Below are 57,671 nucleotides of genomic sequence, written 5' to 3' on the forward strand. Positions count from 1 at the left end.
CACCTGCACCGTCCCCGTCGGTCAGGAAACGCCCGACACCATCGCACCGATGAAGACAGTCGTCATCGGACCGGGTGGCGTGCCCTACCTGACCGACGGGGACGGTGCAGGTGAACGACGACGGATTGTCCAGTCGTGCATTGGGCAACGCCGAGGCCGCCTCTTCCTGGCCGTTGGCCTCGCACCAGTCGTCGAATTTCTTGTTGATCTCGTCCTTGCCAAGCGTGTACCGACCGAGCTTGTAGTACACCTCGTCGTAACCGAGCGAGGGCTGCGTTGCGCGCACCTCGCCGATCGGGAGGTCGAGAAGCTCACCGGCTTCGGCACATTGGTAGCCGAGGCCTGCGGACGAGCCGGTGGGGAGCAGGTCAGCGACCTGGCACAGCGGCGACGCCGTGCGTGTCGGCGCGGCCGTGGCAACGCTGGTGACCGACGCGGACATGACAGAGATCAGTGCAAGCATGCCCACCAGGGCTGCTCTGCGACGCGAGACCATTCGGTGAAACTCCTCTGAGTTCGAGTGAAGTTCTCCGAGGGTGCAGCCCGCGGGTCACCGGTCGATGTCGCAGAGCCGAACCGGAGGTGTTCGAGAGGTGAACGCAGCGCGCCGGTCAGCGATCCTCGCGCAACATCGCGTAAACGAGGGTGTCGGTCCACTCACCCTTGCACCACCAGTTCTGCCGGAAGTGCGCTTCCTGACGCATCCCGACCCGCGCGGCCAACCGGGCAGAGGCGTCGTTGCGACCGTCCAGCTGTGCGCTGACGCGGTGGATCTGGGGTAACGAGAACACGTGCTCGATCAAGGCGGTGACCGCCTCGGTGGCGTAGCCGCGGCCCGCAACGTCGGGGGAGAACGTCCAGCCGAGTTCGACGAGAGCCGGGGAACCGTCGACCAACCACGCCTCGACGTTGCCCACCACAGTGCCCTCGTATTCGACGACCATTGCGAGTGCCTGGGTGTGCAGTCCGATTCGCTTCATCCGTTTGCCCACCGCAGCAACCGCATCGTTGTGTGTCCACGCTTCGTGGAGCAGGTAGCGGCAGACTTCCGGGTCGCTGTAGTAGGCGAGAATCCTGTCCGCATCGGCGGGTTCGTACAGACGAAGGGTCAGGCGCTCGGTGTGGATGGGCTCGACAGTCATATGTCCGATTCTGCCCGACTTGCATTCACGCTGATTCGAACCCTGGTCTATGACCCGACTCGTAACGGATGGTGGTGACTCGAACCTGCTCACCCTCAACCGGAAGGCCCGTACCCATGGTCATGACGTCGTACGCCGCTCCCGCGGGACCCGTGGACACGCGCGACGGCGACGCCTCCAGCATCGGCTCCACACCCGTCTCGCCGAAAGGCTCTGCGTGGCAGCGGTACCGCTGGACCGTCGTGCGCGCCTTGTCACCGGTCGTGCTCCTCGTTCTCTGGCAGATCGCCAGTGCTGCCGGAGTTCTCTCCGAACGCGTGCTGCCTGCACCGTCACTGATATTCGACGCAGGTCTGGAGTTGCTGCGCAACGGTGAATTGGCCGACGCACTCGCCATTTCCGGAACCCGCGTAGTCCAGGGACTCGTGCTGGGTGGGGTGATCGGGGTGGCGCTCGGAGCGCTCGTCGGACTGTCCAAACTTGCCGAGGCAACCGTGGACCCGCCGCTGCAGATGCTGCGCGCGCTGCCGCACCTCGGTCTCATCCCGCTGTTCATCCTGTGGTTCGGAATCGGGGAGACTCCCAAGATCCTGCTCGTCGCTCTGGGAGTCGCATTTCCGTTGTACCTCAACACGTTCTCGGCGATTCGCCAGATCGATCGCAATTTCCTCGACACGGCCGTCGTACTCGGTTTCTCGTGGCGTCAGCGGTTCACCACGATCATTCTGCCGAGCATCGCCCCGCAACTGCTGGTGGGACTTCGGCAGTCGTTGGCCATTGCGTGGTTGTCGCTGATCGTGGCCGAGCAGATCAACGCCGAATCCGGGCTCGGTTACATCATCAACAATGCGCGGGACTTCCTGCGGGTCGACACCATCATCTTCGGACTCGTCGTCTACGCCCTGATGGGAATCGCCACCGACGGCATCGTGCGGGTACTCGAAAAGCGCGCCCTTCGTTACCGATTGGATGCATGATTCATGACTACGACAACCACGTCCGTCGCCACCCTGCGCGGCATCGACAAGTTCTACGGCTCCAGTCACGTGTTGAAGGGTGTCGACCTGTCCATCGACCGCGGTGAGATCGTATCGCTGGTGGGACGATCCGGCTCCGGTAAGTCGACGATCCTGCGCGTTCTGGCCGGTCTGTCGACGGACCACACGGGGGAGCGGCATGTCGCCGGGCATCCTGCGGTGGCGTTCCAGGAACCGCGGCTGTTTCCGTGGCGCTCGGTCCGGCAGAACGTGTCCTACGGGCTCAACACAGCCGGCGTGACGGGTAACGAGGCGTTGACTGCTGCGGATGCGACCCTCGACGAAGTCGGGCTCGCGGACAAGCGAGACGCGTGGCCGATGACGTTGTCCGGCGGCCAAGCTCAGCGCGCCGCACTCGCCAGAGCCTTGGTGGGCGAGCCGGAGCTGCTGCTGCTCGACGAACCGTTCGGCGCTCTCGACGCGCTCACTCGGCTGTCCATGCAGTCTCTGCTACTCGACCTATGGGGACGGCACCGATTCGGCATCCTTCTGGTCACGCACGACGTCGACGAAGCGATTGCGTTGGGAGACAGGGTATTGGTGCTCGACGGGGGTGCCGTGGCCGAGACCGTCCCCGTCGACCTCCCTCGTCCCCGCGACCGGGGAACAGCCGGCTTCTCCCGCATCCGCACCCATTTGCTCTCCGCCCTCGGCGTTCACTGAGTAATCAATTCCTCTCATAAGAAGGATCTTTCACGCATGTCGTCACACGTTCGTTCTCGATCGCTGCGCGCCGTCGGGATACTCGCTGCCCTGTCCCTGACGGTTGTCGGACTCACCGGTTGTGTCTCCCGCGGCAGCGACACCACAACCACCGAAGCGCCCGAACTCGTCTCGAACGACCAGCTCGCCACCGTCACCCTCGACGTCGGCGACCAGAAGGGTGGCACCGAAGCCCTGCTTCGCGCGTCCGGGGAGCTGGACTCTGCGCCGTACGCCGTTGCGTTCTCCACCTTCACGTCCGGCCCGCCGCAGGTGGAGGCCGCAACGGCCGGTCAGATCGACTTCGCGGTCACGGGTAACACACCCCCGGTGTTCGGAGTCGCAGCCAACGCGCGCATCAAGGTCGTCTCCGCCTACACCAACGATGCGAGTGGCGATCAGATTCTGGTGCCTGCCGATTCGACTCTAGCGTCGTTCGCAGACCTGCGGGGCAAGAAGATCGCAGTGGGCAAGGGCAGTTCGGCGCACGGCCATGTGCTGCTGCAGTTGCAGAAGGCAGGGTTGACCACCGACGACGTTCAGTTGGTGTTTCTCCAGCCTGCCGATGCGCTGACGGCATTCACCTCGGGTGAGGTCGATGCCTGGGCGATCTGGGATCCGTTCACCGCGATCGCGCAGGTCCAGAACGGCTCGAAGACGCTGACCACCGCCGAGGGCGTCGCCAACGGCTACGGCTTCGGGATCGCGTCTCAGCAGGCGCTGGACGATCCCGCGAAGAACACGGCTCTGCAGGATTTCGTGGTTCGTCTGGCCAAGGCGTCCGCCTGGGCGAACGCCAATCCGGCCGAGTGGGCGGCGGCGTACTCCACGGCCGTCGGCATCGACCCGGCGGCCGGTGAATTGGCTCAGGGGCGAAGCCAGCGACCCGCAATTGCGCTCGACGACAAAGTGATCGAGTCCGAGCAGGCGCTCTTCGATGCGTTCGTCGAGAGCGGAAGCATTCCCGGTGGCAACACGTTCGCGGACTTCGTCGACACGCGGTACAACGACGCCATCGCCGACGCCACCCTCTCCAGCAACTGACGAGCCACCAACTGATCACCCATCACGTCGTAGGAGTTCACTCGTGACCGCACGCATTTTCTGGTTCCTTCCCACCGCGGGCGACGGCCGCTCCATCGTCGGTGCGTCCCACGCATCCGGCAACCTCCGCGAACCCGCCGGGTTTCGTCGCCCGTCGCTGCGCTACCTCACCGAGGTGGCGCAGGCTGCGGACCGACTCGACTTCGAGGGTGTGCTGACTCCGACCGGAACCTGGTGCGAGGACGCGTGGCTCACCACGGCGGCTCTACTGCAGAGCACCCGACGGCTGAAGTTCCTCGTCGCCTTCCGTCCCGGCCTCACGCCGCCCACGTTGGCGGCGCAGCAGGCGGCGACGTTGCAGCGCTTCTCGGAGGGACGGGTGTTGTTCAACATCGTCACCGGGGGCGACGACGTCGAGCAGCGTCGGTTCGGGGATTGGATCGACCACGATCGACGCTACGCCCGCACCGACGAGTTTCTCGAACTCGTTCAACGCATCTGGACCGAGCCGTCGGTCGACCACAAGGGCGAGTTCTTCGAGGTGGCCGATGCACGGGTATCCGAGGCACCGGATCCGTTGCCGGAGTTCTGGTTCGGCGGCTCCTCCGAGCCGGCTCTCGAGGTCGCGGCCAAGCGCGTGCAGACGTATCTGACGTGGGGCGAGCCGCCTGCCGATGCTCGCGCCAAGATCGAGAAGGTGCAGGTGCTCGCGGATGCCGAGGGCCGCAAGCTCACTTACGGCATCCGCCTGCACACCATCAGCCGTGATACGTCCGAGGAGGCCTGGGCCGTCGCACAGAAGCTTCTCGACGAGCTTCCCGAGGATCAGGTGTCGCAGGCACATGCGCTGCACTCGTCGTCACAGTCCGAGGGACAGCGTCGGATGGCCGCGTTGCACGGCGGCAGCAAGGACTCGCTCGAGATCTACCCCAACCTATGGGCCGGAGTAGGACTCGTTCGCGGCGGCGCAGGGACTGCATTGGTCGGTTCGCACGAGGAGGTCGCAAACCTGATCGGCGAATACCACGATGCAGGCTTCGCCGAGTTCATCCTCTCGGGCTACCCGCACCTGGAAGAGGCGTATCACTTCGCCGAGGGCGTGCGTCCCATCCTCGATGCGCGCGGAATCACCGTGCCCGCTCGTCGGGTGTAGCTCTCGGTTCGAGGTGGCGGTTCACCAACCCTGCGCAATACCCTGGGGGAGCAGGTGACCCATCTGGGAGCGTTTCGTTTCCAGGTATCGGATGTTGGCCCGCGCGGCGCCGACGATGATCGGCAGTCGTGCACTCACGTCGACCCCGTGCGCTTCGAGGCCACGAATCTTGTCCGGATTGTTGGTCAGCAGGCGGACTGTGCTCAGACCGAGATCTTTCAGAATGGCTGCGGCGCCGCCGTATTCGCGTCCGTCCGCCGGTTCGTCGAGCTCGAGATTGGCTTGCACGGTGTCGAATCCCTCGTCCTGAAGTCGGTATGCAGCAAGCTTTTTCAGCAAGCCGATGCCGCGACCTTCGTGGCCGCGGAGGTACACCAGGACGCCGCCCTCTGCGGCGATTCGTTCGAGGGCAGTTTCGAGCTGCGGACCACACTCGCACCGTTGCGAGAGGAACGATTCACCGGTGAGGCACTCCGAATGCACTCGCACCAACGCCTTGTCGGTGACGTCTCCGGAGACCAGAGCCACGTGCTCGGCCCCGGTCTCGTGATCGGTGTAGCCGAACATCGCGAACGTGCCGTGTGGCGTCGTAAGAGTCGTCTCCACCACCCGCCCGACGCGAGCGGGCCCGGCAACCGGTGCGGGATCCCGAAGTTGGCGGTACGCGATGAGCTCTTCGATGGTGAGCACCGGAAGGTTCATGCGCGTGCCGAGGCTCTCGATCTCGGGAAAGCGCATCATCGATCCGTCGTCGGCCACCAGCTCGGCGATCACTCCCACAGCGGGCAACCCGGCGAGAGCACACAGGTCGACGGCGGCCTCGGTGTGTCCCGGTCGTTCCAGAACCCCACCCGGGCGAGCGCGCAGAGGGAGAACGTGCCCTGGGCGGATGATGTCGGACGCCACTGCGCCCGGATCTGCCAGCACCTGCAAGGTCTTCGCACGGTCGGCCGCGCTGATGCCGGTGGTGATCCCTACGGCTGCGTCGACGGTCACGGTGTAGGCCGTCTTCTTCGGGTCCTGATTGTTCGACACCATCGGGGGTAGCTCCAGGGCATCTGCCCGTGCGTCGCTCATCGGTGCGCACAGCAGCCCCGAGGTGTTGCGGACGGTCCATGCCGTCCACGCGGGACTGACGCGGTCCGCGGCCAAGATCACGTCGCCCTCGTTCTCCCGATCGGCCGAATCGGTGACGAACACCGGTTTTCCGGCTCGGAGTGCATCGAGGGCATGTTCGACGGCACTCATCAGAGATCTACCGCCAGCCGGCGAAACTTACTGCCGTGGAAAACCATCGGTGCGATTCCGTCCTTGATTTCCAGTTCGTTGATGCGCATCAGGACGATGTCGTGGTCGCCGGCCGTGACTTGCTCGGTCACCGTGGCGTCCAGCCACATGCTGGCACCGTCGATGAACAGGGCACCGTCCTCCGTCGTCACGGTCGTCAGCCCCTCGAAGCGGTTACCTGTCTTCGCCGCGAGAGTGCGAGCCGCGACGTCGTGGAGTTCGCCGAGAACGCTGATCCCAATTCGCGGTGCTGCCGCGAACTTGGGCCACGTGGTCGAGGTGTCCTGAACGCAGAATGCAACGAGAGGTGGATCGATCGACACCGCGACGAAGCTGCTCGCCGCCATCCCTACCTGTACTCCGTCGATCTCGGCGCAGACGGCGACGACGCCGCTGGGGAACTGTCCGAACGCGTTTCGTAGCACGGACTGGTCGAAGCTTGTGGTGCTCAGGGTCATGATGCATCCGTTCGGGTTCGGGCAGCGGCGAGAATGGTGTCGCCCCAGCGAGTTACGTAGTCGGTGATTCGGGAATCGGTGGTGTAGGTCGAATCGATGAGGTAGAGGCCGGGGGCCGGTGCGACCGCGCCGAGTTCGACGAGAACGTGTTTGAGAAACAGATCGGGTGCCATGGCGTGGGCGGGACCGGCACCCAACATGAGCGGAACGGCAACGACATTCTTCAGTCCGGTGTCGCCTGCGAACTGATCGAGGAACAACTTCAGCACTCCGGTGTACGTCGCCTTGAAGGTCGGACTGGCGAAGACGACGAGATCGGAGGACGACACGGTGTCCACTGCAGCCTGAACTGCGGCGTCACCCCACCCGAGCAGTCCGGGCCCGAGGGTGATCACGTCGACGGTTCCGCCCGGCTCACCCGTCAATGCGGTGGCGAGAACGCGGGCGGCGTCGAGTGTTCGTGACTCGGGTTTCGGATTGCCCGCCACTACGGTGATTTTCATACGTGAACCTTTCGTTCGGGGCGATGACACCAGCAAACAGCACGTGCGTAGCACCCTCGAGACTTCCCGGTTGCATGTCGATTGCGCCGTGTCGTGCTCGGCGATGCAGACCGTCGAGCTGGGGAAACGCCAAAATTCATGGGGCACAACGCCACCTGCATCAGAAGGCAGCGAGGTTCTCTCGGAACGTGGTTCGCGAATAACCGTCGCGAATCGCTCCGCGACGACGCAGTGCAGGAGCGAGACCGTCGGAGATTTCGGCGATGGCTTTGCGCGTGACAGGAGATGCGATGAGGAAGCCGTCTCCGCCGATGAATTCCATTGCCTCCTCCATTTTCTCGGCCACTGTCTCGACCGTTCCGACGAGCTCCATCGATTCCGTGGTCGGATAGTTCGCCACGATCTCGCGCAGGGTCTTGCCGGTTTTCGCCATGTCCGCGAGCGTGCTCTGGTGCCCGTTGTACTGGGTCAGATCGGGAACCGGCGCGTCGATGTCGAACTGTGAGAAATCGGTGCTGCTGAAGTACGACATCGCCGACAGGATGCCGTCGATGTTGTTTCGCTGCACTTCGCGCATCCGATCGCGTTTGACCAGAGCTTCCTCGTCGGTATCGGCCATGATGGGGCTGACCAGGAACAGCACTTTGACATCGTCGGGCTTGCGGCCGTACTCGACGAGCCTGCGGCTGATGTCCTCGCGGTATTCCTTCATGGCATCCAGTCCGCGGACATTGGCGATGATGGTGTCGGCGTGTTTTGCACCGAATGCGCGGCCGGCGGGAGAACCTCCGGCTTGGCAGATGACCGGACGACCCTGGGGGCCGCGCGGCACGTTCAGCGGACCTCGCGAGGCGTAGTACTTGCCCTCGAAATCGACCGTGTGGATCTTTTCGTGATCGGCGAACACTCCGGATTCCGAGTCCAGAACCAGGGCGTCCTCGTCCCACGAATCCCACAGTTGCGTGACGACGTCCACCCATTCGTCGGCCATCTCGTAGCGGAGATCGTGTTCGATCTGCTTGGCCAATCCGTAGTTCTGTGCGGCTCCGTCGGCGCTCGCGGTGACGAGATTGATCCCGACCCGGCCCTCTGTCAGATGGTCGAGAGTCGACATCAGTCGGGCGGCCAGGAACGGCGGATAGAACGTCGTGGCGACGGTGGCGATGATGCCGATGCGCTCGGTGGCGTCCGCCATCAGCGGGACGAGGGGCATCGGGTCGAAACGCACCGTGGTGCCGCGGCGTACGGAGCTTTCGAACGTCCCACGGTAGACGTTGGACAGTACCGACGAATCCTCGAGCATGATGTAGTCGAAGCCTGCACGCTCGAGGCTTCGCGCGGCATCGACGAAGAGATCGGGTCGACCGACGTCGGACGCCACGTTGCCCGACCACGGCTGGTTCCAGCCGTAGACCCCGAAGCCCGTCGTGAAGAACCAGCCGAGATGCATCATGCGGCGACGCCTGCGTCGATTCGACCGGTGGCCGACTGCGTCGACACGACGCTGTCGGCGGGAGCGTGGTTGTTCATGCCAATCCCTCTCGTGATGGTGGGCAACGTGACGGTTGCCGATGAAGGAAGCCTGCTGCAATCGCATTACCGAACGTGGCGCGGGCGTAAATGAGTTATTACGCCGCAAACATCACCTGCTCGGGCGGTTTGTGGGTTCCGATAACGCCGCTCGATGTCGGCACGAAGGCTGGTCGAGACCTACGTCACTGCGGCGTTAATAAAGTTCCGGGGGCTCTGACCAGCGGATTCGATCGGCGTAATACTTCAGTTACGCCGGAGGTCGTCTTCAGTAACGCGTGCCGAGAATGCTGTGCCCATCGAGCAATAGCTCTGCTGAAGACAATCGGCTTGGAGGATCGTGATGAGTGGCAACCTGCGCGCAGCGTATGCCGAGGTCGACGCCGAACATGTGTGCAAGAGCTTCGAACGTCGCGGCTCGGGATCACCGGCCGTGGACGACATCAGCATGAAAGTGACGTCGAGTTCGGCCATCGGAATCGTCGGCGAGTCCGGCTCCGGTAAATCGACATTGGTTCGGATGATGTGTGGATTGCTCTCGCCCACGACGGGTTCGGTGCGATACAACGGAGCCGAACTGAACGGGGTCCTGTCCTCGAAGGCCGGCAGGCGTGAATTCCGGTCGAAGGTGCAGTATGTCGCGCAGGACACGACATCGTCCTTCGATCCACGCCGAACACTGCGTGATGCGGTACGACTACCTGCCGTCCGGCTTCTCGGTTTGGACAACAAGGCCGCAGACGCACGAGTGGACGAGACATTGGAGTCCCTCGAAATCCACCCCTCGATGGCCGACCGATATCCCTCGGAGGTCTCCGGAGGTCAGCGACAGCGTTTTTCGATAGCCCGGGCGTTGGTCGTTCGGCCCCGGATATTGCTGTGCGACGAGGTGGTGTCCGCGTTGGACGTCTCGGTGCAAGGCGCGATCCTGAACATGCTTCGTCGGTACTGCATCGAATCGGAGTGCGGGCTGGTCTTCGTCTCGCACGGACTTCCCGCTACGGCGTTCATCGCCCGCGACCTCGTGGTCATGCGGAACGGAGTCATCGTCGAGCAGGGCAGCACCGACGATGTCGTCGAGCGACCACAGGACCCGTACACGGCGGAGTTGCTCGACGCGTACCGCGGTGACGAAGCAGTCGAGCAGCTCGCCGTGGCGGCAGCGCGATGAAGACATTTCTCGGACGTCAACGGTGGTGGCTCGGCCGAGTGGCCGTCCTACCGCTGCATCTGTTGGTCTTCGCGGTCGCCGCGTTCTTCCTGGTACGCGCTATCCCGGGTGACCCGGCCCGTGAAGTGGTCGGTCCCGAAGCCACCGAAGCCGATTATCTGGCGACGAAGGCCGAGCTCGGTCTCGACGGCAGTCTGTGGTCTCAGTTGATGTCGTATCTGAGCGACCTACTGCACTTCGACCTCGGCAACGCGATCATGACCGGTAGGCCGGTGACAACCGATATCGCAGACCGGCTACCGGGCACACTCGAACTCGCAGGAATTGCGTTCTTCTTTCTCCTGGCGATCACTTTGCTGCTGTCGGCAGTAGTCGTTTCCAGACCCAGATCCATTGCTGCGCGGGCTGTTCGCGGCTACGCCCAAGCAGCCGGAGCCGTGCCGGAATTCGTCGTCGGAGTGGTCGGAATCTTCCTGTTCTACGCCACGCTGCAGGTGGTTCCCGCCCCTACCGGCCGAGTGCGGGCCGGATTGACCGAACCCGAGCCGCTCACCTCGTTCCCGCTGCTCGACGCGATTCTTCGTGGAGACACCGTTGTGGTGTCCTCGATGATTTCGCACCTGCTGCTCCCGATTGCTGTGCTGGTGCTCTCGGTCACCCCGATTCTGCTCAAACAGCTTTTGACAGCGCTCGATTCGAGCCTCACCGCGCAACCGACGATGTTCAAGATCGCCACCGGTTCGGCCCGCAAGTACATCTATGCAAGTGCGTACCGGCGAGCATTGCCGCCGACCGTCGCGTTGTTCGGCATGGTCTTCGGTTCTCTTCTCGGCGGTGCGGTCATCCTCGAGACCCTGTTCGGCCTCGGCGGCATGGGCCGATACGCCGTCGAAGCTGTCGCGGCGACGGATCTGATTGCGCTGCAGGGATTCCTGCTCGTCGTCGCGGCGATCTCGCTGATCGTGTTCCTGTGTGTCGATCTCGTCAACATGTTGCTCGACCCTCGCCGCAAGCCGGGCCGAGCAGGAGGTGGTTCCTGATGGTTGCTCTGGTACCGAAGAAAGTCGAGTCCGATACTCGCAGCGCGAGGCCGCCGACTCGACGGTCGGTCTCGGTCGGCACCGTCGTGCTCTTCGTTCCGCTGGCCGTGATTCTGCTGATCACCCTGATCGGGCCGTGGATCGTCCCGTTCGATCCGACCAAGGTCGTCGGCGCACCCTCTCTGTCACCGGATTCCGAGTTTCTTCTCGGCACCGACTCCAACGGACTCGACGTGTTCTCCCGCACCATCGCCGGTGCCCGCATCGATGTGACGATCGCCCTCGCCGTCACGGTTGCCGCAACCGTGGCGGGAATTCTGATCGGACTCACCATCGGAATGAACGAGGCCGGACGCGGACTCGGCGGCTTCCTGGCCCGAGGCGCGGCGCGTTTCCTCGACCTGCTCGAAGCCGTACCCACAGTGATTGTCGCGCTGGTTGTCGTGTCGTTCTTCGGAACGTCCTCGATCACCATGATTTTCACGCTCTCGATCATTCTCGCGCCGATTCAGGCCAGGCTCGTCCGTACCGAAGTACTGCGGGTGCGCGGCGACGCGTATCTCGACGCGGCCCGTCAGGCAGGACTGTCCGAGACGCAACTGGTGTTCCGACACGTGCTGCCGAACTCGTCGGTTCCGGCACTGCAGAACGCGTCGGTCGTGTTCGGCATGACGATCATCCTCACCGCCGCGCTCGGCTTTCTCGGTGTCGGTCTGCCGCCGCCCACCCCCGAGTGGGGTTCGATGATCACCCGCGGTGCAGGCGACGCCGCCATCGGAAAGCTGTGGTCGGCAGGCGCTCCCGCGTTCGCGCTGTGCCTGACAGTCGCCTCGGTGGCTATCGTCGGTCGCAGGCTGACCAAGGGCACCCGCCGCTCCCATTGACAGCGGCCGTCTGCCGCAACGGACAGTGCGGTCCGCGAAAACCTCTCTCGTACCTCATCCCGCGATCGAAGCCGTTGGCTCGACCGGTGATACCCCCTGCGCTCGTGCACCCAAGAAGGAGACCAACCCATCGTGAAATCCTCATATCGTCTTTCCATCGGACTCAGGTGGACGGTCCCGTTGCTCGTCGGTGCCCTCGCGTTGAGTGCCTGTTCGGACAGCGGAACCGAGTCCTCGGCGTCGACCGCCGGCGAAATCGTTGTGGTGACACCTGATCAGGCGTCGAATGTGGTGCGCGACTACGGCTACACCGCAGGCACCGACAATCAGGACGTCACCAACAACATGCATGCCCAGCTGATTCGTAAGCCGTACGTCGAGGAGGACGGCTCGGATGCATTGGTGCAGGACTACTACAACTTCGAGCCGTACCTGGCCGACAGCTACGAGGTGAGCCCGGATCAGCTCGTCTACACGTTCACGCTCCGTCAGGGTGTGATGAGTGCGCACGGCAACGAGCTCGACGCCGATGACGTGCTGTGGTCCTTCGAGCGCAAGTTCGCCACCCCGGGTGGCGGTATGGCCGGCTATTACAAGCCGATGTTGACCGACCCGGCGACCCAGATCGAGAAGGTCGACGACTACACCGTCAGCTTCACGGTGGAGAAGGCCGGCTACGGACTGACGCTGCTGGCCAACCTCGCCGAGAACATCGGGTCGATCTACGACAGCAACTACCTCATCGAGAACGCCACTCCCGAGGACCCGTACGCCGTCGCGTGGGGTGCCGAGGACATGATGCGCGGCAACTTCGGTTACGGCGCATACATGTTGGAGTCCGTCACTCCCGGCCAGGAGATCGTCATGACGGCGAACCCCAACTTCGTTCTCGGTGAGCCCGAGGTGAAGCGCATGATCCGACGCGTCGTGGCCGACCCCGCGACGAGAGCGAACATGGTCACGCGCGGCGACGCAGATGTCGCGCTGGCGTTGCGCTCGTCGGACCAGGCGACGCTGGAGAGCAACGACGCAGTGACCGTCCCGACGACAACGTCGAATCAGTACCTGTTGTTCTCGATGAACACCACGACGGCGCCGTTCGACGATGTGCGCGTTCGCCAGGCGATGGCATACGCGATCCCGTACGACCAGATCATGTCCGACGTCTTCTTCGGCAGGGCCTACAAGTACAACCACGTACTCGACGACAAAGCGCCGAACTGGGACGGGAGCGATCTTCCCCAGTACGACAGCGACCCCGAGCGAGCCAAATCGCTGTTGGCGGAGGCCGGTTTGACCGATGGTCTCGAGTTCACCCTCAGTGTCAACAATCAGCTCCCGGCGGCGCAGGACACGGCGATTCAGATCCAGTCCTATGCGGCCGAAGCGGGCATCGACGTCACGATCGCGGAAGTGCCTGCAGCGCAGCTCAATGCCGACACCTTGGCAGGAAAGGTGCAGGCCAGCCTCAGCATCGGTGCGTCGGTCACGATGACTCCGCCGTACTCGCTGCAGTTGCTCACGCAGCCGGGTGGCGGCTCCAATATCGCGCTGTGGAACGACCCGGAGTTCCTCGCGATGGTGGACCGAGGGCTCGATGCCGGTGATGCACTGAGCCCCGAGGCCGGAGTGTTCTGGAATCAGGCAGAGTTCCGCATGACCGAGCAGGCACCCTACATTTTCATCGCCAGGGTGCGGCCCTCGGTGGCACTCGAGGCCGGCATCGGCGGGTTCGTACAGCGCACCGATTTCCGGATCGACTACTCCAATCTGACGCTCGGTTCGTAGAGCGCACTCCCACATGCAGTTCGGTCGGTGGTCATATCGGGCTTCCCGACCGAACTGCGTGCGGAAACGCCCGTGATTCGCGGCGAAATCCGACGGCTACCGAGAACGTGGCCGGGCGAAACATCCGCGCGGTGTAGTTGACCTACACCGAGGAAGAACGACCAGCGAGGAACGAATGTGACCATGGCAGACAACAGATTTCATCTCGGTTGGTTCGGCAGCTTCGTACCGACGTCCTGGAACACCGCGTTCGAGGGTTCCGACAGTGGGGATTGGTTGAACGGAGACTTCTACGTCGACTTCGCCAGGACCCTCGAGCGCGCTTGCTTCGACTTCCTGCTCCTCGAGGATTCGTCGATGGTGTCCGATACCTACGGTGGCAGCTCGGAAGCGACCCTGAAGACCGGCGGGTGGGCACCGAAAGGTGATCCGATGGCGTTGGCTCCCTTGCTCACCCGGGCCACCGGTCATCTCGGTATCGCCTTGACCGCATCGACGTCCTTCTATCCGCCCTATCTTCTCGCACGCTCGATCTCCTCACTCGATCACCTGTCCTCGGGTCGTATCGGGTGGAACGTGGTGACCTCCAGCGAAGATCGCGCAGCCCAGAACTTCGGTATGGACGCACTACCTCCGCACGACGAGCGCTACGTGCGCGCCGACGAGTACGTGGACCTGGTCGAGAAGCTCTGGGACTCCTGGGATGCCGACGCTGTGGTGATGGACCGCGCAACGTCCACCTACGTCGACCACACCAAGGTCCACACCATCGACTTCCAGGGCAAGTACTACTCCTCGCGCGGACCGCTCAACACTCTGCCGTCACCACAGGGGCGACCGGTCATCACGCAGGCAGGCGGCTCGCCGGCCGGGCGCGACTTCGCGGCCAAACATGCGGACATGATCATGGCGCTCCCCAAAGGTGTTGCAGCGATGAAGGAGTACCGGTCCGACATCAGGCGCCGGATGGCGCTGCACGGCCGCGATCCCGATTCGGCGAAGGTGATGTACGTGGTCTCTCCCATCCTCGGTGAGACCCACGAGGATGCGCTCGCGCGAAAGGATCGCAAAGCGGCGGCGGTTCGCGCCAATCCTGCGGGGGTGCTCATCGGCTGGTCGGCAAGCATGGAGATCGACTTCTCCACGTTCGATCTCGACAAGCCGATGCCCGAGGACGTGCACACCAACGGACACCAGTCCACGTTGGAGAACTTCCGCAACTGGGCCGACGGCCGAACGCTCCGCGAGGCCTGCGTGGCCTACCGAACCGAATCGATGGAGCTGGTCGGTACACCGGATGCTGTTGCCGCGCAGATGGGCGACGCCATGGCAGAGGTCGGCGGGGACGGGTTCTTGATCTGGAGCCAGCCGCACAACCGGCGCTACATCGGTGAGATCGCAGACGGACTCGTGCCCGCTCTGCAGAGCCGAGGTCTGATGCGGACCGAGTACAGCAGCGATCATCTGCGCGACAACCTTCTCGAATTCTGACCCTCTCACTCGTTTCGTATCTGGAGAAGACTATGACTGCCAACAAATTTCACCTCGGATGGTTTCTCGGAGCCGGTTTCGGCGTCCAGTCCTGGAACCAGCCGTGGTCGGGTACCGGTGCGACCGACTGGATGATGCCCGATCAGTACGTGGACCTGGCGCACTCGCTCGAGCGGGCGTGTTTCGACTTCCTCATCATGGAGGACTCGGTGCAGGTCTCGGACACCTACAAGGGTTCGATGGAGTACTACCTGGCAACGGCATCCGCGGCACCGAAACACGATCCTGCCGTCCTTGCCGGAATTCTGTCGTACACGACCAAGCACCTCGGCATCGTTCCGACCTTGACCACCACCTTCTATCACCCGTACACCGTGGCGCGTCTGATGTCGACGCTCGACCATATCGCCGAGGGACGAATCGGCTGGAACATCGTCACCGGCAGCAACACTCGCGCCGCGCAGAACTACGGATTCGACATGCCCGAACACGATCTCCGCTACGACATCGCCGACGAGTTCGTCGAGCTCGCCTGCAAACTGTGGGACTCCTGGGAAGACGGAGCGGTGCATGCGGACACCTCGGCAGGCGGCATCTACGCCGACCACGAGAAGGTCAACCGAATCGATTTCGAGGGCAAGTTCTTCAAGTCGAGGGGACCGCTGAACACCGTCCCCAGCCCGCAGCGTCGGCCGGTGTTTCTGCAGGCAGGTGGCTCGGACAAAGGTAAGGAGTTCGCCGCCAAGCATGCCGACGCCATCATCTCCAATCCCCATGGGACCGAGAAGATGCGACGCTACCGCGAGGACATCCGCCAGGGTGCCGTCGAGGCCGGCCGCAACCCCGACGACGTCAAGGTGATGTACCTGATCTCCCCGATCCTCGGTGAGACGACGGCCGAGGCCAAGGCCAAGCAGAAGCGTCGAGCAGATGCAGCGTCGAGCAACATCGACGCGCTTCTCGCCGGGCGTTCCCACCTGTCCGGTATCGATCTGAGTCAGTTCGACCTCGACGAGCCGTTGCCGGCAGATCTCGAAAGCAATGGGCACCGAAGCAGTTTCGCCGAGTTCAAAGGCGACGGGACGCAGACCCTGCGCGAGCGCATCACCGGCCACAGCGCCATCGACACCCTGGATTTCGTCGGAACTCCCGACGACGTTGCCGACATGATGGACGGCGTCATGCAGGAGGTGGGCGGCGACGGCTTCCTCATTGCGGGAGCTCCGATGAACCGGCGCTACGTCGCCGAGATCACCGACGGGTTGGTGCCCGCGCTCAAGCGACGTGGACTGACTCGAACGTCGTACGAGCACAGCCACTTCCGCGAGAACCTTCGCGCATTCTGATCGACCGACCGTAGGTCTCGACACAAGAGGAGAAGACATGTTCCACCTTGGTTGGTTCTTGAGCTGGCAGGTGCAGTCGTGGAACCAGATGTGGTCGGGGGAGGGCGGCACCGAATGGAACCACCCCGAGCTGTACATCGACATGACTCGATCGCTCGAACGTGCCGGATTCGACTACATCATGTTCGAGGACGGTTCGTTCGTCCCGGACTCGTTCGGTGGTTCGTCCGAGTGGTGGCTGGCCAATGCGCGGTCGGTGCCCAAGCAGGACCCGAACTCGTTGCTTCCCATTCTGAGTCAGCACACCGAGCGTCTCGGCCTCATCGCCACGATGACGACGTCGTTCCATCCGCCGTACATGGCGGCCCGCACCGCAGCCACGCTCGACCACCTCAGTAACGGGCGCGCCGGGGTCAATCTGGTGACCTCGCACAACGTGCGCACGGCACAGAACTTCGGCTACGAGGAAATGTTCGAGCACGACCACCGGTACGAGATGGCCGACGAGTGGATCGACCTCGTCAAGCAACTGTGGTCCTCGTGGGAGCCGGACGCAGTGCGCCTGGACCGAGAAGCGGGCGTCTTCGCGGATTTCGCCAAGGTCCACAACATCGACTTCAAGGGCAAGTACCACTCTTCGCGCGGGCCGCTGAACACCACTCCGACGCCGCAGGGCCGACCGGTGATCTGCCAGGCCGGCGGTTCTCCTGCAGGCCGCGGTTTCGCAGCCAAACACGCCGAAACCATTCTGGCTCAGGTCGAGAGCGTCGAGGCCATGAAGACGTACCGCGATGACGTCCGTGCCCGCATGATCGTGGAGGGGCGGGACCCGGATTCGTGCAAGATCATGTTCATCGTCAGCCCGGTACTCGGTGAGACTCAGCAAGAAGCGCAGGACAAGAACGAGCGGATCCTCGACGGCTTCCGCAACAACATCGACGTCAATCTGGCCTCGATGTCGTATGCGAGCGGTATCGACTTCTCGAAATTCGATCTGGACGCGCCGATTCCCACCGTCGAGACCAATGCGGGCCGGGGAACGATGGCCCTGATCGGTGCCAACACCACCGGGATGACACTGCGCGAGGCGGCGAGCTCGGACATCAGGAAGTCCGTGCAACTGATCGGCACAGCAGACGCGGTGGCGGAGCAGATGGGTGACATCGCGGCCGAGGTCGGCGGTGACGGGTTCCTCATCGCAGGAAGCGTGAACCGGCGGTACATCAGTGAGATCGCCGATGGTCTTGCGCCCGAACTGCGTAAGCGTGGACTGATTCGTGACGGATATGCGCACGAACTGTTCCGCGACAACCTGATGGACTTCTGATCGTCGCTGCAGGGGTCGGCCCGTCGACGCAGGTGCGACCCGACTCGTATCCCTGGCGCGTGCTGTCGGTCACCGGACTCGGGATGAGCATCACGTTCGTATCGGTGTCGATGCTCCCCGTCGCTCTACCGGACATGAGCGCGGGACTCGGAGCCTCTGCAGCGCAAACCGATTGGTTCATGCTCGCGTACCTGCTCACCACGGCAGTGTTCATTCTGGTGCTCGGCAAGCTCGCCGATCTCGTCGGACGCCGACCGGTGTATCTCGCAGGCTTGGCCTGTCTGACCGTCAGTGCCGCGGTGATCGCGTCGGCGACGGACCCCGACATCGTGATCGGCTTACGCGTCGTGCAGGGCATCGGCGCGGCGGCGGTGATCACCAACACCACTGCGCTGCTCGTCGAGGCGTTCGAGCCGCAGAAGCTCTCGATCGGTATCGGCTGGAACATCACGATCATGTCGCTCGCCATCTCTGTCGGACCGTTGCTCGGTGGCGTTCTGACCGAAACCGTCGGGTGGCGTGGGGTGTTCGGAATCGTGGTTCCGCTCGGCGTTGTCGGGACGGTCTGGGCATGGATCACCCTGCGCCGCACACCACGTCCGACGGCCGGGGCAGCCCTGGACTACGCCGGTGCGCTGGGCTCGATGGTCATCCTCGGCGGCCTGGTCTACGGGGTGAATCGTGGTGGCAGTGACGGTTTCGGAGCGTGGCAGTCGGTGGTACCGCTCGCGTGCGTCGTGGTCGCTGTGCCGCTGTTCTGGTGGTGGGAGAAGCGAGCCGCAGATCCGATCGTGGATCCGAAACTGCTGGCGGACAGATTCCGAGGCAGTGCCTACACCGCATCGTTCCTGGTGACGATGGCGGAAGGTGCGGTGGCCGTGACCATGTCGCTTTACCTGCAGAGTGTTGTGGGCTCGAGTCCCATCGACGCGGGATTGCAGATCACCGCACTCGCCGTCGGCACCACGGTGATGTCGCCGATCGCGGGCACGCTGGCCACGCGGGTATCGACGCGGACGTTGACGACGGTGTCCACGCTCGGCACCGCAGCGGTGCTGTCGGTACTCGCCCTGCACATCGCGGGGCCGGCCCAGGACGTTCCCATCGTTGCCCTGCTGTTCGCCCTCGGTCTCAGTGGTGGGATCTTCAAGACGGCCAATGCGTCGGCGATCAACGTGGGCGTGGCACCGAACCGTTCGGGAATGGCGAACGGACTTCGGGTGTCCCTCGACAACACTGCAGTCACCCTCAGCACAGCGCTCGCCCTGGTGCTCGCAGTGTCTGCACTTCCGCCTGCGCTGCGCGAGTTGGTGTACTCCGGCGACAGCGACATGTTGCCGGACGGCGGATCCGATTCGTTGACAACGGGATTCGTCATCGCCGTGGCCGCCATGGCATTCGCAGCGCTACTGGCGAGCGTGGCGTCGGGCCTGCGCGGAATCCACCCGAAGGAACCTGCCGAGCTGTCTCGGCTGCACAGCAGTGATCTACCCACATCGAGAGCAAGGAGCACGGCATGACCAAATTTCATCTGGGGTGGTTCACCAACTTCTCCAACCCGCCGTGGAACACCACCTGGGCCGGCGACGAAGGCAGGACGTGGGCCAACGGCGAATTGCACGTCGACTTCGCGCGTTCACTCGAGCGAGCCTGCTTCGACTACATCATGCTCGAGGATTCGTCGATGGTCTCCGACGCCTTCGAGCAGACGTCGAGGGTGGACCTGAAGTACGGACTGTATGCGCCCAAACACGATCCCGTGACGCTGGTTCCGATGTTGACCGCCTCGACGAAGCACATCGGCATCATCGCGACGTGTTCGACGTCCTTCTACCCGCCGTGGTTGCTCGCGCGCAGGTTCTCCACTCTCGATCACCTCAGCGGCGGGCGCGTCGGCTGGAACGTCGTGACGTCCAGCGAGGACCGCGCCGCGCAGAACTACGGCATGGACAAGCTGGCCGAACACGACCAACGGTACGAGCGCGCCGACGAGTTCGTCGATCTCGTCAAGCAGTTGTGGGCTTCGTGGGAGGAGGACGCAATGGTCCTCGACCGGGACACCGGCACGTATGTCGATCACACGAAGGTCCATGTCACGAACTTTCGCGGCAAGTACCACGCATCCCGTGGACCGCTGAACCTGCCGCGTTCACCGCAGGGCGAACCGGTGATCTGTCAGGCCGGCGGATCACCGCGGGGTCGCGAATTCGCCGCCCGCAACGCGGAAACCATCCTCAGCGCGGCCAAGGACCCGGCCGCGATGAAGGCGTTCCGCGACGACATCAGAATGCGGATGGAGAAGGAGGGCCGCGATCCGGACAGCTGCAAGATCATGTTCATCACCCAGCCCGTGCTGGCGGATACCGAATCCGACGCGCGCGCCAAGGTGGAGCGCATGACCGCCGATGTCGATTCACGCATCGAGTCGGCGCTGGGCCATATTTCGGCGCTGACCGAAATCGATCTGTCGACGTACGAACTGGACGAGGAGTTCCCCGAACTCTCCACCAACGGACACCGGACGACGCTCGGCGACTTCCTGTCCTACGGGAATACGCCGCGCAAGGCGGCACTGGGCTGGTCCATGAAGAACGTGCACTACGTCGGCACCCCCGATTCCGTTGCCGAGCAGATGGGCGAGACGATGGACTTCGTCGGTGGCGACGGATTCCTGATCACCGGAAGCATCGGCCGACGCTACGTCGGCGAGATCACCGAAGGCCTCGTCCCCGCGTTGCAACGACGCGGCCTCGTCCGTACCGAATACGAGCACGACATGTTTCGTGAGAATCTCATGTCCTTCTGATGCGGTTGCTACGCAGAGACTCGGTGGTACCGGGCCCGGTGTACGCGTTGGCCTTCGTCAACGTGTGCATCGGTCTCGGCTACGGCGTTGTGGCTCCGGTCATTCCGGTCTTCGCCAGAGACTTCGGGGTGTCCGATCTGGCGGCCTCGTCGGTGGTGAGCATCTACGCGTTCACCCGAGTGTTGGCCTCGTTCGGTGCATCCCGTCTGCTGATGAGGTTCGACGAACGCACGATCCTCACCGCGGGACTGCTGCTGGCCGCAACATCCTCGCTGGCAGCAGCATTCGCTCCGACGTTTCTGTCACTGTTGTTGCTCCGGGCCGTCGGCGGCGTCGGAACAGCGATGTTCACCGTGGCCGGGCAGCAGCTGCTCTTCCGCTACAGCAGCCCGGAAACCGGAGGCAGAACCGCGTCCGTCTTCCAGTCCGGCTTCCTCATCGGCGGGGTACTGGGCCCGGTGATCGGCGGTGCGGTCGCTCTCGTCTCGCTTCGGGCCCCGTTCCTCACCCACGCACTGACGCTGATCGTCGGGGTCGCCGTCGTCTGGTTCGCGTTCCGATCCAGTGACAAGAAGGACGCCGTAAACGGTGTCGTGCACGATACGACAACACGACCGGAGCCGATGACGCTGCGAAGTGCGCTCGGCCACCGTGGATTCCGTGCGTCGATCGCGTCGAACTTCGCCAACGGCTGGGTCGGCAACGGGGTGCGGTTCACCCTCATCCCGCTGTTCGTCGCGACGGTGATCGGCGGCAGCCCCTTCGTCTCGGGGTTGGTTCTCGTCGTCGGCGCCGTCGTGCAGATCGTCGTCGTCAAACCTGCGGGCAAACTCGTCGACAGCTGGGGTCGACGGCCCATGCTGGCCTTCGGATCCGGTCTGATTCTGGTCGGGATCGTCGTTCTCGCCCTCGTTCCGACTCTGCCGATCCTGGTGCTGACGATGGTGCTGTGGGGAGTGGGCGGCACGTGCGCCATGGTGGCGAGCGCTGCGACCGTCGGCGACGTGCTGGCGGGGCGAGGCGGCAGTCCCATTGCGGTGTACCAGGTCACGTTCGATGTCGGCACCATGCTCGGCCCGCTCGTCGCCGGTGCCGTCGTCGCTCAGGCGTCCTACTCTCTCGCCTTCACCGCCTGCATCCCCGTCGCGGCGTTGGCCGTCCTACTGGCACTTCGGCCGTGGCGGACCGTCGCCGTGTCGACCCCCGAATCGAAGGTGGTCGTCACCGAGGAATCCGCCGTCCCTGCCCCGACCATTCACGACCACCACTTTGGAAAAGAGGACCGATGTCACAACCGTTCACTCTCGGTTGGTTCACCAACTACCTCGTCCCCGACTGGACCGGACCCTATGCCGGAACCGGTGGAACAGACTGGGCCGACGGAACTTTCGCTGTCGACGTCGTGCGCGCGCTCGAGCGAGCGGGAATCGACTTCGTGATGCTGGAGGATTCGACCGCGCTGACCGATATCTACGGCGGCACGTTCGAGTCCGAACTGAAATGGACGCCCCGGGCACCGAAGCACGACCCGATGGCACTGGCCTCGCGCCTGGCGTACGAGACCGACCGAATCGGTATCGTCGTCACCGCGTCCACGAGTTTCTACCCGCCGTTCTTGCTCACCCGGCTGCTGTCGACCCTCGACCACCTCAGTCGCGGACGGATGGGGTGGAACATCGTCACCTCGACCGGGGACCGAGCGGCACAGAACTTCGGCAAGGACACGCTGCCGACCCACGATGCCAGGTACGAGATCGCCGAGGAATTCGTCGACGTCGCGAATCAGCTGTGGGCGTCCTGGGACGCCGATGCCGCATCCCCGATCGGCCCCGGCCTCGAGTCCTACGTGGACCACACCAAGGTCAGAACCATCGATCACGTCGGCGAGCACTTCTCGGTCCGCGGCCCGCTCAACACCCTGCCGAGTCCGCAGGGCAAGCCGGTGCTGTGCCAAGCGGGAGCGTCGAAGTCCGGGATCGATCTCGCGGCGCGAGTCGCCGATCTTGTTGTCGCCGCGCCGAAGGGGCGAGACGCAATGCGCGAGTACCGAAACACGGTGCGGGCCCGTGCCGCAGAATTCGGACGCAACCCCGACGACATCAAGGTTCTCTACATGGTGACGCCGATTCTGGGGGAGACCGAGGACGACGCGAAGCGCAAGGCCGAGCGCTACTACGAGGCGACCGATGCCGCCATCGCACGCCGGCTGATCATGCTGTCCGGGGACATCGACTTCTCGACATTCGATGTTGACCAACCGATTCCGGACGACCTGAAGACCGAGGGGAGCACCAGCATTCTGGACAACCTGCGGAAATGGGCGAACGGCAGGTCGATTCGCGAGACCGTGGCCACGGAACGGACGGAATCCTTGCGACTGGTCGGCACACCGGCCGCGGTGGCAGACGAGATGGAGAGTGTCATCGACGAAGTCGGCGGGGACGGCTTCCTGTTCTTCGGGGGCGGCGGCGGAGTGCTCAATCGTCGGTACGTCGATGACGTGTGCGACGGGCTGATGCCCGAACTCGCACGACGGGGCGTCGCAGGCACCGGATACCGCGGTCGCAATCTCCGCGAGCACCTGGCAGGTGTGCGATGAGTACACCGCGCATGCATCTGGGCTGGTTCACCAGCTTTCGTCCACCGGTGTGGAGCTCGCACTGGACCGGATCCGATTCCGATTCCTGGGCCGACGGGCGGTTCCACGTCGAGATGGCCCAGGCGCTCGAGCGTGCAGGATTCGACTATCTGATGCTCGAGGACTCGTCCATGGTGTCCGACATCTACGGCGGCACCACGGAGTTCGATCTGGCGAAGGCGCAGTACGCGCCCAAGCACGATCCGGTCGCACTGGTGCCGATGTTGGCCGCGGCAACGTCGAGGCTCGGGATCGTGACCACGATGTCCACCAGCTTCTACCCGCCGTACCTGCTGGCACGGGTGGTGTCGACTCTCGATCACATGTCCCACGGACGGGTCGGGTGGAACGTGGTGACGTCGAGCGAGGACCGCGCCGCACAGAACTTCGGCATGGACGCACTGCCCCCGCACGACGAACGGTACGAGCGGGCAGAGGAATTCGTCGAGGCAGTCGATGCGCTCTGGAAGTCGTGGGAACCGGACGCACTGGTGATGGACCGAACGACCAACACCTACGCCGACCACACCAAGGTGCACGACGCGAATTACGTCGGCAAGTTCCACCGCACGCGCGGCCCGCTCAACACGCTGCCGATGCCCCAGGGCAGGCCCGTGATCTGTCAGGCCGGTGGATCACCGCGCGGACGCGCATTTGCCGCTCGCAATGCCGACACCATCATCTGCCAGGCTCAGGGCATCGAGGCGATGAAGGCCTATCGCGACGACGTTCGGGCGATGGCGTCGGACGCAGGCCGCGATCCGGATTCGATCAAAATTCTCTACATCGTCTCCCCGGTACTGGGCGAAACCGACAGCGAGGCTCGCGAACTGGATGCGCGGTCCCGTGAGGCGACCGATGGGCGTGTGCACGCTGCGTTGGCGCACATTTCCGCGGTGACCGGCAACGATCTGTCGACGATGGACATCGATGCACCGCCGCCGGATCTGACGACCAACGGGCACCGCACGACGCTCGCGGACTTCCTCGCGGGTTCGGGCAGCAGCAAGTTCAACGAGGACGGAACTCCGAAGACGTTGCGCCAGTTGGCTGCCACGTGGTCGATCACCTCGGTTCCGCTGGTGGGTACTCCCGACACCGTGGCAGGGCAGATGGAGGAGGTCATCGATGCTGTCGGCGGAGACGGTTTCCTGATGACCGGTAGGCTCGGGCGTCGGTACTACACCGAGGTGACCGACGGTTTGGTTCCGGCCTTGCGTCGTCGAGGATTGGTTCGAGACACGTATGCACACACGCAGTTCCGCGACAATCTGCTGGACTTCTGACTGATCGACACCAGGGGGTCGGTATTCGCACGACCCCCTGGTGTCAGTTCAGGGTGGTGGTACCGGCAGTGACCGTAGACCCGATGATGGCCACTCGATCGGCTCGGAAGTGAGTGAAACTGAGCTCGGACGGACGGCCAGCGGTATCGCGAGTGATCAACTCGCGCAACAATACCGGTGATCCTACCTGCATCTCGAGCAGCTCGGCCGCCCGTTCCTGGCAGGAGATGGCCTCGACGACGGAGCTGCTTCCGCCGTAGGTGGTTCCGAAGATTCGGTGGTGGGCCACGGCGATGGGTGGATACTCGCCGTGGTTGCTCTCGACGCGCTGGATGAATTCGTCGACCTCGAAGTCCGTGATGCAGTAGCCGACACGGAGGTAGAGCGGTTTTGCGTTCATCCGGCCGATCTGTTCGAGCAGAATCACCGACTCCACGTCGCTACCGATGAACTCCTGAATGACCGCAGGTGCAGTGATGCGTCTGCATTCCAGTGTCTCCACCGTGAGTCGGCCTGCATCCGGCATGCCCGCCCACGCTCTCGGGCCCACTTCGCCGTCGCGTACGGCCACGATGTCGTGAGCGATCGACGTCCCAGCTCGACGCGCCCGCAGCACGACGCCATCGTCGGCGAGCATCTGAAGTGCCTTGCGCACAGCATTTCTCGTCGCTCCCAACGTTTCGATGAGATGCTGCTCGGAGAGAACCTCGTCGTGCGGCATCGTGCCGCGGCGGATTCCCGAGCGGATCAGTTCGTACACACGGCGGGGGGAGGTCACGGACTTCTCGCCGCGGTTCGATTGCGCGCGAATGTATCTGGCGCGTTGCTCGTCGGCCTGTCTGCGTAGATGGGCGGCAACGGATCCGGATTGGTCGTCGAAGAAGGGGCGAGTCATCTGTCATCGCCTTTCGGGGATGCGCATGGGAGATCCGAGGTGGCCGCAGCGTCGAGATCACCGATGATGACTACGAGCATATCGGACACCGGCGTTCGACCCGTTGTCAGCGCTGCGGCCTTAACGAAGAAAATTACGAACAAATACCTGCTCAGGGACGTATGGGCGCGGCGCATGTACTGCGTAATGCGCTGTTTACCGCCGACGCGGCTCTGGGAAACACCGTGCCGCGACCATGGACACCGTACTCAAATCGACGGCGTATCGGCAGGAGTTTCCTATGACGACAACCGCAGAGCGAGAATCGCTTTCGCTTTCCAGGCGCGATCATGACACCGATGACTACTCGCTGGTAACCGACCGGCCGGTTCTCGGTGTCGAGGATCTCACTGTGACGTACGGAACCGGTGACTCTGCGGTGGTCGCGGTGAGGAAGGCATCGTTCGAGATTGCACCCGGTGAGCGAGTTGCTCTGGTGGGTGAATCGGGTTCGGGGAAGTCGACCTTGGCCATGACGATCGCGGGATTGCTCGACGTATCGGCGGGCGCAACAGTCGAATCGACGCGTCTCGAATTCGAGGGTAGCCCGGCCCGGCCGGAGACCGGTCGCAGCGTGCCACGGCGCACCGACGGAATTGCGATGGTGTTTCAGGACGCCATGACGGCACTCGATCCGGTGTGGACCATCGGGGGCCAGTTCAAGCACGTGCTCGCGGGAGCGGGAATCAAGGGCAGGCGTGAGCGTGCGGATACGACCGCGTACTGGCTGAACAAGGTCGGGCTGTCCGACACGAAGCGGGTGATGCGGAGTCGGCCGTACGAGTTGTCCGGCGGAATGCGGCAACGGGTGATGACGGCTCTGGCTTTGTGCGGGTCTCCGCGACTGCTGATTGCCGACGAGCCGACCAGCGCGCTCGATGCATCTCTTGCTCGCGGAACGATGGAGCTGCTGCAGAACCTGACCCAGGAGCAGGGGACTGCGCTGCTCATCGTCAGTCACGACATCAAGCTGTGCCTCGAGTTCTCCGACACGATGCTGGTTATGTACCGGGGTGAGTTGGTGGAGCAGAAGGCGTCCGCGGAGATCGTCGCGACCGCGACGCATCCGTACACCAAGGGGCTGCTGGGTTGCGTGCCCACGCTCGCGAATCGCTCGGCGTCGAGACTTCCCGTGCTCCGGGATTTCATGACTGCCTGACCCGCCGGGTCAGTTCCAGGTCGCGTGCTGCATTGACAGCACAAACCCGTGTCCGTCGCCCGCGTCGCAGATCATGGCCTCGACACGTGAGTAACAGCTGTAGCCGTTGAACGAGATGGATGTGTTGCATTCCAACGAATGTTCGTCTTCGATGAAACGGGGTGAATTGACAACGAAACCTCGACGGCTAGGAAGGTAAACGTGGGTGGCGGGGCGTCGAGCTGCATCTACTCTCCGACGAACACGAGCATCGTCACCTATCTGGTGTCGGCTCATGGCATCCCGGTTGGATCGACTATCGACTCGGACACCATCGGAGTGAAGGTGCCCAAGCTCGACCCAGTGGATGCGCTCACGCGTGAAGCAGTGAGAATCGGCTCGACGAACTGCACGAACGGTCTCGGCGCCTAGCAAGCTGGCCGATATGATCTCGCGGTGATCCTTCTGAACCAGCCGCCGCCAAGCGGCGTTCCCGCAGTCCCAACCGAGGCAGTCCCAGACCCATCACCGATAATCATCACTCCGCCCGATGTCATTATCAACACACCGATGCCTGACTTGCCGGGATGGGCGATCCCACTAATTGCCGGAGTATTCACGATTCTTGGTGTTGCCATAAGTTGGTTTGGTAATAAATCCCTGCAAGCGCAGAAGAATGCTGCAGACCAGAAGAGAGAAATCAACAGGACCGCGAGAGAGTGGGCCGACACAGTACTAAAAGAGACTGGCAAGATCGCAGCATGGGCTTTAAAGCAAGAGACTAGGACCTACAAGAAGCCGATGCGTGAAGCGATACGCGAGATACCAGGCCTTGTTCAAAACCTCTCAGAAGCCATTGGAGACCCCGAAATGCACGCCCCTGCATCTGTGGCCGATGCCGGGAAAGCGCTCATCGCACATGCCTATATTATGGTAATGCCAATATGGCACGAAGAGGTTAATGCCGAAAACAGGCTTGAATACTATTCAAAACGGCAGGCGCTTGTTAACGCCGTACGCGATTTGGACGGTCTTCCTGCCATAGCGAATAAAGTCACAGAGATCCAACCATATTCAGAGCATAAGAAGACAATCATGGAACAGACGGGTTTTATGGAAAGCTTGATCTACAAATACGAAGAGGAGGTTGCTGAACAGGAAGTGATCCGAAAGCAACAGACCGAAAAAGAGAATGCCGAGGGGGAGTCTGACTCCAAGTAAACACCGCCTTCATCGGGCGGTTTCGTGTGTTGCATTGCGTTGCGTCCCAACGTCGCCTGTGATGAAGTGGATGATTTGGGCCATGCAATGAACTCGGCGACTTCCTGGGCAGTCTTTTGACCTTCCGCCTTTGCATCAGCCTTGATGTTGTCAGCTTCGAACTTCTCGTCATCTAGGAATTGTCGGGCATTCAGGACGTTCCGAAAAGTTAGTCGAGATCCGTAACGCCGTGAAGTCCAAGGCTGCCGACTTGGTTGACGGCGCAATAGACCGCGTCTATAACCGCGTCACGAATGTTCGTTAATTCTTTGACGAAAACGCAGCAAAAAGCCCCGTTTTCACTTGGCAAGAGCTTGAGACTCTGGCAAAGCAGTACATGATTGCGAACGGTTACCCGGACGCAAGAACGACGGCCCCTGGCGCGGATGGTTGGATAGATATTGATCTACAACCGCAGTAGCGCAGGTGAAGCACACTAGGTCTCCAGTCGGCAGACCAGATTAACAGCGTTTATACGGGGTCTCCTGCTCTCTGAACAAGGTGGCGCTCTTCTTCTCGGCGAATGGCTACAGTCTGGATGCGCGAGCGTGGGCTGATCAGTACGGCGTGGAACTTCACGAGTTCGACCATCGACTAGCCAAGTTCCGATAAACCGCGCGGGCGACTCACGCGTTGGTAAGCCTCAGTCATATCCAACTGCTGCACTTCCGGGTGGGTTAGCAGCCTGTCTGTCAGCGTAATGATGCGCCCATTGACGTATGTCCTCACCGAGAAGAGCTCCTCCACTACTTCGCGGTTCATCCGTATCGTATTTGTAAGTTGGAAGTCCGCGTCGAACATAACGATCACCACCGAATCGTATTCGTCGTCTCGGATCGGGCTCACATTCCGTCGAGTACGAGTTCCTGCTTGTCGGACTCCCTTGACTTGGACGCGTTCGCCGCTGTCCGTCAGAACGTCCCACCCCTTCTGGGCAAACGATCCCCGCGTTCCGCCGAAGTGTTCATGAACAATGGCTTCTGCGAGGTCCCCCACCGGGTTGTTGTTCGTCCGCAGGATGTCTCGCGCCTGGAGCTCTGTCATCGTCCCTGCCCATAGACTGAGGAGTTCCTGAACCGTCATGGAAGTAAGATTGTGCGGCATGGGCGGAGTCTAAGCGGATTGCTTCTGCACTTTCCGCCATGGTGCTGCGGGGTCTTCGAGTGTGTCGAGCATCAGCTGGCACCACATGAACGCAGCGTTGAATGCAAGGGATGCGTGACGTTCTCCCAGCCCCGACTTCCTTGTTGCTTCACCGTGGCCGGTCCCATGAGTGTTGCGGAGTTCTGCCACTCCGATGGCCACTGAGGAAGCACCGCCGAGTATCCGCTTCACGCTGGCGGCGTTGTCCGGTCCACTTGCCACACCAGATGCTGCGAGACCAAGAGACTCCTGCGACCGATTGATGAGAGCTTTGATCGAATCGTCTCTCGTGTATGCGATCTTCTGCGCATCGAGTACTACCTTGGCAGTGCTTTCGATCAGTTCCTTGGCACTCCCGATTACCTGCTCAGGATCTCCCGGTAGTGCACGTTGAATGCGATCTAGATGCGCTTCGATGGCTGACGCGTCAGTAAGATTGGAGAGCGACTGAGACGGGAACGTACGAGTTGTCGACTCGATAGCCCCCGTTTCGACGTTGTAGGTGAAGCCATCACGAGCGAGCGACTTCCAGAACTTTTCCGTGTACTCCCCTTCAAAATCGCCGACTATTCGTTCCATGGCACGGAGGGCCTTCTGTACGTTGCTGTAGTCAGACCACCTGACGCTGGACATGTACTCCTGGGCGCAGGTGCGGCGTTCGCTGCTGTCGACGTACTGACAATCTGGGTCGGGAGGAAAGCCTTCATCTTGAAACGCCGTCCTGATGATGCCGATGGTGCTCGCTGTCGCCAGGTCTCTAAACAGCCCCCGTGTCGTCGTGGATATCAAATCAGCCATCGTCGTACCCCTCTCACCGCAACGAGGTCGATCTCGTCACCTGTTCAGTAGGTGATGATTTTAGTGGCGGACAACGACAATTACTTGCCTGCTCCGTACGACCTTTGTACCTGGAGGCTGCTGCATAGGATGTGCCGAATGCTCTGTTGGCGGGCTGAACGGAATGACCTCATCGTGAAGTTGCGGCGGCCAGTCCCTCGTAGGTTGCGCGCACGTACTGCTCGGCTCGGTCGGAGCCGATGATTCCGGGACCCATTCGGTTCATCACGTAGGAGATGGTCAGCTTCGAGTCCGGGTGCAGAACGGTCAGCGATCCGCCCCAGCCGCCCCAGAAGCAGACCTTGCCGTCGGGGATGTAGGGCATCGATTCGGGCTGTGGCAGAGCGAAACCCAGACCGAAGCGCAACGGAATGCTCAGGGCCAGATCGACCCCGTCGGATTGCTCCTCGAAGATCGTGTCGATTGTCTCCGGGCTCAGCAGTCGTACGCCGTCCACGGTTCCGCCTCGGGAGATGACGGACAGGATTCTCGCGACCGATCGGGCATTGCCGTGCCCGTTCAGTGCGCCCATGTCCGCGGCGCGCCACGCCGCGGTGTTCGCCGACGAGGCCTGCACCAACGGTCCGAGAAAGGTCCTGCGACGCACCATGGTCGGATCTGGCACGCCATCATCGGTCGGCGGTGTTGGCGGTACGACGTCGGCGATCCGATCCCAGTCGGTCTCGGCGGCACCGATCTGGAAGTCGGCACCGAGGGGGCCGGCGACCTCCTCGGCCACGAACTGCCGCAACGATGTTCCGGTGACACGGCGGACGACTTCCCCGATCAGGTGGCCCTGGCTGGCCGCGTGATAACCCGAGGTGGTCCGCGAATCCCACCACGGTGCCTGCGCCGCCAGCCGCGAGGTGGAGAGTTCCCAGTCGTACAGGTCCTCTTCGCTGAACGGTCGGTCCCAGCCCGAGACCCCGGAGGTGTGCGACAACAGGTTCCGGATCGCGATGTCGTCCTTACCTGCGGCCGCGAACTCGGGCCAGTACGACGCCACCGGCGCATCGGGATCGACCAACCCACGGTCGATCAGCATCAATGCCGCCAGACACGTCACCATTTTCGTCGTCGACCACACGTTGGTGATCGTGTCCGACTCCCACGGCAAGCGACGTTCGGTGTCGCGATGGCCGCCCCACAGGTCGACGGCGGTGTGGCCGTCGATGTCGACCACGATGGATGCGCCCAGTTCTGCACCGCTGTCGAGGTTGGCGCTCAACGCGTCTCGTACCGCGGTGAAGCGTGCGTCGCAGTGACCGTCAATCGCCATGTGCTGCACCCAGAATGCGGTGGACAGCCAGTTCGACGTATCCGTCGGCGACGTCCTCGATGCTCAGCTCGCCGCCGTCGTGGAACCAGTTGCTGATGCCGTTGAGCATGTCGGTCAAGGCGAACGACGCCAGTCGCGCGTCCGGGACGGTGAATTCACCGCTGCGCATTCCGGCGGTGATCACGTCGCGGACGCGTCGTTGGTACTGGCGGCGGTAGTCCTCGATGACGGTGCGGTGCTCAGGGGTGAGTGAGGCCAACTCGTGCAGGCCGACGATGTACTCGACCCGTCGCCGGTTCAGATGCACCAGGTGCGCGCGCACCAGAGACGACAGGCGCTCGGTGGGGGTTCCGGCCGCGTCGAGCAGCGGCAGGTTCTCCTCGGCCGGTTCCTGCGTGACCGTCAGACAGATCGCGAAGAGGATGTCCTCCTTGGACGGAAAGTGGTGGTAGAGGCTGGCACCCTTGATACCGACGGCGTCGGCGATGTCGCGCATCCCCACGTTCGAGTAGCCCTCACGCGCAAAGATATTGGCGGCATTGGCGACGATGTCGTCTCGTCGTTGGCGGGTGCGGAGCTGGCGGGGAAGGGGACTCACATCAGCCGGCTGCGGTGAATGTGGCTGCGTCATACGGTTTCCTCGACCGCCGCCAGCAGTCGCAGTTCACGCTTGAGGATCTTGCCCTGCGGGTCGACGGGCAGTTCGGCCACGATGTGTACCGACTTCGGGGCCTTGTACGACGCCAACTCGGTGCGGCAGTACTCGATGATCGCGGCCGGGTCGGCGGTCACACCGTCACGTGCGATGACGAAGGCCGTCACGGCCTCGGACCAGTACGGGTCGGGTACTCCGACGACGGCGGCGCGTAACACGTCCGGGTGCGTGTGGATGGTGCGTTCCACTTCCTGCGACGACACGTTCATCCCTCCCGACTTGATCATGTCCTTCATCCGATCGTAGAAGAACAGGTTGCCGTCGGCGTCGATACGGACCATGTCGCCGGTGTGCACCCAGCCGTCCCGGAACACCTCGGCTGTGCGTTCGGGGTCCTTGAAGTAGCCGAGCATCACCGACGGAGTGCGGCAGAGCAATTCACCGATCTCGCTCTCGTTGCCTGCGGCGTCGACCACCTTGATCTCGAGGTGGGTGACGGGCTTGCCGATCCACGACGCGTCGCCGTCGGGAATGTCGTCGAGGGTGGAGAACCAGCCCACCGAGCCGAGCTGCGAGAGTTCCGACTGTCCCCAGTAGGTACCCCAGATGGCCTCGGGTGCGGCGCCGGCCCACGCGCTGATCGTGTGTGGCGACACCTGGCCACCGTAGGTGAGGCAGCGTCGGACCTGGCTCACGGTCTCGGGGCCGAACTGCGCGTCACGGGCCAGGGCCAGGTAGAACGTCGGAGTCTGGGCGATGACGGAGATCTTCTCGGCGGCGATGATGCGCAGGGATTGCGCCGGGTCGACTGTTGCCGGCAGAACGAGCGTGGCACCCATCAGCGTCAAGGTCGTCATCGAGCCGAGTCCGGCGATGGTGTGAAAGGGCATGACGAACAGCCAGGTGTCCTCCGGCCCTGTACGCAGGCCCCAGCTCCACGCGGGCGCGGTGGAGATGAGGAAGTTGCGGTGCGGGATCATCACGCCCTTGGGAGCCGCTTCGGTTCCCGAGGTGTAGATGACCATCGCGACGTCGTTCTCGTCCATCTCGACGTCCGGCTCGGTGGACGGGGTGTTCGCCGTCAGTGTCTCGTATTCGGACCCAAATGTCACCAGGGTGGTGGTGTCCGGCTTCACCGAGGAGATGATCTCGGCATAGGCCGGATCGGCCACCACCACAGTCGGTTCCGCGTGTTCGAGCTGGTGCTTCACCTCGGCCGCGCGGTACATCACGTTGATGCCGGTGAAGGCTGCTCCGGCTTTGAGCGTGCCGTAGTACGCGACCACCACGTCGACGCTGTTGCGAGCCATAGAGGCGACGCGGTCGCCCGTGGTCACTCCGAGATCGACCAGCAGGTTGGCGAACCGGTTTGCGCGAGAATCGAGTTCGCCGTAGGTCGTGACCTCGCGGGTACCGTCCGCCGCGTAGCTGATGAATGCGACCTTGTTCGGCTGAGTCCGCGCATGACGACGAAGTTGATCGCCGATGGTGGCGCGGCCGATGGGGGAGCGGTGGTGGATGGCAGTACCGGGCACGGCGGACTCCTGAAGGTTCGAGCTGTTAAAGGGCAGGGGAAAGGGCAGCGGAGTCGAACATCGGCTGCGAGAACGTCTCTGCCGCAACGATCTGCTCCACCGGATCACGGGTGAGCTTGCGGGGGAACGACTTCTCGGGATAGCCGACGGCGATGTGCGCGGCGGTGATGTAGTCGTCCGGGATCCCGAGCAGTTCGCGAATGGCGGCCTCCTCGTGGCACAGCAACGTCGTCACCGCGGTGGCGACGCCCTGATCGCGCAGGCTCAGGCACAGGTTCTGCACGGTCGGGTAGATGGATGCGCCGCCGACCACGGAGAGTCGGCCGAGTTCGTGGTCGGTGGGGTGCAGTCCGTCCAGCGCGGCGCAGACCACCACGATGGCGGGCACCTCGGCGAGGTGGCGGGCGAAGTAGTCGGCGTCCTGCACCGTCTTGGGCAATGCGCCGACGGCGACTGTTCCGCCGGTGATGCCGGCGAAGTAGGCGTCCCACATCGGCAGGTAGAGATCGGCGAGAGCCTGCTTGCGGGCGGCGTCGCGCACGACGATCCATCGCACGGGCTGACGGTTGCCGCCCTGCGGGCCGAAGCGGGCGACGTCGAACGCGGCCTTGAACACCTCGTCGGGAACGGGATCGCTGAGGTACCGCCTGCAGGTGCCGGTGGTGCGCATCGCCTCGGTGAGTTCCATGGGTGAATCCCTTCGCCTGTCCGCTGTTAGGTAATGCCTTGAAGCATCGTGTGGCGTGGGCCACATTGTCAAGAGTCAAAAAGCTGTGAATATCGAGATCGCGAATCCCTTGCGGGAAATTGCCTAACCGTGGTTAGTTGAGCTGTCGGAGTCGGATGGAGCAGTGCGCAACAGGAGGTACCGGTGTCCACAGACGCAGCAACGGCAGCGGAAACCGTGGGTGGGTTTAATCGGGACCGGCTCTCACGGGCTCTCTCTGCGGCCAACCTGCCCACGTTGGTGGCGGTGCTCTATCAACTGACCGGCGATCGCACGTGGCTCGCCGATCCGTATCGCCCCACGCGCAGTCGGGGCATGGACGACAACGACACGGGCGGATTCGACGACGCAGTGGCCGACCGCATCCGTGCCGCGGCCCTCGATGCAATCTGCGCGTTCCACGAGGGTGAGCCCATGGCGGTGCCCTCGCCGGACTCGGAGCACCTCGTCGAGATGATCAGCCTGGCCGTCGGCGAACAGGTGCCTCCCGAGTTCGGGGTCATGGTTGCCGAGGACATGGGCTTCGTAGCCGCGGACACTCCGGTGGCCGCGCCGAACGATCTGTCGGTCATCGTGATCGGTGCGGGTGTCTCCGGAATGCTCGCTGCCATCAAGCTGCACGAGGCAGGCATCAGCCACGTCGTACTGGAGAAAAACTCCGACGTCGGCGGTGGATGGTTCGAGAACACGTACCCCGGTGCGGGCGTCGACACCCCGAGTCACCTGTACTCCTACTCCTTCGCGCCGCGGGCCTGGAGCACGCACTTCGGCAAGCGCGACGAGGTGTGGGAGTACCTCAGCGACGTCGCGTCCGAACACGATCTGCGGCAACGCATTCGCTTCGACACCGAGGTGGCGACCGCCGAGTACGACGCGCAGAGGCAGGGATGGACCGTCGCGACGGTCGACGGCGAGACGCTGACCGCAGACGTGGTGATCACCGCTACCGGTCAGCTCAATCGGCCGAAGGTGCCGAATATCCCTGGACTGGAGTCATTCGACGGGCCGATCTTTCACACGGCGAACTGGCCGGCCGATCTGGATCTGACCGGTAAGCGCGTCGCCATCGTCGGTACCGGGGCCAGCGCCATGCAGGTGCTGCCGGCCATCGCGTCGACGGTGGGGCATGTCACGGTCTTCCAGCGTTCGCCTCAGTGGGTTGCGTCGAGCGACGTCTATTTCACCGAGATGAGCGACGACGCCAACTACCTGATGGATGTCGTTCCGCTGTATCGCCTTTGGTATCGCACACGGTTGGCCTGGAACTTCAACGATCGCGTGCACAGCTCGCTGCAGGTCGATCCCGAGTGGGAGCATCCGGCGCGCTCGATCAACCCGGTGAACGATGCGCATCGACGCGTGTTCACGCGCTACATCGAAGCCGAGCTCGAGGGCAGGCCGGATCTGATCGAGAAATCGCTGCCGGATTACCCACCCTTCGGCAAGCGGATGCTGCTCGACAACGGCTGGTACGCCGCGCTCAAGCGCGACAACGTCACCCTCGTCGCCAACGCCGTCTCGTCCATCACCACCAACTCGGTTGTGGCACGCGATGGTTCGGAGACCGAGGTCGATGTGGTGATCCTCGCGACGGGTTTCGAGACCCACAAGCTGCTGACGCCGATTGACGTGCGCGGACGATCGGGGGACTCCATTCGCGATATCTGGGGCCCGGAAGATGCGCACGCGTATCTCGGCATCACCGTCCCTGACTTCCCGAACTTCTTCATCACCTGCGGCCCCGGAACGGTGCTGGGCCACGGGGGCAGCTACATCACCATCGCCGAATGTCAGGTGCGCTACATCGTCGATGTGTTGATCGACATGGTGGACAAGCGAATCGGAGCCATCGAGTGCAAGGCCGACGTGGAGGCCGAGTACGTCCGCAAGCACGACGAGGCGCACGCCAAGATGATCTGGTCGCACGGAGGCATGGACAACTGGTACCGCAACGACGCCGGACGCGTGGTCTCGACGCTGCCATGGCGCATCGTCGACTATTGGGAGATGACGCGGCGAGCCGATCTCGACGACTTCGTCGTGGAGCCTCGACGGGATGAGGCTCGTTGATCAGTTGGACGTCGCCTGCTGCATCGAGAGTACGAAGCCGTGTCCGCTGCCCGCGTCGCAGATCATCGCCTCGACTCGGGAGTAGCAGGTGTAGCCGAGATGCGAAATGGATGTGTTGTAGTCCAGCGGCTGAGCATTCTCGACCCCGAAAGCGCCTTGGTTGAAGCACATCGGCGTCACCTTGCCTGGGTCCAGGAAGAAGCCCTTGCTCATTTCGTCCGCTGAGAAGGGCGGTTTGTCGCAGTCGGCACCGTCGGGTACCGGTGCGTCCGTGGCTTGGCAGCCGGACGAGAATGCAGTGGAGCCGAGTTTGCAGTAGATGTTGCCAGACGGCGACTTCCAGCCGACTTCGTTGTTGATCGCGGCATATCGGGCCGGGTCGGCGGGAGTGATCGGCGCGGAGTCGATCGATGGTGTCGGTGCAGAACCGGATTGGGACTCGGTGCCGCTCGTTGCTTGGGTTGGCGACGGTTGTGCTGCTGCGTCGGCGGATGTCGTTGGGACACCCACGACCACCGTGGGAATGACTGACGGCATCGCGTCCGTCGGTGCGGACGAATTGCTACATCCAACGAGGACCAGTCCGGCACACGCGGCGGCCGCGGAAATGATACTGGTGCGAATCCTGTTGCGCGCCATCAGTTCGACGTCGCTTGCTGCATCGACAACACGAACCCGTGTCCGCCACCGGCGTCGCAGATCATCGCTTCGACGCGCGAGAAGCACGTCATCCCATTGAACGTGATGGATGTGTTGTATTCCAACGGCTGCGCGTTCTCGACCCCGAACACTCCCTGGTTGAAGCATGTGGGAGTCACTTTGCCGGGTTCGAGGTAGAAGCCCTTTGACAACATGTCCACGCTGAAGGTCGAGTTCGGGGCACAGTCGGCCTCGGCACCGTCGGGAACGGGTGCGCTGGATGATTGGCAACCCGAGGAGAACGGTCCGTTGCCGATCTTGCAGTAGATGTTTCCCGAGGGCGACTTCCACCCGACCTGGTCGCCGTACGCGCTGTATCGGGCTGGGTCCACTGGGGTGATGGGTGCGGTGTTGCTCGCGGGATCGGAAGCCGTTGCACGGGTCCCGGCGGGGGCTTCGGCTGATTCGACAGAACCCTCGCTACCGGTCGCGGACGGTGCCGCGATGGTCACCTGGGGAGGCGCGGGTATCTGCGCGGCGATGCTGGTCGTGGGAGCCGGGTCGGCGGCGGGTGGATCCTGGTTTCCGCAGGCCGTCAGCGCAACTGTGGTGAGTACTGCGGCGAGCGCGAGTGTGCGGATCATCGAGAACTCCTTCATCAGAATGCGAGGTTGACGTCGCGGGAGATCATGAAGCCCCGGTCGCCGTCGTAGCAGGTGACGCCGGCTTCGGTGGAGCGACAGAAAGTGCCGGTCACTCCGATGATCTGGCCGTATTCCAAGACTCGAGGGCGTTCAGGTCCGCCGACGAAGATGCCCTGATTGGTGCAGATCTGTTCGACGGTGCCGTCCTGGCGAATCTGCACCCCGTAGGTGTTGTTTTCCGTGTTGAGGCATTCTCGGCCGGTGTTGCCCGGTACCGAGTACCTCACCTGGCAGCCCACGATGGTCCCGGGCGCATTTGAGGAGCTGAATCCGCAGAACACGTTCCCGCTGGGGGACTGAAAGAAATACTGTCCGCCGGCTTGCTCGAAATCGCGTGCATCGACGTTGACGTCGTCGCGGTTCGGGGCGGGCGGCACGGCTGCTGTGCCCTCGGCGGTGGGTGTTGCTTGTGCTGGGGTGACGACGTCGGGAGCCTGTGCGACTCCGTCCGAGCCGCTACCACCATCGGAGTCGGAGTACCCGTTTGCGGACGGAGCAGCCGCTGCGCTGGTGGCCGGAGTCGGTGGGGTGCTCGCCGGCTCGTCGGAGCTGCAGGCGGTGGTCGCCAGAGTGGTAGCGGTGATCAGTGCGCACATGGCCACGATGTTGCGGACTTGCCTCATTCGTTCGTCCTCACCGGTGGCTGCAGAGTGCATCACCTCTGACCATTGAATCGAACGGGCCAAGTGGTCTGTTAACGTCTTTCGTGTCACGACCCCATCACGAATCGGTATACGAGTGGTCCTTTTGTCGCTATGACTGCGAGGGTGGGTTCGGTAAAGACTGAAGAACCACTTGATGTTTCAGGTTCAACCTGGAGTTCTTCATTCGATGTCACGAATAATTCGGTATCTCGTTGTGCGACATGATCGAAAGGCGTGCTGTATGCGAAACTCATTGCGGCGAGCGGTCGTATCGATCGCACTGACAATTCCCCTGATGCTCGGCATCGGTACGGGAACGGCCGTGGCAGCTCCGCAGACCACGCTGCTCCTGATTCCGGTGGTCACCGGCTTCCAGATCGCCCCAGGTGCCGTGCCCGGAGGTTTGTTCCAGACCATTCCGATGAAGGCCACCGTGGGCGGCGAGCCCGGTGTCGCGCGCTTCTCGGCATCGACCATTGCGCCGTTCGCCGATCAGTATCCGTACAGGTACTTGAACCTGAACTGGCGAAACCTGGCGACAGGGGCGACGGGAGCCGCCGATCTGCGGCATTGGCAGGACGATCCGACACCGTCGCCGAGCGGACCCTACGGACGGGAAGATCTGCCCCTCGAGGTAGTCGCGAACACCGGACCGGGTCCTGTGGTGGTGACAGTGACACACACCAAGGACTACTCGAACGGCGGTCAGTGGGGCTCGCCGTACCTCGACACTCTTCTCCCCGGCGCGGGCGTGGTGCTCGTTCCCTGATTGGATCCCGACGGAAGGTTTCACGATGCAGCGATCGATACGACGGGCCGCAGCGGCAATTGCGGTTTCGGTACCGCTGGTCCTGGGTGCGGGCGTAGGCACGGCCACGGCCGCGCCCACGACGTCCGAGTTGCTGGTTCCGGTCGTCACCGGGCCGGAATTCGTCCCTGCGGGCGTTCCCGGCGGACTTATTCAGACCATCCCGATTCGCGCGGTGGTCGGCGAGAAGCCGGGTGAGGTGCGTTTCTCGGCCGCCGACATCCGGCCGTACTACTACCAGTTCAACTACCGGCACCTGACGGTCAATTGGCGCAACCTGTCCACCGGTGAGGCGGGTTCCGCAGGCTTGCGGCACTGGAACGACGAGATCGATCGGACGCAGCCGGCCAATCAGGGTGGTTCGCAGGCCTACCGCCTGCCGACCGAGGTGACGGCTCGGACGGGTGCGGGTCCGGTATTCGTGACGGTGACCCACGACCGCGAGAATCCCGATGCGTCGAATGCTCTCATCCCCGGCTTGGGTGTGTTGTTCGTGCCTTGATCCGATGTTCGTGAGACGGGGTCAGGTACCCAGATCACCCGCGATATCCGCGGCAGCGAGCATCGAGACAAGCAGCGGCACAACCTTTTTAGCAGCGATTCGATAATCTCCGCGGCCGTGCTGCTCGACGATGTTCGCCGAACTCAGCGTCTTGAGATGGTGATAGATCTGGCCGGACGAGCCGAGTCCCACTGCTGCGAGGAGATCTGCCGCGTTCGCAGGGCCTCGCAGCAGCGTTCGCACGATCTGCAGCCGCACTGGATGTCCCAGGGCAGCAAGGACTTCTGATGCCGACGGAACTGGTAACTCCACGATGGCGTCGGGGGAGTAGCCGATGTCCCAGCGGACCGTTCCGTGCAGATGCACGTCGCCTTGGTAGGCGACCATGCCGCCGGTCGACGGGGCGGCATCGAGCTGCTGGGGAGCGTCGCGTCGTTCCAGCTCGGCGACGCGGGCCTCCAGCTCTGCCAGTCTCGACTCGAACTCTGTGCTCACACCACGCAGGCTATCCGGTCGAGAACCTCGGGCGAGAGCATCGCCTCCACGATGAGTTGCTGCTGCACGCCGAATTGGGTCATGGCCTGATCGAATCTGTCTGCGGAAAGACCGTCGGTGAGCCACACCGCCGTCGCGACCGTTCCGTCGTTGCGGCGCAACTCGAATCCCTGGGTCAGCACACCGGGGAGGCTGCCCCCTTTGAAGCCGATACCGCGGACGCTGTCGCCGGCGGGTTGCCATTCCAGTTGACGCAGAATGGTGTCGGATGCCGCGCCATAGGTCCCGTCCGTGAAGGCGCGATACATTGCGTTCAGTTTTTCGGCCGAACCGCCGCGGAAACTGCTCTCGACCCTGGATACCTGGTCCTCGTAGGTCGGCACTTGCACGGAAGCCTCGGCCTGGGCCCGGAACTGAGGGTCGAATGCCCACTTCTGAGCGGTCTCCCAGGTATCTGCATCGGCGAGTTCGGGATCGAAGACCGAGAGCATGTCGGCCACCATGCTCGGTGCCTCGAAGTTCTCCCAACCTCCTGCGGCTGCGGCGTCGACGAGTGCTTGATCGCCGAGTCGGTAGCGGAGGTAGTCGGGAACCGAGTTGTCGCTCTCCTGGATCATGGCCGAGACCATGTCGTCGATGCGGACCGTGGCATTGGGGTCGGTTGCGTTGGTGCCGGCGTTCGCAATGCCCAACCGGGTCAGGGCATTCGGATGAGCGTTGGCGTCGGTACCGGGTACGTACCAGCGTTCCCAATCCGAGAGAGCAACTTGCTCGTTGGGGTCGATGGTGCCGCTCGCGACTGCCTGCGCGTAGGCGGCAAGATGCACCACCTTGATCGCGGAGGCGAGTACCTGCTCTTGGTCGGACCGATGTTCGACGGTTCGGCCGCGGCCGTCGTCGATGACGAGGCTCACGGTGTCGGGTGCCTGATCGATCAGTCCGATCCACCCGTCTTCGGTGGCGAGGTCGGTGGACGTGACAGGAGCGCAGTTCTCCGGACTGGGGGTGGCGGTGGTCGTTGCAGCTGTGTCGGTGTCGGTGGCGCATCCCCCCACCAACAGCACGGCTGCACAGGTAGTCGAGATCCAGGTCGAGCGTCGCATCGAGTTCTCCCATCAGTATTCCGTAATTACGGATAACCATAGAAGCTGATGTGTGGCGCGGCAACCCCTTCACAGGATCGAACCGTTCAAAACAGCGTCTGTGCGGTGTAGCGGCCGTGACGTGCTTCGTTGAGTCGGGCGCTCCAGCGCTGCACGAGCCACATTTCGACGAGCTCGGGGCTGGTGCCGATGTCGGTGGCCCATGCGGTGATGAGTTCGACGTACCGGTCGTACCGGCGGCGAGTAAATCCGGTGACCGACGGATCTTCGAGCCACCCTTCGTGGATGAGTGTCGAGACACCGTATTGGTCGATCAGCTGCGCGGGACCGCCGTAGACCGAGGCTTTCACTGCCCACAGGAACGTGGCCATGAGGGACATTCCGATGCCGGGTGCATCGGGCCAACCGGACCAGGTCGAGTTCGGATGGTCGGGCACTGCGCGGTTGCGGACGCAGCTGTCGAGCACAGAGAGAGTCTTGGCGACGGGGTTCTCGTCGGGACGGCTGAGGTGCGGGTTCAGGACGTCCGGGAATCGCCGCATCGCTCTGCGATGCCGGTGACTTCCCTGCCAGGCTGCGCACAGAAACAACAGACCGAGCGAATCATGTTCGCCTACAGCCAGATCGGTGCCAATTCGTAGATCGTTTCGCTGCACGGTGGCACCGCCGTACTCCACGATTTCTCCGTCGAGGTTGCGGCCGCGGAGTCGAAGGTTGTGACCTGCCCGGTCGAGGTGGCCGTTCCACCAATCCAGGTCCACCTCCACACCGTCGTCGAGGACATGCAGGTCGTAGCTGCGGTGCTGACACCACTGCACACAGGCCGTGGGCGGCGGGAACCCCTCGTCGAGTCGTGACATATCGCCATCGAAGCATCGGGTACCGACACAGTTGTTGGCGTTTTCGATGTCCCTGCGAACTGTCGGTCTCATATGGAACTGTGGGGTCTGATTAGCGATCAGAACGAACAGGGAAGTGCCGGTGACCGTTGCCGACAGGCCAGTTCGAACGGTAGATGCATCCGCGGGCGTGATCAGCTGTTGTCTATCGAAGCATCTCCGCGACCTGTGCGATCGCGGACTCGAAGCGCTCACGTCCGCCGCCGGTGTTCAACCCCCGCGCTGAACAATGAGGAATCTTCCCCGGTACGACATAGAGATCCCGGTCGATTCCTGAACGCGCCCAACCGTCACGAGCTGCGGTACCGAGCAGGAGAACGATCTCTATTCGTGGGCACAAGTCGAGGAAAGCCTTAGTCCATTGCACGGATCGAGTTCGCTCGGCAGGGGTGGAACCGCCATTCTTGATGCCTGCGACGGGGAAGGGAACTACATTCCAGTGGACCACGTCGGCATGTGAGACACCCTGGCGGTCATATGCTTCTCGGCAATTGCGAGCCGTTCGGTCGTTGTTGTCCAGGCTCAGCAGGCCCGATCCTGTGCCGCTCTCAGCTTTGGTGGAAGGGTTGTCGAGCAGCACTAACATTCGGGCGTTAATACCACCCTGGTCTGGATCGATGTAGGGGACGTGGCCGTGCGGGATACCGACGGAATCTGCGATGACGTCAGCTAGTGAGTTCAGCGGCCGGACGTGCGGGTCTCTGATACGAGCAATTTTTTCGGCCACCACATTGGGGTCTGCGTTCCGTCCGTTCGCCATGCGGTAAGGATTGCACGCGCTTCCGACACGAGAGCTGTTCTTCGGTGGTGACTCCACACAGCCGACCGGACTAGACGACTAATTCTCGCGTGAATTGCACGAACAGCGTCGAGCTGACCGCCGGCGTCCGGCACATCCAGACGGACCGGTCGGTGTGTTCGGTTATGGTGTGCAACAACGCGAGGAAGGCGACCAATGTTGGAAAGCAAGTCAGAGATTCCGTTCTGGACACTAGCGACGAAAGAAGCCGTGGCACCGCTCGTCACAACAGAGGACTCGATGACGACGGCGCGTCTGAACGAGTTGCGAACAGTGCTGGCCGCATTGGTCGATGCGCCTCTCGCGACACTGGAAGCGCATCCGATGCCGAAGTCCGCCGACCTGTCAGGCGGTGTGCATCTCGAGAGCATGAGTCCGCTCGCGACACACCTCTCCCAGTTGATCAGCCAGACTGCCAAGTCAGGTGGCAGTGGTGTCACGGACACAGGTGGGGAGGTGCTGTATCGCATGGTGGTGCCGGCGAAGGTGGCCGCCCAGTTTGGTAGCGGAGTCGTCAAATCCATGACATCCAAAGCCGCGACAGGCGGAGTTTACGGCGCTCTCGTGGGTTCGTCCGGCATAGCAGCCCAGGCGACGTTTGTTCCTGTTGCAGGTTCGGCTGCTGCTGGTGCTGTAGGCGGGTCGGCCGCTACGGCCGGCGCAGCTGTCGTCGGTGCAAGCGCTCTTACCGTCGCGGCCCCGTTGGTGCTCATGGCGGTAGCAGTCGGGCTCAACGCCCGCGCCGAGCGCAATCGCCAGCAGGCTCTTGACACGATCACGGAGATGCTCGGTGAGTTGAAGGACAACGCACTCACGGGCGAACGATCTGCGCTGAATGCGTGCATCCCGATTATCGACGCCGCCTCGGCGGTTCTTCTCGACGAAGGACGAATCGGGGCCTCACTCGGTCTGGAGACGGCGGTCTTTCACATCAATGTTGGGCTTGCGAATGCTGAAACACGGCTCGCTGCTTGGGAATCGGCTTTCGCGGGCTTCAAGGACGGCCGCGTCGAAATTCCTGAGCTCGAGAAGGCATTCAAAGGAATCGGCGGGCAAGGTGGAGAATTTCGTACTCACCTTGAACTGGCCAAGCTCTCGATCGATTTGAAGCAGCGGGTGACTGTTCTTCAAGCTGTCGAACACGCACAATCGGATCCGTCGAACTTATTCGAGAGTTTCACTCGCGCGCTAAAGCTCCACGACCAACGCGTCATTGCTTTGCAGCATCGTTTGTCGCGGCTTCTGCAGGGGTTGTCGAGTCTTGAAGTCGACCGATCGCATGGTGTACGCGACGTGGTGTTCAAGTCTAGTGCCGTGGATGCACTCCTGAGGACTTCACGCCGAGTACGCGAACTGCAGAACTCGGTCGAGCATCCCGGCGTACAGCCGGATGTCGCCATTGAGATTGCGCGTCGACGAGATGGTTCTATCGTCGTTCTTCCGGCACATTCGGCTTGATCGAACTTGACGAGGTGGCCGTTCCACCAATCCAGGTCTACCTCCACACCGTCTTCGAGGACATGCAGGTCGTAGCTGCGGTGCTGACACCACTGCACACGGGCCGTAGGCGGCGGAAACCCCTCGTCGAGTCGTGACATACCGCCATCGAAGCATCGGGTACCGACACAGTCGGCGGCGTTTCGGATGTCCCTGCGAACTGTCGGTCCCATATGGAACTGTGGGGTCTGATTAGCCATCAGAACGAACAGGGGAGTGCCGGTGACCGTTGCCGACAATGCTGTCGACAGGCCACTCGTCGACGTGGTGATCGATGCCATCGACGCGGATGCCGAGCTGTCCGACGAGGTCAAGTACTTCGTTCTCGCAGCCCTCGAAGGGCCGACAGCACTACAAGAGCTTCTCGACGGCATCTCGACCCCGCACGTTCCGGAGCCGTCGGGGAGTCAGCTCCTCGAAGAGCCGGTCGGTGCATTTTTGACCTCGATCACTGTCGCGGGATTCCGCGGTATCGGGCCCAAAGCAGCGCTGGAGCTACACCCCGCGCCGGGCATCACGATCGTCAGTGGCCGCAACGGATCGGGAAAGTCGAGCTTTGCCGAGGCCCTCGAATTCGCGATCACCGGTTCGAGCTACCGCTGGGAGAACAAGGCCAAGCTGTGGGCCGACACCTGGCGCAATCTGCATCGGGGAGATCCGTGTGAGGTGCGGGTGGGGCTCACGATCGAAGGGTCCGAACCGACGGTTGTCGGTGTCGACTGGACTTCCGATGCCGCCCTGAAGGGATGCTCCACCTGGACTCAGGTGGGAAAGCAGAAGCGCAGTACCGGTACCGATGCACTTGGGTGGAAGTCTGCCGTCGAATTACACCGCCCGATCCTGTCTTACGACGAAATCGGCGGACTGTTCGACGCGACGCCGTCCACCCTGCACGACGCCCTGGCCAAACTCCTCGGACTCGACGAGATCACCGATGCCGAGAAGCGACTGGCAGCGGTACTCAAGGAGATCAAGGGGCCCCGGCAACGAGCAGCGGAGAGCCTGCGCCAGCTCAAGACCTCGTTGTCGGATGCCTCGGACGATCGTGCGAAAACTGCTGCAGCCTTGGTCAGGAAGCGGGTTGCGGATCTCGACGCGGTACTGGCGCTCGCCACTGGAGCCGACGCATCGGCATCGCCCGCGCTCATCGGTTTGAAGCGGCTCGCAGCGCTGAGCGCCCCGACTCAGCAGCGTGTCGATGAGGTGGTGGCGGAGCTTCGGGAAGCTGCGGCCGATACTTCGGAATCCGCTGATGAGGCACTGTCGGTGGTCGAGCAGAGCAACGATCTGCTCGATGCGGCACTGCGACTCCACAGTGAGACGGGCACTATCGAGTGCCCGGTCTGCGCGACGGGGACGCTCGACGATGCGTGGGCCGAGCACTCGCGGGCGCAGCTTGCCGAGCAGAGCCAGAAGCTGGCCGCCTACAAGAACAGCCGCCGCCGACGTGATCACGCGCAACGCGCCGCAGTCGAACTGGGGAACGGAATCGCCGACGCCACCGCAGTGGAGGGCGTCGACCTACCTTCATTATCCGAGTACCGAAAGTCCGTCGCCCTGGCGCGAGAGCAACCGTCGATTTCTTCCGGTGTAGCGGATCATTTGGCTACGACGATCCCCGCGGTTATCGAGTCTGCTGAGGCACTGCGCACCGAGGCAAAGGAAGCGGCCGCTCAGCGTGAGGACACATGGGCACCGATTGCTGGACGTCTGGCCGCGTGGGCCACTCTCGAATCCGCGGCGCGACAGGCGGATGAGGCCGTCAAGAACGTCGACGCGGCCAAGAAGTGGATTGCCTCGCATGCCAAGCAATTGAGGGATCAGCGGCTTGCTCCGATTGCTGAACAGGCACGCGACATTTGGGCCGAGTTGCGCCAGGAAAGCAATGTCGACATCGGTGCTATCAACTTGGTGGGCCACAACACCAGCAGGCGAGTGGTGATGACTGGCACGGTCGACGGCGTGGACTCCGAGGCACTGTCGGTGATGAGTCAGGGCGAGCTGCATGCATTGGCATTAGCACTGTTCATACCGAGAGCGACTACGCCGAACAGTCCGTTCAGATTCATCGTGCTTGACGACCCGATCCAGGCGATGGATCCGGCGAAGATCGACGGCTTCATCAAGGTGCTGTCGACGCTCGCGAAGACCAGGCAGGTCATCGTGTTCTCGCACGATGATCGATTGGCCACTGCGATCAGGCAACTCGCCGTCGATGCGCGGCTAGTCGAAGTGATGCGCGAACCAGGTTCCAACATCAGTGTTTCCGAGACTCAGAATCAAGCGACCCGGTATTTCAACGATGTGCGGGCATTGGTGTTGGACGAGAATGTGCCCGAGGACGTCAAGCGGCGAGTTGCGCCGGGCTTGTTCCGGTTGGCGCTGGAGTCGGCCGCGCAACAGGTGTTCTATGCAAAGCAACACAGGGCGGGGGAGTCTCGGCTAAAGACCGAGGAGCGGTGGTCGGCGGTGCACAAGACTCGTAACAAGATTGCGCTGGCAGTGCACCAGGATTCCGAACGAGACCTATCGCAGTGGCTGGGCTTCCGCACCGAACGCTTCCCGACGCTCCATATCGCGAATGCCGGCACTCACAAAGGTGCAGATCAGCCGATCACATGGGAAGTGGTGAACGATCTGAAGAAGATGGTCGACGGGATTCTCGCCGAATGACCACCGCAACGTCGCCAGCGGTTGCGTTGAGGAACGCGGAACTGCTGCTGGACGGAAGTCACGGCGCTGCAGGTGGTTCCGCGCGTCTGGCCGCGTTCCTCGCTCGTCAGGCGTTGGAGGAGCTGGTGATCCAGCGATGCGTGGCGTTGGGTGTAGATATCGAGCGACCGAGTATGCGATCGCGTTTGGTGATTCTGCGGTCGCTCGACACAGCCGAGAATGCCGACGCTGCTGCGATGGCATGGAACAGATTGAGCAACGCATGCCATCACCATGCATATGAACTGGCACCCACGGTCGCCGAAGTGCGTCACCTCTGCGGTGTCGTTGCGATTCTGTTGGAAGGCGAATGACTACAGATCCAATTAGCTCCGGTGTGGCGGCGTTCATCGACCCGACCGACGACATGCTGAGAGATCAGTGGCTGTCGGTTCTTGCTCGCGAACATGTCCCTGCGGGTACTAATCAGAAGAACTTCGTTCAGTGCGAAGTCGTGCTGTGCTTCTGTGCCTCCCTGGTAATGGACTACAGCAGATACGGAAGCGCGTCGGCCTCCCGCGCGCCGTTCCCGGTGCAGGATCTGGCCCGGGTATTCAAACGTCCACCCACGTCGATCATCGCAAAGATGGCGAATCTGTACGGGACTCGAGCACACGGTGGCAAGCATGACCTCGAGGTGGCCGAGCGGCTGCGAGATCTCGATCTGCTGAGGGGTCTCTACTTGCGCATACTCGATGTTGCTCGGTCCCTCGGCATCGATCAGGTCGAGTTGCCAGATTTTCTTCACCTCGAGGATGGTTTCGCTTTACAGCTGGAGGGTCAGGCTGAACTCGATGTCAGTGTTGTCGAGAGTGAATTCGAACGAAAGCTTGAGCAGCACAAGCGAAAAGGTAGTACAACGGCAGTTTTGACGACGCAGAAGATGTTCACGTTTGCCGTGCGTGTGGGCCAGCATAGGTTCGCCCAATCGGTCCTAGAGAATCACCAAAACTGTTGCGTGTTCTGTGGACTCAGCGGCACCATCGCGGGACGACGTCGGCCGAGAATGATGGTGGCGAGTCATATCAAGCCGTGGCGTGATAGCTCGGATGATGAGCGGCTCGACTTCCGGAATGGACTCACCGCGTGCCCCACGCACGATGTTGCGTTCGACACCGGGCTGATCACCGTTAATCAGGATTTCAGTGTGAGCTACGCGCCTGGAGTTGAGAGCGACGTAAGAGCAACCCCGGCACTTCGGCACGCACTGGGCAAGCCGCCGCTGGGAGAGCGGATCTTCCTAGGCCCAGACTCGGTCGCTCCGGAAATGTCCTATCTGACCTGGCATCGGGAAAAGATCTACGTCGCTGTCTAATACGACAATTGTCAGTCATCATTGGGTAGCAATTCATCAGCGAACCAGTAGCTGCATCCCAGCTCACCGGTCGAGTGGGCACCCTGGTTGTCTCGGAACCACGTCACGCAGGTTTCCGCTGCCAGTCGTCGGTCCCGGGTGAAGAGGTATCCATCGGTGCAATCGTCGAAATGTTCAACCAAGTACCAGGTGTCGAGCTCGACGAAGTTCGTGGAGTAGTCGGCCAATCGGAGGTGACCCAACTCCGTGCGAGACCGACGCACCATGAATACGTCATCGGCCATGACCTGGAGCTGTGCGTTCACGACATCATCGGGATCATATTCGCTGGGAATGTAGTCGCTGGGTCCTAGGTCGATGATCAGCGCGACCGGCTTGTCTGCAAGCGATTCCGTCAGCCACTCGGTCATGTGAGTCCACGAGTCGACCTCCAGGCGTGTTCCTGTGGGGGTGATGAACGCTGCGAGTCGTGCACCAGGTTCGACCAGCGCCAACCAGCCATGAAGAAACTCTCCCTGGCCGAACAGGTTGAGATTCTCTTCGCCATCTCGCCACACTCGATCGGGAACAACCTGCCCGATGTGTAGTTCGTCGTCCTGCGCAATTTCCACCGACCAACCTGAGAAGTCGAACTGAAGGTCGGAGATGACGACGCACCGTTCGTCGTAGGTGGTGAGCGAGAAGTGCCAGCTGGGAGTGATGGACATGGGTGCTGGTTCAGTCGCAGGCAGGGCACCTGCACCGAGGAACGAAATTCGGTAGAAGTCTGCTCGGCTTGCTCGTATCCGAACGATCGAATGCTGTTCGCTGACCATATGTGCCGCTTTGGTCAAGGCGTCTGCTGCATCGACGCACGTTTGGCCGCTGCAGTCGAAATTCAGTTGTGGGAAACCAAGCGAGGACGCGGTCGGAAACGAGGTCTCGTTGGCGACCAAGCTCGAGTCGAAATCGAGTTCCGCGAATGCATTGTGCTGTACTTCGAGTGTAACTACGCAGTCTTCGTTGGTACGTGCGGACAACATGTCGGCGAAGTTTGGGGCAACCCAGTGGACTGTCTGATCGGCGTTGTCCCAGACATCCGTCCGGCAGATTTGTACCCCGAGAACGGGCCAGCGTAGTTCGAGGACGCGGGCGATACGCATTGCCAACGATCCTGCGTGGAACCATCCGGCATGGTCGATTTCGGCAACGACTTGCACCTGCTCTGTGGTGGTCGAACGAGCGTGCAGTTCTTCGGACCACTCCGTCATCTCCCGGAGTAGTTGCAGCGCGGCGTCGTTGAATTCGGCTATGGGAGCGTCGATGTCGATGCATGCGGTGAAGCCCGGGTCGCCGATGGGGATTCCCTGAAGACCGAAAGCCTTTCGCTCGGTGACCGCGTCCGCTTCCTCGACGGTGAGGAACACCCAGTCGTCGGAGTTGATGTGATCGAGCCTTCGCTCGATGTCCGGCACCCAAGTGCGCGACGGTTTGTCGAAGCGCTCACCGTCGGCAGGGTAGTCGGGGTCTAGCGACCGGACGACGGTGACTGCCTCGCCGTGTTCGAACGCTGCACAGTAGCTGTAGGACTCGGGACAGTCATCTGTAGGGTATTTTCCGGTATTCGTCATTGCACGACGTCGCTGAATACGAAATGGCATCGATGGCACAACCATCGCCCGTAGTCGTCCGGTCCGCGGTGTTCTTCGTTGTAGAACTTCCAGGGCGAAGGATCGGCGGGCAAATCCTCGATGTAGTAGCTGCGTATGTACTCGGCGGTTCGGCGGGCCCGGCATCGCGGGCACTGCGGATTCCCCGCAAACCGGAAGTCGAGGTAGTTGATGAAACCCCCTGTACTCATCTTTCCGTAACAGGGAGTGCAGAGTGCCGCTGGCCAATCCGAATAGTGATCGCCGACAAATGAATTGGCTTCGGCGAGGTGAGTGTGAATTCGTCCACGCGCATCGGGTCGATTCAGGTTGATTTGCTTGTCGCAGTGGGTACATCGGCCACCGCTGTCGAGTATCACCCGCGCTGCCTCTGCGGTGGTCGGAGGCTCGATCCCGAAGCCTTGCGAATAGGTCTGCCGCTCGCTGTCGAGGATGCTCAGTAGGTTCTGTGCCTGTTCAAAACCGAGAGGCTTGTGGACGTCAGGCAGGGATAGCCAGTCGGGGACCATCGGAAGCCGCCTCAAGATCCATTTCTGGTCGATTGAGAACGGACTGTCGTCGGTTTTTGGACCGATGATCTCGATGCATCCGAACACTTGAGGTTGCGTGTCTAGCACAGAGATCAATACATCGCCTTTTTGGCGGTCGTCGTCGTACTGCCATGGTGCGTAACCACAACCGGGTTCCATCAACGAGATGACGGCGTCTTTCCACGGCCGTCCGAACGCGACGGAAACCTGCTGGCCGGGGCGAAGCCGAATCGGTTCGGGAGGAGGGAACATCATTGGACTGATAGGTCCATCGTCAGCTCGTCCGCCAGTCCTTCGGGCAGCGGCACACGGTTGGCTCGTACGTCGGATTCGGCGTCGCCGCTGGTCCGAGTATCACCCATGACGACGCCGAACCACCGGTCGCGATCTTTGACGACCTTGTACATCCGTTCATCGTGCGTTCCACCAAGATACGGCTCGTACACGATGACGGGCTCGCCAGAAAGTAGCGCCGCTGAACCGAGACGATCGAGACGCCCGGTCCTCTGTTCCAATGTGGCAGGGTTCCAATCCAGATCGTGGTGGATGACATGTCGACACGCGGTGTGCAGGTCGACGCCCTCGGACATCACCGAGCTCGCGACCAAGACATCCGGAAAGAACGGGGAGTTGAAGCTCGCCATCAACCGTTGCCGAGTCTCCTGGCCGACTTCACCGTTGGCCAGCCTGACGTTGGGAGCGACGGTGGTGTGTAGAGGGGAGTGCTCAGCGGGGTCGATATCGTCGGTAGCGGTGTCGTCGACTGTGATGTCGCCGGTCCTGGTGCTCTGCAGGATCCCTAGTATCCGCTCGCGGTCTTCCGGTGTCCGCTTGGACAGGAAGCCAGCGAATGATTCGATTTGTCGACGTAGCGAGATGCCACCGGCTGGTGCAGTCTCGACACCTCGTAGAACGTCCTCGACAGTCATTGCGGGGGACAGGGGAGTAAATCGCACCAGGAAAGAATCGGTACGAAGGAACCGCACCACCACGTCCGCTAGGCCGTTGGCGGATTCGCCATCCAATGCACCAGACCAGCTGAGTGCAGCGTCCCGTATGCGCGTGTAACCGGCGGCGTCGCTCCTCAGCAGTCGGTTGCTGAGGCGGGCGAGCGCTGCACTCACCGCTTCCGGATCAGTGTCAGGCAACTCGAGCGCCGTAGCCGCCCGCTCTGTGGTTCGTTGTTGCAGAGCACGTGCGATGTGTAGTCGCAGTGCGCGGCCGGTTTCGCGGTAGAAGCAGAAAATGAGCACTTTGTGTCCGTTGTCCCACAGCCGAAGAGTTCGCTCGACCGTGGCAGCGATTTTCGGATGCAATGCGAGAGCTGAGGGTTCATCAGGGAGCTGCTGCTCGATACGGTCCAGGTACCACTGGACGGGTCCTGCTGCGGGGGCAGCCGGCTGGGGATGGTCGCTGTCCTCGACGTCGTCGAGGCTTGCGCTCCCGTCGGAACGTGTTCGTCGGTATGCCTCGAACGACGACGCGATCCCGTAGGAGAACAAGGAGCGCGTCGATCCGGTGGAGTCGCCGGATAGGCGAGCGACTGCATCTGCGCGGCCGGCCAGTAGGAAGGGCAGCATGGCGGTGCCCTCGATGGGTAGTCCGCCTTCTCCTGCCGACGAGTCCAGAATGGCGGCGCCTGCGCGATAACGTCGACGCTCCAGGTCATTCGGTTTGAGGTGACGGATCACCCACGGCCGCAGGGCAATTCCAGCTATCGTATTCGCCTGCTGCGCTTCGATACCTGACGCGATTGCCGCACGACCGGCGCTGGTCAGCGTCGCATGATCAGCCGCCGAGAAGTTGGACAGAGAACCGAGCTCGGCGTCCGCAGCCGGGTCTATGGCGGACCACCTTCGCTCGAAACGCAGCGCTGCCGCCCGGGCAGTGTCCAATGACTTGCCCAGGTTGCCGATGGAGTCGTCGAAAGCTGCACGATCGTCTGGCTTCGCCCAGCGGACCCCGTTGAAACGGCCCAGAACACTCAACAGTTCGTGATGCCCGAGCTGGAACGGCGTCGCAGTCATGAACAGCATTCGCTCGAACATGCCGCCAAGCGGGCCGCGGAGCGCGTCGGCATCACTGGCCGCATCTTCGTTTGCGAACAGCCCTGACATCTTGTTGTCGTTCTTGACGTGATGCGCTTCGTCGAGAACGAGCAGGGGCAGGGTGACATCGAGCCGACGCAATCCCTGGGCCCAGGCTCCACGCATGGCGGTGGTCAACTCGCGTCGAGCCGCCGACAAACGCTCCTCGAATCGCGCAGATTGATTGATCGGCAGCAGCGTCAACGCTTCTCGAAGTGGTTGCAGAATGCTGGTGTCGATTGCATCGACGAAAGCCGCAGGAACTGGATCGTCGTCGAGCGGCATCGAGTCCGAATGCTTGTTCCACAGTTCCAGCCACCGGCGTTCGGGGGCCTTCAGTAGACGTTCGACAAGCTCAGTGTCCCTGAAGCGCCTGTCACCGAGAAGAAAGTAAGCATTCTTTGCGGTGGCGGGTCGACGATTCTCTAGTTCCTTGCGTCGACGCACGGCGCGGGCGAGCAAAGCCAACCGTACGAACGGGTCGCTGGTGGTCCGGGTCAGCGCTCCGTGTGTCAGGAAGATGATGTGCTTGCGGCGTTCCGGAGGGTCGTCGAGAAGTTTGAGGAACTCGATTCCGTGCCGAATCGCTCCCGACACTCGGATGTCCGAGGCATCGCCCACGCATTTTTGTGCGAAGACATTCCACTCCCGCGGCCATTTGTCGGCCACCGACGACGGAACCATGACCACCACAGGCCGCTCATGACCTGTCTCGCGCACCACCGAGGCGGCAACCGCGAGCGCCACAAAAGTTTTGCCCATGCCTACTTCATCGGCAAGCACCAACCCCGGCTGATCGGCGAACCGGCGAAGGATTTCCTTGGCAGTCTTCTGCTGACGAGTGGAGTCCACAAGAGGAAGGTTGTCGTTGGCGAGATCGATGTCAGAACTTAGATTCCACATGACTTCCGGGCCTCCTCGAACGCATCGGCAACGTAGAGGAGCATGTCACTTTCGACACTTTCGACTGCCAAAGTTTCCTGAAGCGAGCTGATTTCGGTCAGTGCTTCGGTCACCACCGCGCTGGCATCCTCATAATCGACGGCCCCGAAAGCAGTGCGCCAGTCGACAGATCCCAGAGTGAGTGCGATCTCGGCGAGCAGGAAGTGGGTTTCGCTGACCGATCCCGGTGGCGTGCCAACTCGCTTTTCGGACGAGGTGGACAGTTGATCCACAGTAAGAAGTCTGCTGATTTCGACCGGGCCAATGACACCGAAAAGCCTGCTGCGCAGCACTTCTATCGAGGTGACCCGACGGCTCAGACGCTCACGCATTGCCCAGAGCGCTGCCGATCGCGCTCGTGTCCTCTGCAGCAGCAAGCCGGTCGCGTCGTGTCTCTTGAGCGCATCGCTGCTGTCCACACCCATGATTCGGCGTGCCTCCTCCTGACGTAGGCGGCGTTCCACTTCCACGGGTATCGGCCGAGTACTGCCGAGTGCATCGAGAAGTAGATCAGCCGGCAGATCCGCGAGATCGGCTGGGATGGGCAGCATGCTTGTGTCGTCGACGTTGCTGACCCATTGCGCCGAACGATGACCCTTCTTGTCGATCCACGTCACTTCGACGAACGACGGCACGGACGACCTATCGATGTCGAGGGCGACGTGGGGTGGCTGTGCAAGGGACCGCCAGTTTTGATGGTCGAAAGTGTGACTGCCAGCAGGTACGGTAATCGTCCAGGCGTCTGGCTCACCACGAGCAACCTCGAACCACAGCAGGATTCGCGCTGTTGTGGCTGTGAGTTCCAACGCGCACCAGGAGAAAAAGAGTGGCACGGACGGAAGTTCGATCTCGTCTTCATCGTCGATGACTGTTTCTACGGCTGTGAGATCAACGGACAGCCTGCTTTTGACCAAATCTTGGAGTGCGCGACCGGTGGGCGATTTTCGTGGAGCGCCGATCCACACATTCAACTCGCGGTGGCCGTGAGCGGGCTTCAATCCCCAACCCGCCGCCGTTGCGTTGGACGACCCGATGAGTCCAGCAACCCACTCGTCGTTCTCGAGCAGTAAAGTCTTAGCGTGCAATGCACGAGGTTCTTTGTCGAACGGTTCGAGTTCGCGCACCCGATCCACTTGGGAAGCGAGCTCTTCCGGTGCCATGAATGCTCCAGCTCGATCTTTGCCGACTACCGCAGTGACTTTGCGACTGGAACTTGGCTGCCCCGTCAGCAATGCGCGGACAGCGGATACCGCCGTATCACTGGTGGCAGCATCCCAGAAGGGTGACAGGATCGACGCTCGTAGTGGCTTCCTGGTCGTCCGCCAGACGGATTGATATACGGCGAGCGGAGATCGGCCGGGGGCGGACGGAGCCACCGCAAAGTGGACCGCGGGACCGTTCGATGTGGTGGGGGCGTGCTCGTCGATGCGTGCTGTCACCCGGTCCAAAGTGTCGAGGGCACGGCGTATGGCCGATTCGGCCGCCGCAGGTAGCAATCTGAGGTAGCTGCGCAACTCCTCCACGATTCCCAGCAAGACGGCCTGTGGCACCTGACATCCTTCGCTGATATCGAATGCCACTGCGGTTTCGATCTTGTGGCGGTAGCCCGCCGGTGTCAGATTGGCCGACCCGACGACGATACGGGCGTGCCTCTCCCACAGCAGGACAGCAACTTTGGAGTGAAGCAGTCCAGTGCTGACCGCCACCGGGATGAGGTCCCACCTCAGATTGCGGTGATCTGTTCGGGTTCCGCGATCGACAAGCACCGAAACAGCCGTTGTTTCACTGAGACGAAGCTCTTCTTCCAGCGTGGCCGCAATAGTGCTGATCTTATCGCCCTCACCTGTGACGGCAGATAGAGCGAGGAATCTGCTGAGACAGTCATTGGTGAAGAACTCTGGCTCGAACGTATAGGTCGTTGCCAGACACGCAACTGCGGAACCGCTACCGGCGGGCGCTGACCAGTGATCGAGTAACTTCGACGTGCTCACAGACCACTGTCTCTCAAGAATCGGCGGAGGGCGTTGACCCGGATGGGATGAATGAATGGCCCGTCGATCGTGGGGCGCACGGTCACCCCGTATCCGGGGCGCACGAGCCAACCGTCCTGATACGGCTCGAACCACGAGCGCTTCCCGAGCGGCGGTTTGGATTTTTGAATTGTTTCGTGATGACTCCGGACGACTTCGGCGAGTGCCGCAGGCGTGTGAGTCTCGGCGAAGTCCGCGAATCGTACGTCGAATTTGAAGGTTGGTTCCAGCGGCGCGAGGGCTCGAACAGCTCGTCGATGCATCGCAGGGAGGGTGTTGGCGGCGTCGACGAAAGTCTGATCACTGGAGAGCGAATCGAATTTTAAAGGTGTCGGCTGGATCGCATTCGAGAGGTAGCACAGGGTTCGGAAGCACGCATCCAAGGTGCGGGCGAACGCTTCATAGGCGACAACTGCGTCGAGTACCTCCCGAAGGCGGGGAGATGCACTACCGATGAGGTCGGCGACTACGTCGCTTTCAGAGAGATTCCCAACGTCCAAGGTGGGGATCAGGAGCAGGGCAAGCTCTGACCGCAACTCGGGGCCGCCCTCGAAAGCTGTTCTGAGTACTTGACGCTCAAGTTTTCCGGCACCGTCGGGGTCTAAGTTTTGGGCAAGTTTGTGCACTGCACGGCCGGTAGGGGCCACATCGCAGCGTCCCTTGTCCAAAGTTCGACGAAGTGCGAGCCGCAGGTCGTCTCGTAGCTGTCCACCGTCAGTGCCCGGTGTGCCGTCGATGAACCCGGTCAAGCTGGACTCCTGCTCCCAGGCGCGCACGAGTTCACCCTGCCGTTCGCCCGCACCGAAGTTTGGCGTCACTATTCCTAGCGCAATCGCCAAGGGCTTGTAGACACCGTGAAATCCGAAGACCGCGGGCCCTTTCAGGTAAGAGTTCGCGGACAGCCTGTCCCGGCGACCGATGACCGCCCGAGCCTTCAGTAGGCCTGGAACACCTCGCAACGACGTGTTCGACGACCGCGCGAACGCCTCCAAAATGATCCACTCGAAGGCGATTTGAGGTGTGGTTACGCCATCTTTCGAGCTCTCGGCGTCAACGCTGTCGCAGATGACGCCGCCCACAGCGATGGCGGTGAGTAAGCGGAACCGCGCCATTCTGGCTCGCAGATCGGGGACGAGTTGGTTCGAGAGCTGTTCCGAGATGGTGCCGACGCCCATCGGGTCGAGGCTTCCCTCACCGGCTACCGGCGGATCGAACTCAGAGAGGTGCGGGAGCGTGAACCCGGCGAGGGGTGAGGTCACTGAAACCGCTCATTGCGGGATGCATCTAGAACAAGGGCCACGAGTCGGTTCTACCAGCTAACGATGCTTCCGCGCAGGATTCCGCCCAACGCAGTCGAGCGATGCCGGCCTAACTGCTTGGACGAGCGTGACCGGCGACGCGGGCAGTAGAACCTCAAAACAGATGGCCACCCCCGTCCCACTGGGGACACGCCAGTCTGGACTCGGACGGTGAGGAGGTCCTGCCCGAGGCTCACTACGGGACACCGGATGAGTTCGATGGGATTCTGCGGTTCACAGCGGTCATCGATGCGCGATAGACCTCGGTCTTGATGAGGCGGTACGGCATCGACGGTGCGAAGCCTCGCACGTTGTCGCAGGTGGCGGCGGAGATGAACCTCAGGCTCTTAGTCATCGCGAGCCTTGCGAAGTGGGGTGAAGTCGTCGGAGCAGGAGGCGGGGAGGTCAACTGATCAGCTCAACGGGTGAGACGGGACGCAGATTAGGCGAAGCGCCCAACACGTAATGGTTTGCAGTCGCCGACCGACAACACGGTATGTAGTTCGTCAGCGTAGTCAGATTGTCGACTTTGTCTCTTTCATGTCGCGTGTCTGGCACAGTTTGGCTCAACAACGAGGAGGGGGGACGGTTCGATGAATGGGTCGACGTTCCGCAGGGAGTGGTTGTCAGATAAAGAGTTCGAGATTGGACGCCGACTGGAGAAGGCATCGTTGGTGGTCGAGATCAACATCGACGAGAACGAACTGCGTGACCTTCAGACGATGTACGGCGGACAAGCAGCTGAGATGTTAAGAGTGGCGGTACCGCCGGACAAGATCATCACGCGCTATCCAGCGCTGACTTTGG

General features: G+C 62.3%; 50 protein-coding genes and 2 pseudogenes (1 of these 52 running past the window's edge). 26 read left to right on the plus strand and 26 right to left on the minus strand.

All coding sequences use genetic code 11. From position 1 onward, the window contains the following. Nucleotides 1–496, minus strand: a pseudogene (locus tag CH251_RS21300) (chromosome partitioning protein ParB); the annotation flags it as partial. Nucleotides 497–611: 115 nt separating this feature from the next. Continuing rightward, nucleotides 612–1,142: a GNAT family N-acetyltransferase gene (locus CH251_RS21305; RefSeq protein WP_094614953.1), complete on the minus strand. Its 531-nt coding sequence runs from the start codon at nt 1,140–1,142 to the stop codon at nt 612–614. 122 nt (nt 1,143–1,264) lie between these two features. Between CH251_RS21305 and CH251_RS21310 the strand changes: the two genes are divergently transcribed. Genes CH251_RS21310 through CH251_RS21325 form a run of 4 tightly spaced genes read left to right on the plus strand, consistent with a single transcriptional unit; the run spans nt 1,265 to nt 5,078 of the window. Then, complete coding sequence (locus CH251_RS21310) at nt 1,265–2,119, plus strand: ABC transporter permease (protein ID WP_094615038.1); 855 nt, start codon at nt 1,265–1,267, stop codon at nt 2,117–2,119. Between the two features lie 3 nt (nt 2,120–2,122). Next, nucleotides 2,123–2,842, plus strand: a complete 720-nt coding sequence (locus tag CH251_RS21315; RefSeq protein WP_094614954.1) for an ABC transporter ATP-binding protein — start codon at nt 2,123–2,125, stop codon at nt 2,840–2,842. A 36-nt stretch (nt 2,843–2,878) separates the two neighbouring features. Then, nucleotides 2,879–3,925 (plus strand): ABC transporter substrate-binding protein, encoded by a 1,047-nt coding sequence (locus tag CH251_RS21320; RefSeq protein WP_094614955.1) that lies wholly within the window; start codon nt 2,879–2,881, stop codon nt 3,923–3,925. A gap of 43 nt (nt 3,926–3,968) precedes the next feature. Next, the gene (locus CH251_RS21325; RefSeq protein ID WP_094614956.1) at nt 3,969–5,078 is read left to right on the plus strand and encodes an LLM class flavin-dependent oxidoreductase; all 1,110 of its coding nucleotides are present in this window, start codon (nt 3,969–3,971) and stop codon (nt 5,076–5,078) included. A gap of 21 nt (nt 5,079–5,099) precedes the next feature. Here the strand turns inward: CH251_RS21325 and ribA are convergent, their stop codons facing one another. The 4 genes from ribA to CH251_RS21345 all read right to left on the minus strand — a co-directional run bounded on the left by ribA (nt 5,100) and on the right by CH251_RS21345 (nt 8,779). Next, nucleotides 5,100–6,326 (minus strand): GTP cyclohydrolase II, encoded by a 1,227-nt coding sequence (gene ribA, locus CH251_RS21330; RefSeq protein WP_094614957.1) that lies wholly within the window; start codon nt 6,324–6,326, stop codon nt 5,100–5,102. Beyond that, nucleotides 6,326–6,823 (minus strand): flavin reductase family protein, encoded by a 498-nt coding sequence (locus CH251_RS21335; protein WP_094614958.1) that lies wholly within the window; start codon nt 6,821–6,823, stop codon nt 6,326–6,328. Before CH251_RS21335 ends, ribA begins: the two co-directional genes overlap by 1 nt. Then, on the minus strand, nt 6,820–7,326 hold the full coding sequence (locus CH251_RS21340) for an NADPH-dependent FMN reductase (RefSeq protein WP_094614959.1): 507 nt from the start codon (nt 7,324–7,326) through the stop codon (nt 6,820–6,822). Before CH251_RS21340 ends, CH251_RS21335 begins: the two co-directional genes overlap by 4 nt. 160 nt (nt 7,327–7,486) lie before the next feature. Further along, on the minus strand, nt 7,487–8,779 hold the full coding sequence (locus tag CH251_RS21345; protein WP_094614960.1) for an NtaA/DmoA family FMN-dependent monooxygenase: 1,293 nt from the start codon (nt 8,777–8,779) through the stop codon (nt 7,487–7,489). 420 nt (nt 8,780–9,199) lie between these two features. Between CH251_RS21345 and CH251_RS21350 the strand changes: the two genes are divergently transcribed. The 12 genes and pseudogenes from CH251_RS21350 to CH251_RS21405 all read left to right on the plus strand — a co-directional run bounded on the left by CH251_RS21350 (nt 9,200) and on the right by CH251_RS21405 (nt 24,633). Then, nucleotides 9,200–10,027 (plus strand): ABC transporter ATP-binding protein, encoded by an 828-nt coding sequence (locus CH251_RS21350; RefSeq protein WP_094614961.1) that lies wholly within the window; start codon nt 9,200–9,202, stop codon nt 10,025–10,027. Beyond that, nucleotides 10,024–11,067 (plus strand): ABC transporter permease, encoded by a 1,044-nt coding sequence (locus tag CH251_RS21355; protein ID WP_094614962.1) that lies wholly within the window; start codon nt 10,024–10,026, stop codon nt 11,065–11,067. The genes CH251_RS21350 and CH251_RS21355 overlap by 4 nt, the downstream gene beginning before the upstream one ends. Beyond that, nucleotides 11,067–11,951, plus strand: coding sequence for an ABC transporter permease (locus tag CH251_RS21360; protein WP_256979219.1), 885 nt, complete (start codon nt 11,067–11,069; stop codon nt 11,949–11,951). The genes CH251_RS21355 and CH251_RS21360 overlap by 1 nt, the downstream gene beginning before the upstream one ends. Before the next feature lie 132 nt (nt 11,952–12,083). After that, nucleotides 12,084–13,739 carry an ABC transporter substrate-binding protein gene (locus tag CH251_RS21365; protein WP_143537883.1) on the plus strand — a complete coding sequence of 552 codons (1,656 nt, stop codon included), beginning with the start codon at nt 12,084–12,086 and terminating at the stop codon, nt 13,737–13,739. A 183-nt stretch (nt 13,740–13,922) separates the two neighbouring features. Further along, nucleotides 13,923–15,230 (plus strand): NtaA/DmoA family FMN-dependent monooxygenase, encoded by a 1,308-nt coding sequence (locus tag CH251_RS21370; RefSeq protein WP_094615039.1) that lies wholly within the window; start codon nt 13,923–13,925, stop codon nt 15,228–15,230. A 32-nt stretch (nt 15,231–15,262) separates the two neighbouring features. Then, entirely contained in the window at nt 15,263–16,576 is a 1,314-nt protein-coding gene (locus tag CH251_RS21375; RefSeq protein WP_094614964.1) for an NtaA/DmoA family FMN-dependent monooxygenase, read from the plus strand. 37 nt (nt 16,577–16,613) lie between these two features. Next, nucleotides 16,614–17,903, plus strand: a complete 1,290-nt coding sequence (locus tag CH251_RS21380) for an NtaA/DmoA family FMN-dependent monooxygenase (protein WP_037171255.1) — start codon at nt 16,614–16,616, stop codon at nt 17,901–17,903. 59 nt (nt 17,904–17,962) lie between these two features. Then, complete coding sequence (locus CH251_RS21385) at nt 17,963–19,423, plus strand: MFS transporter (protein WP_143537882.1); 1,461 nt, start codon at nt 17,963–17,965, stop codon at nt 19,421–19,423. Next, entirely contained in the window at nt 19,420–20,709 is a 1,290-nt protein-coding gene (locus tag CH251_RS21390; protein WP_037171260.1) for an NtaA/DmoA family FMN-dependent monooxygenase, read from the plus strand. Before CH251_RS21385 ends, CH251_RS21390 begins: the two co-directional genes overlap by 4 nt. Continuing rightward, nucleotides 20,709–21,887, plus strand: a pseudogene (locus CH251_RS27990) (MFS transporter); the annotation flags it as partial. The gene CH251_RS21390 and the pseudogene CH251_RS27990, both read left to right, overlap by 1 nt. Before the next feature lie 107 nt (nt 21,888–21,994). Continuing rightward, nucleotides 21,995–23,308 (plus strand): NtaA/DmoA family FMN-dependent monooxygenase, encoded by a 1,314-nt coding sequence (locus CH251_RS21400; protein WP_094614967.1) that lies wholly within the window; start codon nt 21,995–21,997, stop codon nt 23,306–23,308. After that, the gene (locus CH251_RS21405) at nt 23,305–24,633 is read left to right on the plus strand and encodes an NtaA/DmoA family FMN-dependent monooxygenase (protein WP_094614968.1); all 1,329 of its coding nucleotides are present in this window, start codon (nt 23,305–23,307) and stop codon (nt 24,631–24,633) included. Before CH251_RS21400 ends, CH251_RS21405 begins: the two co-directional genes overlap by 4 nt. A gap of 43 nt (nt 24,634–24,676) precedes the next feature. Here CH251_RS21405 and CH251_RS21410 read toward each other — a convergent pair whose 3' ends face one another. Beyond that, on the minus strand, nt 24,677–25,528 hold the full coding sequence (locus CH251_RS21410) for a GntR family transcriptional regulator (RefSeq protein ID WP_094614969.1): 852 nt from the start codon (nt 25,526–25,528) through the stop codon (nt 24,677–24,679). A 280-nt stretch (nt 25,529–25,808) separates the two neighbouring features. Here CH251_RS21410 and CH251_RS21415 point away from each other — a divergent pair, with 280 nt between their 5' ends. Both CH251_RS21415 and CH251_RS21425 read left to right on the plus strand, forming a co-directional pair. Beyond that, nucleotides 25,809–26,726, plus strand: coding sequence for an ABC transporter ATP-binding protein (locus tag CH251_RS21415; protein WP_094614970.1), 918 nt, complete (start codon nt 25,809–25,811; stop codon nt 26,724–26,726). Nucleotides 26,727–27,161: 435 nt separating this feature from the next. After that, nucleotides 27,162–27,926: a hypothetical protein gene (locus tag CH251_RS21425; protein WP_143537881.1), complete on the plus strand. Its 765-nt coding sequence runs from the start codon at nt 27,162–27,164 to the stop codon at nt 27,924–27,926. Between the two features lie 633 nt (nt 27,927–28,559). On the opposite strand, the gene CH251_RS21430 is transcribed toward CH251_RS21425, so the two are convergent. The 6 genes from CH251_RS21430 to CH251_RS21455 form a co-directional block, all read right to left on the minus strand. Next, complete coding sequence (locus CH251_RS21430; RefSeq protein WP_094717053.1) at nt 28,560–29,069, minus strand: hypothetical protein; 510 nt, start codon at nt 29,067–29,069, stop codon at nt 28,560–28,562. Between the two features lie 9 nt (nt 29,070–29,078). After that, on the minus strand, nt 29,079–29,906 hold the full coding sequence (locus CH251_RS21435; RefSeq protein ID WP_094614974.1) for an abortive infection family protein: 828 nt from the start codon (nt 29,904–29,906) through the stop codon (nt 29,079–29,081). Nucleotides 29,907–30,075: 169 nt separating this feature from the next. Continuing rightward, entirely contained in the window at nt 30,076–31,224 is a 1,149-nt protein-coding gene (locus CH251_RS21440) for a serine hydrolase (RefSeq protein ID WP_094614975.1), read from the minus strand. Then, nucleotides 31,214–31,855 (minus strand): TetR/AcrR family transcriptional regulator, encoded by a 642-nt coding sequence (locus CH251_RS21445; RefSeq protein WP_094614976.1) that lies wholly within the window; start codon nt 31,853–31,855, stop codon nt 31,214–31,216. The genes CH251_RS21440 and CH251_RS21445 overlap by 11 nt, the downstream gene beginning before the upstream one ends. Beyond that, entirely contained in the window at nt 31,852–33,414 is a 1,563-nt protein-coding gene (locus CH251_RS21450) for a class I adenylate-forming enzyme family protein (RefSeq protein ID WP_094614977.1), read from the minus strand. Before CH251_RS21450 ends, CH251_RS21445 begins: the two co-directional genes overlap by 4 nt. Nucleotides 33,415–33,439: 25 nt before the next feature. Beyond that, nucleotides 33,440–34,102 (minus strand): nitroreductase family protein, encoded by a 663-nt coding sequence (locus CH251_RS21455; RefSeq protein ID WP_094614978.1) that lies wholly within the window; start codon nt 34,100–34,102, stop codon nt 33,440–33,442. 183 nt (nt 34,103–34,285) lie between these two features. Between CH251_RS21455 and CH251_RS21460 the strand changes: the two genes are divergently transcribed. Continuing rightward, entirely contained in the window at nt 34,286–36,211 is a 1,926-nt protein-coding gene (locus CH251_RS21460) for an NAD(P)/FAD-dependent oxidoreductase (RefSeq protein ID WP_179273529.1), read from the plus strand. On the opposite strand, the gene CH251_RS21465 is transcribed toward CH251_RS21460, so the two are convergent. From CH251_RS21465 to CH251_RS21475, 3 genes are all read right to left on the minus strand, one after another. Continuing rightward, nucleotides 36,212–36,748, minus strand: a complete 537-nt coding sequence (locus CH251_RS21465; protein WP_143537880.1) for a hypothetical protein — start codon at nt 36,746–36,748, stop codon at nt 36,212–36,214. A 101-nt stretch (nt 36,749–36,849) separates the two neighbouring features. Further along, a complete protein-coding gene (locus CH251_RS21470) occupies nt 36,850–37,494 on the minus strand; it encodes a hypothetical protein (protein WP_143537879.1) in 645 nt (214 codons plus the stop codon). A 14-nt stretch (nt 37,495–37,508) separates the two neighbouring features. Further along, nucleotides 37,509–38,177, minus strand: coding sequence for a hypothetical protein (locus CH251_RS21475; RefSeq protein ID WP_094615041.1), 669 nt, complete (start codon nt 38,175–38,177; stop codon nt 37,509–37,511). Nucleotides 38,178–38,439: 262 nt separating this feature from the next. Between CH251_RS21475 and CH251_RS21480 the strand changes: the two genes are divergently transcribed. Further along, nucleotides 38,440–38,967 carry a hypothetical protein gene (locus tag CH251_RS21480; protein WP_256979220.1) on the plus strand — a complete coding sequence of 176 codons (528 nt, stop codon included), beginning with the start codon at nt 38,440–38,442 and terminating at the stop codon, nt 38,965–38,967. A 25-nt stretch (nt 38,968–38,992) separates the two neighbouring features. Then, nucleotides 38,993–39,508 (plus strand): hypothetical protein, encoded by a 516-nt coding sequence (locus tag CH251_RS21485; protein WP_094614981.1) that lies wholly within the window; start codon nt 38,993–38,995, stop codon nt 39,506–39,508. Nucleotides 39,509–39,529: 21 nt separating this feature from the next. Here the strand turns inward: CH251_RS21485 and CH251_RS21490 are convergent, their stop codons facing one another. The 4 genes from CH251_RS21490 to CH251_RS21505 all read right to left on the minus strand — a co-directional run bounded on the left by CH251_RS21490 (nt 39,530) and on the right by CH251_RS21505 (nt 42,765). Continuing rightward, complete coding sequence (locus CH251_RS21490; RefSeq protein WP_094614982.1) at nt 39,530–40,003, minus strand: helix-turn-helix transcriptional regulator; 474 nt, start codon at nt 40,001–40,003, stop codon at nt 39,530–39,532. Next, nucleotides 40,000–41,106, minus strand: a complete 1,107-nt coding sequence (locus tag CH251_RS21495; RefSeq protein WP_094614983.1) for a serine hydrolase — start codon at nt 41,104–41,106, stop codon at nt 40,000–40,002. Before CH251_RS21495 ends, CH251_RS21490 begins: the two co-directional genes overlap by 4 nt. A gap of 86 nt (nt 41,107–41,192) precedes the next feature. Then, complete coding sequence (locus tag CH251_RS21500) at nt 41,193–41,966, minus strand: hypothetical protein (RefSeq protein WP_094614984.1); 774 nt, start codon at nt 41,964–41,966, stop codon at nt 41,193–41,195. 184 nt (nt 41,967–42,150) lie between these two features. Further along, on the minus strand, nt 42,151–42,765 hold the full coding sequence (locus tag CH251_RS21505) for a uracil-DNA glycosylase (RefSeq protein WP_094614985.1): 615 nt from the start codon (nt 42,763–42,765) through the stop codon (nt 42,151–42,153). 195 nt (nt 42,766–42,960) lie between these two features. On the opposite strand from CH251_RS21505, the gene CH251_RS21510 reads away from it, so the two are divergent. The 4 genes from CH251_RS21510 to CH251_RS21525 all read left to right on the plus strand — a co-directional run bounded on the left by CH251_RS21510 (nt 42,961) and on the right by CH251_RS21525 (nt 48,328). Continuing rightward, nucleotides 42,961–44,262, plus strand: a complete 1,302-nt coding sequence (locus CH251_RS21510; protein WP_094614986.1) for a hypothetical protein — start codon at nt 42,961–42,963, stop codon at nt 44,260–44,262. Nucleotides 44,263–44,523: 261 nt separating this feature from the next. After that, nucleotides 44,524–46,974: an AAA family ATPase gene (locus CH251_RS21515; RefSeq protein WP_256979221.1), complete on the plus strand. Its 2,451-nt coding sequence runs from the start codon at nt 44,524–44,526 to the stop codon at nt 46,972–46,974. After that, entirely contained in the window at nt 46,971–47,327 is a 357-nt protein-coding gene (locus CH251_RS21520) for a hypothetical protein (protein WP_094614988.1), read from the plus strand. Before CH251_RS21515 ends, CH251_RS21520 begins: the two co-directional genes overlap by 4 nt. Next, nucleotides 47,324–48,328: an HNH endonuclease gene (locus CH251_RS21525; RefSeq protein WP_094614989.1), complete on the plus strand. Its 1,005-nt coding sequence runs from the start codon at nt 47,324–47,326 to the stop codon at nt 48,326–48,328. Before CH251_RS21520 ends, CH251_RS21525 begins: the two co-directional genes overlap by 4 nt. A gap of 11 nt (nt 48,329–48,339) precedes the next feature. On the opposite strand, the gene CH251_RS28305 is transcribed toward CH251_RS21525, so the two are convergent. The 6 genes from CH251_RS28305 to CH251_RS27605 form a co-directional block, all read right to left on the minus strand. Then, on the minus strand, nt 48,340–48,738 hold the full coding sequence (locus CH251_RS28305; protein ID WP_094615043.1) for a hypothetical protein: 399 nt from the start codon (nt 48,736–48,738) through the stop codon (nt 48,340–48,342). Between the two features lie 1,196 nt (nt 48,739–49,934). Continuing rightward, complete coding sequence (locus tag CH251_RS21535; RefSeq protein ID WP_094614990.1) at nt 49,935–50,762, minus strand: hypothetical protein; 828 nt, start codon at nt 50,760–50,762, stop codon at nt 49,935–49,937. Continuing rightward, nucleotides 50,759–53,497, minus strand: coding sequence for a DEAD/DEAH box helicase (locus CH251_RS21540; RefSeq protein WP_094614991.1), 2,739 nt, complete (start codon nt 53,495–53,497; stop codon nt 50,759–50,761). The genes CH251_RS21535 and CH251_RS21540 overlap by 4 nt, the downstream gene beginning before the upstream one ends. After that, nucleotides 53,485–55,527, minus strand: coding sequence for a hypothetical protein (locus CH251_RS21545; protein ID WP_143537878.1), 2,043 nt, complete (start codon nt 55,525–55,527; stop codon nt 53,485–53,487). Before CH251_RS21545 ends, CH251_RS21540 begins: the two co-directional genes overlap by 13 nt. Next, nucleotides 55,524–56,741: a hypothetical protein gene (locus CH251_RS21550; RefSeq protein ID WP_094614993.1), complete on the minus strand. Its 1,218-nt coding sequence runs from the start codon at nt 56,739–56,741 to the stop codon at nt 55,524–55,526. Before CH251_RS21550 ends, CH251_RS21545 begins: the two co-directional genes overlap by 4 nt. A gap of 319 nt (nt 56,742–57,060) precedes the next feature. Continuing rightward, complete coding sequence (locus tag CH251_RS27605) at nt 57,061–57,219, minus strand: hypothetical protein (RefSeq protein ID WP_179273528.1); 159 nt, start codon at nt 57,217–57,219, stop codon at nt 57,061–57,063. Nucleotides 57,220–57,457: 238 nt separating this feature from the next. Between CH251_RS27605 and CH251_RS21555 the strand changes: the two genes are divergently transcribed. Then, nucleotides 57,458–57,671, plus strand: the 5' portion of a protein-coding gene (locus tag CH251_RS21555) for a hypothetical protein (RefSeq protein WP_094614994.1). The gene runs 3,203 nt beyond the window's last position; only the first 214 of its 3,417 coding nucleotides appear in the window; the start codon lies at nt 57,458–57,460; its stop codon lies off the right edge, out of view.

The organism is Rhodococcus sp. 06-462-5, from assembly GCF_002258315.1.
In the GTDB taxonomy this organism is placed as follows: Bacteria; Actinomycetota; Actinomycetes; order Mycobacteriales; family Mycobacteriaceae; genus Rhodococcoides.

What these genes read in the sequence shown, in the direction of transcription:
- CH251_RS21465 (WP_143537880.1), bottom strand. Translation starts at nt 36,748, where the DNA reads ATGCCGTCAGTCATTCCCACGGTGGTCGTGGGTGTCCCAACGACATCC.
- CH251_RS21550 (WP_094614993.1), bottom strand. Translation starts at nt 56,741, where the DNA reads ATGGGCGTCGGCACCATCTCGGAACAGCTCTCGAACCAACTCGTCCCC.
- CH251_RS21525 (WP_094614989.1), top strand. Translation starts at nt 47,324, where the DNA reads ATGACTACAGATCCAATTAGCTCCGGTGTGGCGGCGTTCATCGACCCG.
- CH251_RS27605 (WP_179273528.1), bottom strand. Translation starts at nt 57,219, where the DNA reads ATGACTAAGAGCCTGAGGTTCATCTCCGCCGCCACCTGCGACAACGTG.
- CH251_RS21320 (WP_094614955.1), top strand. Translation starts at nt 2,879, where the DNA reads ATGTCGTCACACGTTCGTTCTCGATCGCTGCGCGCCGTCGGGATACTC.
- CH251_RS21305 (WP_094614953.1), bottom strand. Translation starts at nt 1,142, where the DNA reads ATGACTGTCGAGCCCATCCACACCGAGCGCCTGACCCTTCGTCTGTAC.
- CH251_RS28305 (WP_094615043.1), bottom strand. Translation starts at nt 48,738, where the DNA reads ATGACCGAGTGGCTGACGGAATCGCTTGCAGACAAGCCGGTCGCGCTG.
- ribA (WP_094614957.1), bottom strand. Translation starts at nt 6,326, where the DNA reads ATGAGTGCCGTCGAACATGCCCTCGATGCACTCCGAGCCGGAAAACCG.
- CH251_RS21405 (WP_094614968.1), top strand. Translation starts at nt 23,305, where the DNA reads ATGAGTACACCGCGCATGCATCTGGGCTGGTTCACCAGCTTTCGTCCA.
- CH251_RS21510 (WP_094614986.1), top strand. Translation starts at nt 42,961, where the DNA reads ATGTTGGAAAGCAAGTCAGAGATTCCGTTCTGGACACTAGCGACGAAA.
- CH251_RS21360 (WP_256979219.1), top strand. Translation starts at nt 11,067, where the DNA reads ATGGTTGCTCTGGTACCGAAGAAAGTCGAGTCCGATACTCGCAGCGCG.
- CH251_RS21335 (WP_094614958.1), bottom strand. Translation starts at nt 6,823, where the DNA reads ATGACCCTGAGCACCACAAGCTTCGACCAGTCCGTGCTACGAAACGCG.
- CH251_RS21345 (WP_094614960.1), bottom strand. Translation starts at nt 8,779, where the DNA reads ATGATGCATCTCGGCTGGTTCTTCACGACGGGCTTCGGGGTCTACGGC.
- CH251_RS21390 (WP_037171260.1), top strand. Translation starts at nt 19,420, where the DNA reads ATGACCAAATTTCATCTGGGGTGGTTCACCAACTTCTCCAACCCGCCG.
- CH251_RS21380 (WP_037171255.1), top strand. Translation starts at nt 16,614, where the DNA reads ATGTTCCACCTTGGTTGGTTCTTGAGCTGGCAGGTGCAGTCGTGGAAC.
- CH251_RS21540 (WP_094614991.1), bottom strand. Translation starts at nt 53,497, where the DNA reads ATGTGGAATCTAAGTTCTGACATCGATCTCGCCAACGACAACCTTCCT.
- CH251_RS21455 (WP_094614978.1), bottom strand. Translation starts at nt 34,102, where the DNA reads ATGGAACTCACCGAGGCGATGCGCACCACCGGCACCTGCAGGCGGTAC.
- CH251_RS21480 (WP_256979220.1), top strand. Translation starts at nt 38,440, where the DNA reads ATGCGAAACTCATTGCGGCGAGCGGTCGTATCGATCGCACTGACAATT.
- CH251_RS21430 (WP_094717053.1), bottom strand. Translation starts at nt 29,069, where the DNA reads ATGCCGCACAATCTTACTTCCATGACGGTTCAGGAACTCCTCAGTCTA.
- CH251_RS21370 (WP_094615039.1), top strand. Translation starts at nt 13,923, where the DNA reads ATGGCAGACAACAGATTTCATCTCGGTTGGTTCGGCAGCTTCGTACCG.
- CH251_RS21410 (WP_094614969.1), bottom strand. Translation starts at nt 25,528, where the DNA reads ATGACTCGCCCCTTCTTCGACGACCAATCCGGATCCGTTGCCGCCCAT.
- CH251_RS21470 (WP_143537879.1), bottom strand. Translation starts at nt 37,494, where the DNA reads ATGATCCGCACACTCGCGCTCGCCGCAGTACTCACCACAGTTGCGCTG.
- CH251_RS21350 (WP_094614961.1), top strand. Translation starts at nt 9,200, where the DNA reads ATGAGTGGCAACCTGCGCGCAGCGTATGCCGAGGTCGACGCCGAACAT.
- CH251_RS21505 (WP_094614985.1), bottom strand. Translation starts at nt 42,765, where the DNA reads ATGGCGAACGGACGGAACGCAGACCCCAATGTGGTGGCCGAAAAAATT.
- CH251_RS21475 (WP_094615041.1), bottom strand. Translation starts at nt 38,177, where the DNA reads ATGAGGCAAGTCCGCAACATCGTGGCCATGTGCGCACTGATCACCGCT.
- CH251_RS21520 (WP_094614988.1), top strand. Translation starts at nt 46,971, where the DNA reads ATGACCACCGCAACGTCGCCAGCGGTTGCGTTGAGGAACGCGGAACTG.
- CH251_RS21315 (WP_094614954.1), top strand. Translation starts at nt 2,123, where the DNA reads ATGACTACGACAACCACGTCCGTCGCCACCCTGCGCGGCATCGACAAG.
- CH251_RS21400 (WP_094614967.1), top strand. Translation starts at nt 21,995, where the DNA reads ATGTCACAACCGTTCACTCTCGGTTGGTTCACCAACTACCTCGTCCCC.
- CH251_RS21485 (WP_094614981.1), top strand. Translation starts at nt 38,993, where the DNA reads ATGCAGCGATCGATACGACGGGCCGCAGCGGCAATTGCGGTTTCGGTA.
- CH251_RS21340 (WP_094614959.1), bottom strand. Translation starts at nt 7,326, where the DNA reads ATGAAAATCACCGTAGTGGCGGGCAATCCGAAACCCGAGTCACGAACA.
- CH251_RS21445 (WP_094614976.1), bottom strand. Translation starts at nt 31,855, where the DNA reads ATGACGCAGCCACATTCACCGCAGCCGGCTGATGTGAGTCCCCTTCCC.
- CH251_RS21415 (WP_094614970.1), top strand. Translation starts at nt 25,809, where the DNA reads ATGACGACAACCGCAGAGCGAGAATCGCTTTCGCTTTCCAGGCGCGAT.
- CH251_RS21375 (WP_094614964.1), top strand. Translation starts at nt 15,263, where the DNA reads ATGACTGCCAACAAATTTCACCTCGGATGGTTTCTCGGAGCCGGTTTC.
- CH251_RS21440 (WP_094614975.1), bottom strand. Translation starts at nt 31,224, where the DNA reads ATGGCGATTGACGGTCACTGCGACGCACGCTTCACCGCGGTACGAGAC.
- CH251_RS21535 (WP_094614990.1), bottom strand. Translation starts at nt 50,762, where the DNA reads ATGATGTTCCCTCCTCCCGAACCGATTCGGCTTCGCCCCGGCCAGCAG.
- CH251_RS21495 (WP_094614983.1), bottom strand. Translation starts at nt 41,106, where the DNA reads ATGCGACGCTCGACCTGGATCTCGACTACCTGTGCAGCCGTGCTGTTG.
- CH251_RS21435 (WP_094614974.1), bottom strand. Translation starts at nt 29,906, where the DNA reads ATGGCTGATTTGATATCCACGACGACACGGGGGCTGTTTAGAGACCTG.
- CH251_RS21310 (WP_094615038.1), top strand. Translation starts at nt 1,265, where the DNA reads ATGACGTCGTACGCCGCTCCCGCGGGACCCGTGGACACGCGCGACGGC.
- CH251_RS21500 (WP_094614984.1), bottom strand. Translation starts at nt 41,966, where the DNA reads ATGTCACGACTCGACGAGGGGTTCCCGCCGCCCACGGCCTGTGTGCAG.
- CH251_RS21355 (WP_094614962.1), top strand. Translation starts at nt 10,024, where the DNA reads ATGAAGACATTTCTCGGACGTCAACGGTGGTGGCTCGGCCGAGTGGCC.